The sequence below is a fragment of the Burkholderia sp. 22PA0106 genome (assembly GCF_047497155.1).
In the GTDB taxonomy this organism is placed as follows: Bacteria; Pseudomonadota; Gammaproteobacteria; order Burkholderiales; family Burkholderiaceae; genus Burkholderia.
In genome coordinates this window covers 2,008,005-2,064,294 of sequence record NZ_CP163162.1, presented here as the reverse complement: position 1 = coordinate 2,064,294, position 56,290 = coordinate 2,008,005, and the positions used below count along the sequence as shown (strand labels likewise).

The window sequence follows — 56,290 nt, the reverse complement described above, 5'->3', positions numbered from 1 at the left end:
GTGTAGCTCGGATACGGATACGGCTGGAAATCGATGCGCCCCGCGTGCCAGTCGGCATGCCGGATCGCGCGATCGCCGAGATAGCGGCCGGCGTCGCCGGCGGGCGGCGCGAGCACGCGGCCGAGCAGAGCGGAGGCGTGCGGCGTGTAGTGGTGCTCGTCTTCCTTCGACAGCAGCCGGGCCGCCTCCTGCGGATGCGCGCGGGTCCAGAGCTGCGCCTTCACGATCGCGTCGACCACCTTTTGCGACCAATCCGCGCGCTGCGTCAGGTCCTGTTCGTGCATGAAGATCGTGCAGCAGGCGTGATTGCGCCAGACGTCGCCGGTGAAGCGCAGGATCTTGCCGATGCCGAGCTGCTCGGCCGCCGCGTTGAACGGCTCGGCCACGGTGTAGCCGGCGATCTGCCGCGCGGCCAGCGCGGGCGGCATGTCGGACGGCGCCATCACGATCAGCGCCACTTCCTTCGGCCCGGGCGTCGCGCCTTTCTGCAGCACCGGCGTGAGGCCCTGGCTGCGCAGCATGTCCTGCAGGATCACGTTGTGGATCGAATACCAGAACGGCACCGCCACCGTCTTGCCGCCGAGATCGGCCAGTGAACCGATCTCGGGCGTGACCGTGAGGGCCGAGCCGTTCACGTGGTTCCAGGCCACCACCTTGGCCGGCGCGCGGCTGCCGTAGCGCGCCCACAGCGTCATCGGCGACAGCAAATGCACCACGTTGACCTGCCCGGACAGGAAGGCCTCGACGAGCTGCGCCCAGCTTCGCAGCAGCACCGGCTTCTCGGCCTTCACGCCGGCCGCGTCGAACAGGCCGTTGGCATGCGCGACCAGCAGCGGCGCGGCGTCGAGGATCGGCAGGTAGCCGATCCGCACCGGGGCGTCGGGCTCGGCCGCCGCGCGCGCATTCAGCGTATGGAGCAGCGGCGCGGCGCCGGCCACGGAGAACAGGGTGGCGAGCTTGAGCCACTCGCGGCGGGACATCGGGATATCGCACATCGTCAGGCATTCACCGTGGTGGAGTCGGTCGATCGGAACGATCGGCCGGGGCAATCAATCGGACAAATCGGATGGTTCCGACAGGAACGCGGCGGACGGCATGGCCGCGTGCAGGGCCGCCAGGATCGGCACGCGCAGCGCGCCGAGCGCGGCCAGTTGGGACTCGCGCGGCGGCGCGACGCTCACTGGCCATTCGCCCGCGAGCCGGCCGTTGCCGAGCAGCACGATGCGGTCGGCCACCCGCAGCGCCTCGTCGATGTCGTGCGTGACGAGCACGGCGGTGGCGCCGGTGCGGCGCACGATCGAGACCAGCAGCCGCTGCATGCCGGCGCGCGTGACTTCGTCGAGCGCGCCGAACGGCTCGTCGAGCAGCAGCACGCGCGGCTCGCGGGCCAGGCTGCGGGCCAGCGCGGCGCGCTGCGCCATGCCGCCCGACAACTGCGTCGGCCGCCAGTGGCGCGCGTGTTCGAGGCCGACGGCGTGCAGCGCGTCGCTCACGCGCGACTTGCGCTGCTCGTGCGTAAGCGGGGCTTGCCGGGCGAAATCGAGGCCGAACGCGACGTTGCGTTCCACGTTGAGCCAGGGCAGCAGCGCCGGATGCTGGAACGCCAGCGCGACGTCGGCGCGCGGCCCCGCGATCGGTTCGTCGTCGAGCCGCACCGTGCCCGCGCTCGGCGCTACGAGGCCCGCGATCGCGCGCAGCAGCGAGGATTTGCCGCAGCCGCTGGGGCCGAGCAGCGCCACGATCTCGCCGGGCGCGACGACCAGATCCACCGCGTGCAGCACCTCGCGGCTCGCGTAGCGCAGCGCGAGGCCGCCGATTTCCAGGCGCGCGCCGCTCATGCCGCGTCGGCCTGCCTGTGGCGCGCGAGCTGGGTCTTCAACTGCACGAGGCTCGGCGTGACGATCGGCACGAACGCCGCTTCGCGCACGCGCCGCGCGGTGCCGCCGCTGCCGCGCAGGTAGCCGCGTCCGCCGCTGGCCTGCACTTCGAGGCCGACGGCGGCGTTCACGGTGCCGGCCAGCGCGATTCGCAATTCGAACAGCGCGGCCGGTTGCGCGAGAAAGCGGCCGTCGAGCACGCCCGACAGCAATTGCGTGCGTTGCGTCGCCAATTCGGCGGCGAGTGCGTCGATCTCTTCCGCGATCGCCTCGCGGGACGCGTCGCCGCCAGCCGATGCCGCCGTCAGCGCACGCTGCGCGAGCCCCAGCGACATGCCGCATTGCAGGCCGAGAAACGCCGGACGCAGGCGCGCGAGAAACGCGGGCGCGTCGGCGGTGATGCGCCACGCGGCGTCGAGCACGACGCCTTCCACGCGCAACGCGGCGGTATTGCTGCCGCGCAGCGCCACCAGATCGAGATCGTCGCTGCGCTGCAGGCCCGGCGCGTCGTGCGGCAGCGCGAAGATCGAGGGCGGCGCGCCGTCGTCGTGCTCGAACGCGGCGGCGGCCAGAAAGCCTTCCGGGCGCAGGTTGGTGATCCACGGCAGGCTGCCGTCGAGCGCGTAGCCCTGCGCATGCCGCGTCGCGCGCATCTGCAGCGATTCGATCGCCGACAGGTATTTCATCGCGTTCGACAGGCCGCTGGCGCCCGCGGTCGTGCCGTCGATCAGGGCCGGCAGCCAGCGCTCGCGCAACGGCGCGCAGTCGCCTTGCAGCAGGTATTCGATGAAGGTGCGATGGCCCCACAGCACGAAGGCGGCGGCCAGCGAATGGCCGGCCACCTGCGCGACCGCGTCGATCGCATCGGCGATGTTGCCGCCCGCGCCGCCCGCCGAGGCCGGCACGCCGATCGCGCTCAGGCCCGCGCGCGCGAGCCGCGGCAGCACCTCGGCGGCGTGCGCCGGTTCGGTGTCGAGCGATTCGGCGTGCGCGTCGAGCCAGTCGCCGAGGCCGGTGTTGCGCGTGCTGGTGAGCGAGGTCATGCCGGTTGTGCCTTGGGTTCCCAGCGATAGGCTTCGAGCTGCGGATTGAGCGTGTTGTGCGAGAAGTTGTTCGCGAAGTTGCAGAGCGTGGCGAGGCTGACGCCGAGAATCACTTCGAGCGCATTCGCGTCGCTGAAGCCGGCCTCGCGAAACGCCGCCTGCGCGGCGTCGGACACGTTGCCGCGCGTGTCGATCACGGCGCGCGTGAAGTCGGCCACGGCGGCGAGCCGCGCGTCGGGAATCGGCGACTGGTCGCGGATCGCCGTGACCAGTTCGGCCGGCAGTTGCGCCTTCTTCAGCGCCACGGCGGTATGGCCGGCGACGCAGAAGCCGCAGCCGTGGATCGCGGCGGCGGTGATCTGCACCACCTCGCGTTCGGCCAGCGACAGGCCGCTGCGGCCATTGATCGCCGCCACGGTCAGATAGGTTTCGAGCGCGGCCGGCGCGTTCGCGAGCGAGGCGACCAGGTTCGGCAGGAAGCCGTTTGCCGCGAGCGATTGCTCGAGATAGGGGCGGCTCGCTTCGGGAGCGGTATCGACGGTGTGCAGCGGCAGACGTGCCATGGTGTCCTCGAAAACAGCGGAAATCGTTCGGACGGCCATTGTGGCGGCGCCCGGCGGCAGCGGGCAATGCGGCCCCGTCTGCGTTTCCTGCGGATTCGTCTCGGGCGCGGCGCCGCTCAATGCATGGGTGCGTAGACCGAGGCGTCCTGCATGCGCTCGCGGCGGCACGCGCCGGGCGGCAGGCCCGTCACGCGCTTGAAGGCCTGCGCGAAGGCCGATTCGGAGCGATAGCCGACCTGTTCGGCCGCATCCCAGGTGGACGCGCCGTGCCGCAGCAGTTCGGCGGCCACCTTCATGCGCAGCAGCGCGAGGAATTGCGCGGGCGGCTGGCCGCAGGCATCGGCGAACTGCTTGCAGAATCTTGCGCGCGACATGTGACAGAAGCCGGCCATCGAGGTGGTGGTCCAGTCGTCGGCGGGGCTCGCGATGATCGCATTGACGAGGGGCGCGAATTCGGCGCGCCGCATCACCGACCACAGCCCCGGCGCGAAGCTGTCGGCGCTCGCGATGCTGCGCAGTGCGTAGAAAAACAGCACGTCGGTCAGGCGGTCGACGAGCGGCGAGGGCGCGTCGGGGGTACGGCGCACTTCCTCGCGGATCAAGTCGAACACCACGCGCGCGCCGGCCAGGCGGGCGTCGTCGTGGCGCGCGATGATGTGGTCGGGCAGCAGCCCGTGGATCGCGTCGCCGAGATCGGAGCGGAATTCGAAGAAGCCGCAGGCCAGGCCCACGCTGCCCGCCGAGGCGTCGGCCTCGAGCGCCGTCATGGTGCCGAGCCGTTGGCCGAGTTCGTCGGCCTCGGGGGCGCGTTCCCGAGGCGACAGGCAATGCGCCACGTCGTGCAGCAGGAACACGGCGTCGCCGGCCGTCAGCCGGGTGCTCTGCGCCGCTCGCGCGGGCGTGGCCGGCAGATGCAGCCAGCATTCGCCCTGCAGCACGAGATGGAAGCTCGCGCGCTGATGGCCCGCTGTCGAGGCCTGATAGACGCCGCAATAACGGCCCGCATGGAACAGCGTGCTGCGCAGTTCCAGCCCGGACAGCAGCCAGTCGGCGGCGCGTTCAACGGTGGTCGGCATGATCGGGTGCGACGGCGATGCGCGAAAAAAGGGGAACTTAGCTTAGCGCCCGACGGCGGCACGGCCAAAGAAGCGTTGGGATGAAGCATATGCGTCACGGTGATAAGCAAGCCGGGCCGGGGGTTTCCGCGTTGCGGCAGAGGAACCCGTCTAGTTTTTCTGTACGGCGGCCGCCCGCGCCGATGCTAAGCTGCGCCGGATCTTGTCATTGCTCGATGTCAATATAGGAGACCGGAATGATTGCTTCGCAGACCTGCCTGTTGATCGTGGTGCTGCTGCCGTTCGTGTGGACCGTCTGCGCGAAGGCGCGCCAGGGCTACGACAACACCGCGCCGCGCGCGTATCTGGCGAAACTCGAAGGCTGGCGCGGCCGCGCGGTCTGCGCCCATCAGAATGCGCTCGAAGCGCTCGCGTTGTTTACGGCGGCGCTCGTGGTGGCCTGGCACAACGGCGCGAACGGGGTGCGCGTCGATCAACTGGCCACGGCGTTCGTCGTCGCGCGCGTGCTGCACGGGGTGTGCTACGTCGCGAACTGGGCGTCGCTGCGCTCGCTGGTGTGGTTCGCGTCGATGATCTGCGTGGTCTGGCTGTTCTTCGTCGCGCCGTCGCCGTGACCGTGCGCGCCTCGCACGCGGCATGAGGTTGCGCGTGCAACGACCCGGCGTGCGCGCCGGGTCGTCATGCTTGCCTCAATTGCATCAAACCTTCTCGGGCGCGTCGCCCGACACCCAGTCGCGCACCGCCTGCACGAACAGCCGCAGCGGCGCGGGCGGATGGCGGTTGGCCGGGTAGTACAGCGCCAGCCCCGGCATCGCCACGCTCCATTCGCGCAGCAGCGCCACCAGTTGGCCGTCGGCCAGATACTCGGCCACCTGGTTCTCGGGCACCCAGGCCACGCCGATGCCGGCCAGCGCCGTCTCGATCATCGAATTGATATTGCCGAGCGTCATCGGGCCGCCCACGTCGAGGCTGCTGGTCTTGCCGTTCGACTGGAAATCCCAGCGATACATCGCGCCGCTCTCGAAACGGAAGCGGATGCAGCGGTGCTGCATCAGGTCGGCCGGGCGCTCGGGCGCGGGGTGGCGCGCCAGATAGGCCGGCGAGGCCACCGCGATGAAGCGCATCTCCGGCCCGAAGCGCACGGCGATCATGTCGCGCGGCACGTCGTCGAGCACGCGGATGCCGGCGTCGAAGCCTTCGCCCACGATGTCGATGAGCCGCGTGTCGGTGACGAACTCCACGTGGATGTCCGGATAGCGCAGCAGGAAGCCGGGCAGCACGTGGCGGATCAGGAGGCGTGTGGAGGACTCCGAAGCACTGATGCGCACCGAGCCGGCCGGGCGATTCTGCGCGGTGGCCACTTCGTCCACGGCGTTTTCCAGATCGCTGAGCGCCGGGCCGACGCGGCGCAGCAACTGCTCGCCGGCTTCGGTCAGCGCGACCGAGCGGGTGGTGCGGTTGAACAGGCGCACGCCGAGCCGCGCCTCCAGGCTGCGCATCGAATGGCTGAGTGCCGACGGCGAGACGGCCAGTGCGAGTGCGGCGGCCCGGAAACTGCGCTGTTCGGCGATCGCGACGAACGCCGTCAATTCGGAAAGGCCGGCACGCAACATGGTGGAACCTGAGTCATCGGGGGAGGGCAATGCGGATGCATCGTCGCGCGTAGCGTAGCACTTGCATCGCGCGCCGTGTTGCGGTGCGGCGCGCGATGCAGGCGCATCGTTCAGAAATGGCAATCGTGCGTGGCGATCACGTCGGCGAACGGCCCGGCCAGCGTCAGGTTGTGATGCGCGACGATGGCCGAGGCCGGCAGCACGAGCGTGTCCATGCAGCTGTGCGCGTCGGCCGCGAGCACCGGGCGGATGCCGTGCTCGGGCGCGGCGCGGCAGGTCGTGTCGACGCAATACTGCGTCTTCATGCCGGCGACGACCAGCTCGCGCACGCCGGCGTCGGCCAGGCGCGCGGCGAGCGCGGTGCCGGAAAAGCAGTTCGGGCGCTGCTTGTCGAACACGAAGTCGCGTTGCGGATCGAGGCCGAGCTCGGGCAGCAACTGCACCAGCGCGCTGTCCGGCGCGAGCGGCGTGCCGGGCGCGCCCACGTGGCGTGCGGCGAGAATCATCGCGCCGGCCTCGCGCGCGCGACCGATCAGCGTGCGCAGGTTCGCGAGCAGGCGCTCGCCTTCATGCGGCGCGTCGGCGCCATGAAACAGGCCATGCTGCATGTCGACGATCAGCAGGGCGCGGGCGGGAAACGGTTGGCTGGGTTGGGTGGGTTGGCTGGGTCGCTCGGACATCGTGGCATCTCCATCGAATGCCGGCGAGGCGGGGAGCGCGCGTCCAGAAACGACGAAGCCCCGCATCGCTGGCGGGGCCTTGGGGTGGTACAGGCAGAAATGAACTGCTGCGCGCCGACCTCACGACCCGCCGAAGGCGGTCGTGGTGGGTGTCGTGGCATGGAGGCGCGGTGCGTTCATGAACGCGAGAATGACGCAGGCGTGCGGCGGCGTCAAGCGCGTGTGGCGAGCGATGCCCGCGCAACAAGACAAAGCCCGCCGAACGGGCGGGCTTGGAAAAAGCGCCCTCGCTGCATGGGGGGCATGACGAGCGAGGGCGAAGGGTAGAACCGTTGTGGCGTTCCGGGCCGCGATCAGGCGGCGACGGTTTCCGCCTGCTTGGCGGCGGGCGCCGGTTCGACGTCCTGACGAATCAGGTAGTCGAAGGCCGACAGCGAAGCCTTGGCGCCTTCACCGACCGCGATCACGATCTGCTTGTACGGCACCGTGGTCACGTCGCCGGCGGCGAACACGCCCGGGATCGACGTCGCACCGCGTGCATCGACCACGATTTCGCCGTGACGCGACAGCTCGATCGAACCCTTCAGCCATTCGGTGTTCGGCACCAGGCCGATCTGCACGAACACGCCTTCGAGATCGATGCGCTTGGTCTCGCCGCTTTCGCGTTCGAGGTAGACGATGCCGTTCAGCTTCTGGCCGTCGCCGGTCACTTCCGTGGTTTGCGCGCTGGTGATCACGGTCACGTTCTTGAGGCTGCGCAGCTTGCGTTGCAGCACGTCGTCGGCACGCAGCGTGGCGCCGAATTCGATCAGCGTCACTTCGCGGACGATGCCGGCCAGATCGATCGCGGCCTCGACACCCGAGTTGCCGCCGCCGACCACGGCCACGCGCTTGCCCTTGAACAGCGGACCGTCGCAGTGCGGGCAGTAGGCCACGCCCTTGTTGCGGTATTCGCGTTCGCCCGGCACGTTCAGTTCACGCCAGCGTGCGCCGGTCGACAGGACGATGGTCTTGGCCTTCAGCACCGCGCCGTTCTCGAGATGGATCTCGTTGAGCGCACCCGGCACGAGCTTGGTCGCGCGCTGCACGTCCATCACGTCCACGTCGTATTGCTTGACGTGCTGTTCGAGCGCCACTGCGAACTTCGGCCCTTCCGTTTCCTGCACCGAGACGAAGTTCTCGATCGCCATCGTGTCGAGCACCTGGCCGCCGAAGCGTTCCGCCACCACGCCGGTGCGGATGCCCTTGCGCGCCGAGTAGATCGCTGCCGCAGCGCCGGCCGGGCCGCCGCCGACGATCAGCACGTCGAACGCTTCCTTGGTGGCCAGTTCCTTGGCGGCTCGGGCGCCGGCGCCCTTGTCGATCTTGGCGAGGATTTCCTTCACGCTGCTGCGGCCCTGGCCGAAGCTTTCGCCATTCAGGAACATGGTCGGCACGGCCATCACCTGGCGCTGGTCGACTTCATCCTGGAACAGCGCGCCGTCGATCGCCACGTGGCGAATGCGCGGGTTCAGCAGCGCCATCACGTTCAGCGCCTGCACGACTTCCGGGCAGTTCTGGCACGACAGCGAGAAATACGTCTCGAAGGAGAAGTCGCCTTCGAGGCTGCGGATCTGTTCGATCGTCGACTCGTCGAGCTTCAACGGGTGACCGCCGACTTGCAGCAAGGCGAGCACGAGCGAGGTGAATTCATGGCCCATCGGGATGCCGGCGAAGCGGATGCCGGTGGCCTTGCCCGGTTCACCGATCGTGAACGAGGGCTTGCGCTCGGTGTCGTCGCGGCGTTCGATGACGCTCACGCGCGCCGACAGTTCGCCGATCTCGTTCAGCAGCGCGAGCAGCTCCTGCGACTTCGCGCCATCGTCGAGCGAGGCGACGAGTTCGATCGGACGGGTGAGCTTCTCGAGGTACGACTTGAGCTGGGTCTTGAGATTGGCGTCGAGCATGATAATTCGGATTCCGTAGTGTTTTTGGCACCTCGCCGGAGGCGAGGGGACGTGCGGCCCGGTTCGGGCCGCACTGTCGAGCGCCTTGCGGCGCCTTGATACCGTCTTGCTGCTGGGGGAAGCTTAGATCTTGCCGACGAGGTCGAGCGACGGGGTCAGCGTTTCTGCGCCCGGCGTCCACTTGGCGGGGCACACTTCACCCGGGTGCGATGCGACGTACTGAGCGGCTTGCACCTTGCGGAGCAGTTCGCCGGCGTCACGGCCGATGCCGTTGTCGTGGATTTCGGCGATCTTGATTTCGCCTTCCGGGTTGATCACGAACGTGCCGCGCAGTGCCAGGCCTTCTTCTTCGATCAGCACGTCGAATGCACGTGCCAGCGTCAGCGTCGGGTCGCCGACCAGCGGGTACTCGATCTTGGCGATCGTGTCCGACGTGTCGTGCCATGCCTTGTGCGTGAAGTGCGTGTCGGTCGACACGCCGTAGATTTCAACGCCCAGCTTTTGGAATTCTGCGTAACGATCGGCCAGGTCGCCCAGTTCCGTCGGGCACACAAACGTGAAGTCCGCCGGGTAGAACACGAAGACCGACCACTTGCCCTTCAGATCTTCATCGCTGACCGTGACGAAATCGCCTTTGTGGTATGCGTTTGCCTTGAACGGTTGGAGCTTGCTGTTGATGATCGGCATTTGCTGTTTCCTTTGAGTGAAAAGGTGATCGGGTGGTGATCAGGAAACGCAAGTATGACGACTCGACCGGACAATGGGAAATTGCTTGTTTCAATGAGCGGGATCGGGATTTTCTATCTGTCCCGACTTTGAGACGGACGGTGTCTCGGGCCGGGCCGTCAGGCCGGGCGCCGAAGGCGGGAGAAGCAGGCTGGGCAGGCCGGAAAGTCTTGCCGCGCGGGGTTCGCCGCCTTGCCCGGAGAAGTGGGTACGCAGCGCGACGCAATGTCGCGGCGAATAAGGCGAGTGGCGCGATTTTCTCCGATTCCGCGGATTTCGTCCAGCCTTGCTTCGCATGTCGCCCGCTTTTCTGCCTGAACGATTTGACGGGCGAATGACCAAGGCGACAAATCGGCCGATATACTGCCGCGCATTCCTGAAATCGCCCGGGGCGATTGCGTGACCGATGCACGCCGATGCCGCGATGGCGGCCGAAACGGCGCGATATCGGCAGGCACGACCGACAACAACGAGAGCGCGTGGTGAAAATGAATCGATCGGGGCAACAACGCGGTGCAGTCATCTGCCTGCCATCGAGATGTGCATGGGAGGCCGCCCGATGACGACCAATCCGCCTGCCCTGGCGATGCGCTCGCGCGCCGACGCCACCATCGAAGCGCTGGCGGCGCGCGTGACCGCCGCCACCCGACTGCGCGGCGGCGCAGCGCAGGGCCTGCACACGTTTCTGGTGTTCGGCTTCCGGCAAGCCTGGGTGTGCCTGTTCGGCGGGCTGATGGTGGGCCTGCTGATCGCCACGCACTTCGTCTACCCGCGCGATGCGGCGCTGTCGCGTTACGACTTGCTGACGCTCGCCGCCGTGGCGATCCAGATCACGCTGATTGCGCTGCGGCTCGAAAGCTGGGACGAGGTCAAGGTGATCCTGCTGTTCCACGTGTCCGGCACGGCGATGGAAGTGTTCAAGACGGCGGTGGGCTCGTGGGTCTATCCCGAGTACGCGGTGCTGCGGATCGGCGGCGTGCCGCTGTTCACGGGCTTCATGTATGCGTCGGTGGGCAGCTATCTGGCGCGGGCGATCCGCGAATTCGACCTGCGCTTCACGGGGCACCCGCCGCTGTCGGTCACGGCCGGGCTGTCGCTGGCGATCTACGTGAATTTCTTCACGCATCACTACTGGTTCGACCTGCGTTACGGGCTGATCGCGCTGGTGGCCGTGGCGTTCCGGCGCTGCCATGTGTATTACCGCGTCAGCCGCCGCTATCACCGCATGCCGATGCTGCTCGGGTTCCTGCTGATCGCGCTGTTCATCTGGCTGGCCGAGAACGTCGGCACGTTCAGCCAGGCCTGGCTCTACCCCGCGCAGCGCGACGGCTGGACGCTGGTGTCGCCGAGCAAGCTGGTTGCGTGGTTCATGCTGACCATCATGAGCTACGTGATCGTCACGCTGGTCAACCCGCCGCGCACATGGCCGCCGGCGGCGGGCGAGGCGCCTCGCGGCTGAATCGTCATTGCGCGGTCGGCGCGCGGCGGTAGAATGCCGGTTTTCCATTTCCGCCGTGCGTTCGCGAATCGTTCGCGCTCGCCCGGCGCGGCGCACAGCGATGACCCACACCGACGACAAGACCCTCGACGAACTCGACCAGTTCCTGACGTCCGACATCATGTCGGAGAACACCATGACGATCGAGATGCTCGACGGTTACCTGACCGCGATCGCGATCGGCCCGACCACGATCGCCCCGACCGACTGGCTGGCCGACGTCTGGGGGCCGAGCGAGGACGACGCGCCCGATTTCGCCAACTACGAGCAGGCCGAGTACGTCTTCAACCTGATGATGCGGCACTACAACGCGATCCTGCAGACGTTCGAAGCCGATCCGTCGTCGATCGCGCCGCTGTTCAGCGTCAACGAGGTGGACGACGAGAACGGCACGCACGAGTTCATCGACGCCGAAGCCTGGGCCAACGGCTTTTTCCAGGGCATGGGCCTGCGCTGGGACGACTGGCAACTGCTGATCGACCACGCCGACGCCGAAACCATGCTGCGTCCGCTGCGCCTGCTCGGCAGCGACGATCTGGACGACGACGAACGCGCGTTGCTCGACCAGCCGGCCGAGCGGGAGCGGCTCTCGGAGCAGGTGCCCCCGGCGGTCGTGAAGATCTATGAATTCTGGCTGCCGCATCGCGGCCCGACGCAGGAGCGCCTGCTCGCGCAGACCATCCAGCGCGACGCGCCGAAGGTCGGCCGCAACGATCCGTGCCCGTGCGGCAGCGGCAAGAAGCACAAGAAGTGTTGCGGCGACGACGGCCAGCCGGACTGATCCGCCCAGCTTGCCCCGATCCTGATCCGCCTTGCGCGGGCGGGCCGCGCAAGGCGCGCCCGCCCGCGTTTTGCCTTCCCGCCTTACTTCAGACCGAAGCCCAGCGTGGCCAGCGCCTCGGCGAGCCGATCCCGGCCCGACAGCGCTTCCGGCCCGCGCACGCGGCGCGACGCCTGCCCGGTCCATCCCGATTCCGTCATCTGCTGCATGCGCTGGAACGCTTCCATCGAGGCGTTGTAGTCGGCCAGTTGCACGCTCGATTCGGCCGTGTAGCGTTCCTCGTGCACTACCAGCGGCGCGGGCAGGCGCGGCTTGACGTCGTTGGTGACGGCCGGATCGGGATAGCCGATCGTCAGGCCGAACACGGCGAACGCCTCGGGCGGCAGCCCCAGCTCCTGCGCGACCGCTTCGGGCTGGTTGCGCATTCCGCCGATATAGCAGCAGCCGAGGCCGAGCGACTCGATCGCGACCACGGTGTTCTGCGCGGCGAACGCGGCGTCGGCCACGGCCACCAGGAAGGCTTCGAGATAGCCGAGGCCCGCGCCCGGCATCTGTTCCTGCTCCGACACGCGGCGCAGGCGCGACAGATCGGCGATGAACACCAGCACCAGCGGCGCCTTGGCGACATGCTTCTGATTGCCGGCGCACACGGCCAGGCGCGCCTTGCGTTCGGGGTCGCGCACGGCCACCACGCTCCACGCCTGCAGGTTCGACGAGGTCGGCGCCGATTGGGCGGCGGCGGCGATCGTTTCGAGGATATCGGCGGGCAGCGCGCGCTCGGCGTAGGCGCGCACGGTGCGGTGGCGCAGCAGCGTGGCGATCACGTCGTTGACGGCGCCGTCGGCGGCATCGGCCTGCGGGGCCCAGGTGGCGCCGTAGCGCTCGCGCAGCAGTGCGTGGCGGGTATCGGCGGTGGCCGTAGCGGTGTCGTTCATACCGGAAGCGTCTCCAGACATCGATGAAAAGGCTGCCATGGTATGCGAGACGGGCGCTGTCTGCTGATGAGCGGGGCGATCGACAGCGTTTCGTCAGGCGATTTCGCCAATTTCGCCGTTTCTCCCGCCGTTTCTCCCGCGGTTTCGGCGCTGGCGCGCCGGTGCGTTCAATGCATGTAGGTCACGTTCCGTTCGCGCGCCCGGATCTCCAGCCCGGCGTCGAGCAGTGCGATCGAGAACCAGCGCGTCAGCTTCAGTACGCCGCTGACCGAGAACGCGGGCAGCCAGTCGTTCAGTACGCCGATCGCGGCTTCGCCGTGCGTCGACTGCAGATGCGCGATGGCCTGCAGCAGCGACGCTTCGTCGTAGGCGAGGTCCTGCGCGCAGCGGCAGCGCATGTCGAGCGGGCGCTGCGACGAACAGGCCAGCGTGTTCATCATCATGTCGAAGTGGTCGAGGCCGTCGGCATGCAGGCCGGCTTCCACCAGCACGTCGCGCCAGGTGTGGGCGAGGCGGGCCTGGCGGTTGCCGCCGCATTCGGGGTGCAGCCAGGTTCGCACGGCCGTCAGCACGACGCGTTCGGCGGTATCGGGGTCGCCCGCGAGCGGGTCGTCGTACAGGGATGGGCGGCCCGCGCCAAGTCGCGTGTCACTCATGGCACCTCCAGGGGCGTCGAAAGCTTTGGTTGGGCGGCTGCCGGCAGGGCGGGCCGCGTTCGGGGCGCGCCGCCGCCCGCGAGTGGGCGAGCGGCGCGCGGCAAGCGGATCAGCGGGCGGTGGGTTGCGCCGCAAGGCTCCGGTCGGCATCGGCCTGCGGGCGCCATTCGCGCACGAACGCCTCGCGCGCGGGGCGCGCCGTGGCCGGCGCATCGGCGGCGGGCGTGCCCACGTAGATGAAGCCGAGCAACTGCTCGTTCGGCGCGAAGCCTAACGCGTCGTGCAGCACCGGCTCGCGCGAATCGACGCCCGACGACCAGAAGCCGCCGTAGCCGAGCTGGTGGATGGCGTTGAGCAGGTTCATCGCGGCCGCGCCCACGGCCAGCAGTTGTTCGGTTTCGGGCACCTTGCGATGCGGCACGAGCGCGGCGGCGATCGCGATCAGCACCGGCGCGGCCAGCGGCTTGTTCGCGCGGTGCGCGTTGGCGCCGGCCGGGGCGCCCGGCTCGCGGGCGTCGGCGAGCCGCACCAGCACGTCGCCGAGCGCGCGGCGCGCCTCGCCGCGAATCAGCACGAAGCGCCACGGCTTCAGGTTGCCGTGGTCGGGGGCGCGCAGGGCGGCGTCGAAGATCGCGTCGAGTTCGCGCTCGCTCGGCCCTGGCTCGGCGAGCGGCCAGTGGGACTGGCGGCCGAGCAGGCTGGCCAGGGCGTCGGCGGGGGCGTCATGCGCCGCCGCCGGAGAAAGAAGAGCGGTCATGGTGTTCATCCGTTGAGTCGATGGACGAATCATCGAACAAATCACGATCAAATGCAAATGATTCTCATTTGTGATTGAGCGAGGGAGGAATGTCGGCGGTGATGAAAGGCGGTCGGCCGCCCCCCGATTCCACTTGGTTGCGCACGCAATCGGATCGGGGTCGTCATCGCCGCGTCATGCCCGCCTGCGCCTTGTTGGAGCGACGATCAATCCCCGCGTGCGCCGATAGGCAAGTTGGCGAAAGCGGTGCATGATCATCGACGGCTTCAATGCACAGCGTCGGCGCATGCCGCCCGGCGTCGTGCGCGGTTCGCGACGCGCCCGGTCGGCAAATGCCTCGCCGCGGCGCATCGTGTCGCGTATGGCGTCGGGGCGCGCACCGGCGCGGTGCGCAATGTCATCAAACGGTGCCATATCGGCGTCGGAATCGGCTTGGCGGGAGGCACGGACCTTGCTCATGAAGGTATCGCCGGTCCGGCAGTCGATGCCGAACACAAGAATGAGATGGAGAGAAATCCTGAATGAAGCCATTCGATGAAATGTTGTTATCCGGCGACTCGGTGCGCGCGCCTTACGAGCGCCTCAAGCAATGGCTCGATACGCAAGACCCCGCGAGCCTGGCGCAGAAAGCGCACGACGCCGAGGGCGTGTTCCGCCGCACGGGCATCACGTTCGCCGTTTACGGCGACGCCGAGGCCGCCGAGCGGCTGATCCCGTTCGACATCGTGCCGCGCATCATCTCCGGCCAGGAATGGACGCGGCTCTCGCAGGGCATTGAGCAGCGCGTGATGGCCCTCAACGCCTTTCTCGACGACATCTATCACCGCCAGGAAATCGTCCGCGCCGGCATCGTGCCGAAGCACCTGATCGCGCACAACGAGGCGTTCGTGCCCGAGATGATCGGCTTCCGGCCGCCGGGCAACGTGTATACGCACATCATCGGCGTCGACATCGTGCGCACCGCCGAGAACCAGTTCTACGTGCTGGAAGACAACGCGCGCACGCCGTCGGGCGTGTCGTACATGCTCGAAAACCGCGAAACGATGATGCAGTTGTTTCCGGAGCTGTTCCAGCGCGTCAAGGTGCGGCCGGTGGAAACCTATCCGCAGTTGCTGCGCCAGTCGCTGGCGGCGGTCTGCCCGCCGGGCGGCAACGCCGACAACCCCACGGTGGCCGTGCTGACGCCGGGCATCCACAACTCGGCGTTCTACGAACACGCGTTCCTGGCCGACCAGATGGGCGTGCACCTGGTGGAGGGCAGCGATCTGCAGGTGATCGACGGCCGCGTGGCGATGCGCACCACCGAAGGCTTCCGGCCGATCGACGTGCTGTACCGCCGCCTCGACGACGCGTTCCTCGACCCGCTCACGTTCCGCCCCGATTCCGTGCTCGGCGTGCCCGGCATCATGGATGTCTACCGCGCCGGCAACATCACCATCGCCAACGCGCCCGGCACCGGCATCGCCGACGACAAGGCCATTTATTCGTACATGCCCGAGATCGTCGAGTTCTACACGGGCCGCAAGGCGTTGCTGGAGAACGTGCCGACCTGGCGCTGCGGCGAGGCGGACAGCCTCAAGTACGTGCTCGAGCACCTGGAGGAACTGGTGGTCAAGGAAGTGCACGGCTCGGGCGGCTACGGGATGCTGGTCGGCCCGGCCTCGACGCGCGAGGAGCGCGAAACCTTTTCGGCCAAGCTGCGCGCGCGGCCGAGCAACTACATCGCGCAGCCCACGCTCGCGCTGTCGACCACGCCGATCCTGACCGAAGCGGGCCTCGCGCCGCGCCACGTCGATCTGCGTCCGTTCGTGCTGGTGTCGGACCGGATTCGCATCACGCCGGGCGGCCTGACGCGCGTGGCGCTCAAGGAAGGCTCGCTGGTCGTCAACTCGAGCCAGGGCGGCGGCACCAAGGACACCTGGGTGCTGGCCGACTGAGACGGCCCACACCACACCCGGTGCGCGCGGCGCTCGAACCATCGAACCGCGCGCGAAAGCAATAACGATCGGAGCGACAGGACATGCTTCTTGGACGGACTGCAAGCGGTCTCTACTGGATGTACCGGTATATCGAGCGCGCGGAGAACACCGCGCGGATCGTCGACGCGGGCCTGCGAATGGCCCTCACGCGCACCTCGGACGCGCCGGCCGAATGGTCGTCGGTGCTGGTGAGCTCGGGCGCCGACGACGGATTCCGGGAAAAGTACGACGAATACACGGTCGACAACGTGGCCGATTACCTGCTGCGCGATCGCGACAACCCGTCGAGCGTGCTGTCGTGCATCGAATACGCGCGCTCGAACGCGCGCATGGTGCGCACGGCGATCACGCGCGAGCTGTGGGAAACGGTCAACGACGCCTGGCAATCGGTCAAGCGCCTGCTGGCGCGGCCGTTCAATTCGAGCGGGCTGCCGGCGATCCTCGATCACATCAAGCGCGAAACCGCGCTGATCCTCGGCAGCTTCTACAGCACCATGTTGCGCAACGAGATCTTCGATTTCGCGGAAATCGGCGCGTTCATCGAGCGTGCCGACAACACCGCGCGAATTCTCGACGTGAAGTACCACCTGCTGCTGCCGTCGGTGTCGCACGTGGGCACCATGATCGACACCTATCAATGGGAGTCGATCCTGCGCTCGGTGGCCGCGCACCGCTCGTACCGCTGGGTGTACGACGTGCAGTACAAGCCGATCAACATCGCCGATTACCTGATTCTCAATGGCCGGATGCCGCGTTCGCTGCGTTATTGCTCCGGCCGCGTGATGTCGAGCCTGAACCGGCTTGGAAAAGATTACGGCGTCACGCACGAATGTCACGAAAGCGCCGCCAAAATCCTGGAGATGTTGCCCGACAATTCGGTCGAGCGGATCTTCAAGAGTGGGCTGCATGAGTTCCTGACCGATTTCATCGGCCGGAACAACAAACTCGGCGCGGAAATCGCCCAAGCCTACAACTTCGACTGAGAGCGCCATCATGCGACTTGCGATTCGCCATATCACGCGTTTCCGATTCGACGAAAACGCCACGCACGCCCTGCAACGCCTGCGCCTGCGTCCGCCCAACGGCCTCGGGCAGACGGTGCGCGCCTGGCAGGTGACGATCGACGGGGTGGAGCCGACGGTCGGCTATGTGGATGGCCTCGGCAACCGGATCGACCTGGTGCGCCATGATCGCGGCGACCGGCCCGAGGTGACGGTGGTGGCCGCCGGCGTGATCGAAACCCAGGATCGCGCGGGCATCGTCGGCAGCGCCGACGATTACGCCGTGCCGTGGATCTTCGAGCGCGCCACCGATTACACGCAGGCCGGCGAGCGCGTGCGCGCGATCGCCGAGGCGCTGCCGCTCGAACACCACAGCCTCGACGCGCTGCACTGGCTGATGAGCGAGGTGCATGCGCAGATCCGCTACGCACCGGAGCTGGCCGACAGCGACGGCGACGCCGAAGCCGCGCTCGAAGCGGGCGAGGGCACCAGCCGCGACCACGCGCACGCGTTCATCGCGGCGGCGCGCGCGCTGAAGGTGCCGGCGCGCTACGTGAGCGGCTACCTGCTGACCGACGGCGCGTTGCAACGGATGGCCGAAACCATGCAGGCCAGCGGCGGCGCGCAGCAGTCGCAGCGCATGTCGATGGACGCGGACGGCATCCGCCATCCGGCCAGCGACGCCACCGCGCCGCAGGGCCGCATGCAGCAGGGCACCGTGACCACCTATCCGCCGTCGGGCCATGCCTGGGCCGAGGCGTATGTCGAAGGGCTCGGCTGGGTGGGCTTCGATCCGTTCATGAACCGCTGCCCGGACGAGCGTTACGTGCGCCTGGCCAGCGGCCTCGATTACCGCGACGCGCGCCCGGTCACCGGCATCGGCGCCAGCACGTCGGCCGTGGAGATCAGCGTGATCCAGTCGCCCGAGCTGGTGTGAGGTGGTCGCCCGATTCGCCGGCCCCGCCCGTTGACCGGCGCCCGTCGCGGCCGGCCGCCGGCCCGTCCCCCTTTGCATCGATCCGCCGGGGCGCCCGCGTGCGCCTCGCGCGAATCGTTTCTCCCGAACGCAGCGCCTGTCGTCCCGACCTGAACCGAACCGACCGACCCTGACATGTCCATCCACGTCGCGCTACACCACACCACCCGTTACCGCTACGACCGCCTCGTCGGACTCGGCCCGCAAATCGTGCGGCTGCGTCCCGCGCCCCATTGCCGGACGCCGATCCTGTCGTACTCGATGAAGGTCGAGCCGGCGCAGCATTTCGTGAACTGGCAGCAGGACCCGTTCGCCAACTACATGGGCCGCCTGGTGTTCCCGGAGCGCACGCTCGGCTTCGAGATCACGATCGACCTGGTGGCGGAAATGTCCGTCTACAACCCGTTCGACTTCTTCCTGGAGGAGTCGGCCGACCAGTTCCCATTCACCTACGATGCCGGCCTGCGCGATGAATTGGCGCCGTATCTGGTCTGCGATCCGGCGGCCAGCGCGTCGCCGGTGTTTCGCGACTACCTGGCCACGGTGGACCGCAAGCCGCAGGGCACGATCGATTTCCTGGTCGCGCTGAACCAGCAGTTGCAGAACGACGTGCGCTACCTGGTGCGCCTGGAGCCGGGCGTGCAGACGCCCGAGGAAACGCTGACGCTCGGCTCCGGCTCGTGCCGCGACACGGGCTGGCTGCTGGTGCAGGTGTGCCGTCACCTGGGCCTGGCCGCGCGTTTCGTGTCGGGCTACCTGATCCAGTTGACGCCCGATGTCAAATCGCTCGACGGCCCGAGCGGCACGGAAGTCGATTTCACCGACCTGCACGCGTGGTGCGAGGTGTATCTGCCGGGCGCGGGCTGGATCGGCTTCGATCCGACCTCGGGCCTGCTGGCCGGCGAAGGGCATATCCCGCTCGCCTGCACGCCGCAGCCCACCAGCGCCGCGCCGGTCGAGGGCCTGATCGACGAATGCGAGGTGTCGTTCGAGCACGAGATGGGCGTGACGCGGATCTACGAATCGCCGCGCGTGACCAAGCCGTACACCGAGACGCAATGGGCCGACGTGCTCGAACTGGGCGCGAACGTGGACGCCGTGCTGCAGGCCGGCGACGTGCGCCTCACGCAGGGCGGCGAGCCGACCTTCGTGTCGATCGAGGACCGCGACGGCGCCGAGTGGAACACCGATGCGCTCGGGCCGACCAAGCGCGGCTACGCCACCTCGCTGGTGCAGAAGCTGCGCGCCGAATACGGCGACGGCGGCTTCCTGCATTTCGGGCAGGGCAAGTGGTATCCGGGCGAGCAATTGCCGCGCTGGGCGCTGTCGGTGTTCTGGCGCAAGGACGGCGAGCCGGTCTGGCAGGACCCGTCGCTGTTCGCCGACGAGCGCGAGCCGTCCCGCTACACGACCGAGGATGCCCAGCGCTTCATCCGCGCGCTGGCCGGCCGGCTCGGCCTGAGCACCGACCACATTCGCCCCGGCTTCGAGGACACCTGGTATTACCTGTGGCGCGAGCGCCGCCTGCCGGTCAACGTCGATCCGTTCGACTCGCGTCTCGACGACGAACTCGAACGCGCGCGGCTGCGCAAGGTGTTCGAGCAGAAGCTCGACACCGTGATCGGCTACGTGCTGCCGCTCAAGGCGCTGCCGCAGTCGCCGGAGCTGGCCGGGCCGCGCTGGGAAACCGGCCCGTGGTTCTTCCGCGACGAGCGCATGTACCTGTTCCCCGGCGATTCGCCGATGGGCTATCGCCTGCCGCTCGATTCGCTGCCGTGGGTCAGCGAGACCGATTTCCCGTACCTGGTCGAGCGCGACCCGTTCGCGCCGCACACGCCGCTGCCGACCGCCGACATGCTGCGCGCGCGTTATCTCGGCGCGGCCGATGCGCCGCCGTATCTGGTGGGCGGCCATCGCGTCGCGGCCGCCGCGCCGCGCACCGCGTGGCAATCGCGGCTCGACGCCGAGGCAGCCGGCGCGGGCGATGCCCGCCGTCCCGGCCAGCCGCACGCCGCGCACGACGCTGCTGCTGCCGCCGCCGCTGCTTTGCGCCCGCCGGCGCGCTTCGAATCGGCGAAGGACATCACGCGCACCGCGCTGTGCGCCGAAGTGCGCCAGGGCGTGCTGTATCTGTTCATGCCGCCGCTGGCGGAACTGGAGGATTACCTCGACCTGCTCGGCGCGATCGAGCTGACGGCGCGCGCGCTCGGCATGAAGCTGATTCTCGAAGGCTACCCGCCGCCGCGCGACCCGCGCCTGACGGTGCTGGCCGTGACGCCCGATCCGGGCGTGATCGAGGTGAACATCCACCCGGCGCACGATTTCCGCCAACTGGTGCAGCAGACCGAATTCCTCTACGACGCGGCGTGGCGCACGCGCCTGTCGTCGGAGAAGTTCATGATCGACGGCCGCCACGTGGGCACCGGCGGCGGCAATCACTTCGTGCTCGGCGGCGCCACCCCGGCCGACAGCCCGTTCCTGCGCCGCCCGGACCTGCTGGCCAGCCTGATCGCCTACTGGCACAACCATCCGTCGCTGTCCTATCTGTTCTCCGGGATGTTCATCGGGCCGACCAGCCAGGCGCCGCGCGTCGACGAGGCCCGCAACGATCAGGTCTACGAACTCGATATCGCGTTCAAGGAAATCGAGCGCAACAAGCTGCTGTTCGGCCAGGACATGCCGCCCTGGCTGGTCGATCGCGTGCTGCGCAACCTGCTGATCGACGTGTCGGGCAACACGCACCGCTCCGAGTTCTGCATCGACAAGCTGTATTCGCCCGATTCGGCGACCGGCCGCCTCGGCCTGCTCGAACTGCGCGCGTTCGAAATGCCGCCGCACGCGCGGATGAGCCTCGTGCAGCAATTGCTGCTGCGCGCGCTGATCGCCCGTTTCTGGGATACGCCGTACCGCACGCCGCTGACGCGCTGGGGCACCGCGCTGCACGACCGCTTCATGCTGCCGGCCTTCGTCAAGATGGATTTCGACGACGTGATGACCGAGGTGCGCGAAGCGGGCTTCCCGTTCGACGCGGCCTGGTTCGCGCCGCACTTCGAGTTCCGCTTCCCGCTGTACGGACAGGTGGCCGTGAAGGGGATCGAGCTGAGCCTGCGCAGCGCGCTGGAGCCGTGGCACGTGATGGGCGAGGAAGGCGCGACCGGCGGCACGGTGCGCTACGTGGATTCCTCGCTGGAGCGGCTGGAGGTGCTGGTCAGCGGGCTGAACGACAACCGCCACGTGGTGACGGTCAATGGCCGCGCGCTGCCGTTGCAGCCGACCGGCACGGCCGGCGAATATGTGGCGGGGGTGCGCTACAAGGCGTGGGCGCCGCCGTCGGCGCTGCATCCGACGCTCGGCGTGCATGTGCCGCTGACGTTCGACATCGTCGATACGTGGATGCATCGCTCGCTGGGCGGCTGCCGCTATCACGTCGCGCACCCGGGCGGCCGCAACTACGCGACGTTCCCGGTCAATGCCTACGAGGCGGAAAGCCGGCGGCTCGCGCGCTTCGTGTCGATCGGCCACACGCCGGGCCGGATGGACGTGGAGCCGGCCGCGCCGAGCCGCGAATTCCCGTTCACGCTCGATTTGCGACGCGACTGAGGCCGGGGCGAGCCGGCCGGGGTGGGGCGATTGCACCATCCCGGCCGGTATCGACTTGGCGGGATGTTAGGATTCCGCCTCGAAGGGCGGCGCACGCCGCGGACGCGGGGTCCGCGACCGACGTGGCGAACCGCCCCAGGCTGACGAAACGAACACCGTGCTTTCCCAAATTACCGACGATCTGGCCGCCGACGACGCCATGCATACGCTCTTCGACACAGGATCGATCCAGGACGCCGCCGAACTCGGCGCTGCGCTGGCCGCCCCGGCGGTGACAGGCCGCTACGACGAGTTGCGCGGCGGCACCGCCGCGTTGCAGACGGCCGCGCTCGCGCCGGTCTGGCGCGAATTCTTCACCCAGCTCGGCAGCGTCGGCTTCGCCGACCTCGACCGTCGCGCCGAGGCGCTCGAACGCCGCATGCGCGAGAACGGGCTGGCCTACCAACTGCACGATCCCAACGCCGGCAGCAGCGCGGGGCGGCCCTGGTCGCTCGATCTGCTGCCGATGATCGTCGCGCCCGACGACTGGACCCAGATCGAACAGGGCGCGCTGCAACGGATGCGGCTGCTCAACGCGGTCATGGCCGACGTCTATGGCGAGCAGCGCCTGCTCGAACAGGGGCTGCTGCCGCCGGCGCTGGTCACCGGCCACCCCGGCTACCTGCGGCCGATGCGCGGTGCGTCCGTGCCGGGCGGCATGTGGCTGCACCTGGCCGCGTTCGACCTGATGCGCGGGCCGGACGGCCAGTGGCGGCTGGTGGCCCAGCACACGCAGGGGCCGACCGGGCTCGGCTACCTGCTCGAAAACCGCGTGATCGTCTCGCGGCTGTTTCCGCGCGCGTTCCGCGGCCTGCGCGTGCAGCGGCTGGCGGCCAGCTACCGCGCGCTGCTGCACAGCATGCAGGACATGAGCCCGGCCAAGAAGAATTCGCGGATCGTCCTGCTGACGCCGGGCCGCCATGCGCCGACCTATTTCGAGCACGCCTATCTGGCGCGCTATCTGGGCCTGACGCTGGTCGAGGGCGGCGATCTGACCGCGCGCGACAACCATGTCTACCTGAAGACGCTGAGCGGGCTGGAGCCGGTGCACGGCATCCTGCGCCGGGTCGACGACGAATGGCTCGACCCGCTGGAACTGCGTCCCGATTCGATGCTCGGCGTGCCGGGCCTGCTGCAGGCCGTGCGCGCCGGCAACGTGCTGCTGGCCAACGCGCCCGGCTCGGCCTTCCTCGAATCGCCGGGCGTGCTCGGCTTCCTGCCGAAGCTGGCCGAACAGGTGCTGGGCGAGCCGCTGGCGCTCCCGGCGCTGCCCACCTGGTGGTGCGGCGAGGCCGCGGCCTGCGCCGACGCGCTGCCGCAACTCGCACGTGCCATCATCAAGCCCGCCTATCCGCCGAACGCGCAGGCGGGCGGCCGTTTCGACCCGGTGCTCGGGGCGCGGCTGACCTCGCAGCAACTGGCCGAATGGCGCGCGCGGATTCTCGCCAATCCGGCGCATTACGTCGTGCAGTCCGACCTGCCGCCGTCGCAGGCGCCCACCTGGCCGAGCAGCGCGCATGCCTATGAAGGCGGCGCGCGGATCGTGCCCAAGCCGTTGATGCTGCGCGTGTTCGCGATGGCCGACGGGGCCGGTTCGTGGCGCGTGCTGCCGGGCGGGCTGTCGCGCGTGGGCAGCCGCGACGAACTGTTCAATGCGCCGATGCCGCGTGGCGGCAGCAGCGTCGACACCTGGGTGATCACCGAAGGCGCGATCGATCCGACCACGATGCTGCAGACGCATCTCGGTCCCGACGATCTGGTCGCGCGGCCGCGCACGATTTCGAGCCGCGCCGCCGAGAACCTGTTCTGGCTCGGCCGCTACACCGAGCGTGCCGTCAATTTGATCCGCCTGGCGCGCGCCGCGTTCGAGCGGCTGCGCGGCGAGGACGACGTCGACAGCCCGGCCCACCTCGAACTGCTCGACGCGCTGTGCCGCGAGAACGGCCTGATTCCGGCCGAGACGCAATCGGCCGCCGCCTCGCCGCGCGATTTCCAGCAGGCGCTGGCACGCACGCTGTCGCGCCGCGCCGATCACGGCACCGGCATCGCCGCCTGCGTGTTCGGCATGCGCGGCGCGGCGGCCGCGATCCGCGAGCGGCTCTCGCGCGATCAGTGGCGCCTGGTCGACGACGCCACGCAATTGTTCGACGAGCCGGGCAGCGCAGGCGAGGATGAGCCCGAGGAGCAGCTCGGCAACGCCGCGCTGCACATGCTCGACCGCCTGAACCTGCTGCTGACCGCCATCACCGGCGCGCAGACCGACAACATGACGCGCGACGACGGCTGGCGGCTGCTGTCGATCGGCCGGCAGATCGATCGCGTCGATTTCCTGTCGAGCGTGCTGCGTTTCGCTTTCGAGGACGGCGCCGCCACCAAGCAGGACGGCTTCGAACTCGTGCTCGAACTGTTCGACAGCACCATCACGTTCCGCTCGCAGTTCCAGCGCTGCTTCGACGTCGCGCCGCTGCTGTCGCTGGTGGTGCTCGACGGCGACAACCCGCGCTCGCTGGCTTGGGTCGTGCAAAAGATGCAGGGCCGGCTGACCAAGGTCGAGCATGGCGAGGGGTATGCGCTGTCGGAACTGACCGAGACCATGCCCGACATCGGAAGCTGGTCGTTGCACGCGCTTTGCGAAACCGACGAGGACGGCCGCCATGCGGTGCTGCTGGAGCGGCTTCAGGCCACCGGCCGTGCGGCGTGGGAGCTGTCGAATCGGATCGGCGAGCGATATTTCAGTCACGTGCGGGAATCGGGCAGGTCGCTATGGGGATGAGCGGAAAAGCTGGCGAAGTGGCCAAGCGCGCGGGTCGCGCGGCCGACAGCGCGGCGGCGCACGATGCGGAGCCGCCGAAAAAGGCGGGCGCCGTGCCGGCCGGTGGCGCGGCGACCGTGGCCGCGGCCGCCGTTGTTGCCGCAGCTCCGGCCGTGTCCGTCACCGAGCCGCGCACGCTGCGCGTCACGCACGACACGCGCTATCGTTACGCGGCGCGCGTCGAATCGGCGCAACATCAGGCGCGTTTGCGGCCGCTCGACTTGCCGCGCCAGCAACTGATCGATTTCGCGCTCGCGATCGAGCCGCTGCCCGAGGGCATCGGCGTGGAGATCGACGCGTTCGGCAACCAGCGCACCTCGTTCGCGCTGAACCAGCCGCATGAGGAGCTGTTCGTGCGCAGCCAGAGCGTGGTGCGCGTGAGCCCGCCGAAGCTGTCGGCCGGCAAGCGCGGCGAACCGCCGGCGTCGATCGCCACGCCCGAGGCCGGCACCGCCAGCCGTTGGGAAGCGGTGCGCGAGCGGCTGACGTACCGCGCCGGCGCGCCGTACGACGCGGCCAGCGAATTCGTGTTTCCGTCCCAGCACGTGGCCTGCCATCCCGATCTGGCCGCCTACGCCGCCCACAGCTTCACGGCGGACCGGCTGCTCGTGCAGGCCGCGTGGGACCTGATGCGGCGCATTCATGCCGAGTTCGCCTACACGCCGAACAGCACCGACGTGAACACCACGGCGCTGGCCGCGCTGGCCTTGCGCAAGGGCGTTTGTCAGGATTTCGCGCATGTGATGATCGGCGCGATGCGCTCGATCGGGCTGGCCGCGCGTTATGTCAGCGGCTATCTGCTGACCCAGCCGCCGCCGGGGCAGCCGCGCCTGATCGGCGCGGACGCCTCGCATGCGTGGGTGGAAGTCTACGATCCGGCCTGGCCCGAGGATGGCGGCTGGTTGCAGCTCGATCCGACCAACGATCGCGCGCCGGGCAACGATTACGTGATGCTGTCGGTCGGCCGCGATTACGCCGATGTCACGCCGTTGCGCGGCGTGATTCGCGGCGGCGGCGCGGATCAGGTGCTGACGGTCGGGGTGACGGTGGAGCCGATCGAGCCGGAAGCTGTGGCCAAGGGCGGCGCGGCCTGAAGCACGAACGGCGCGGCGCGCTGGCCCGCCATCGCCTGCTCGGGCCGCTTCAGGCGGTTGTCACGCTGACGGGGCGGCCGAGGTCGGCTGCGTCGTCGGCCGGCGCGTCGTCGCGCACGAAACAATGTTCGAGCCGAATCCGTTGCACGCCATCGATCGCGAGCAGTTGCTCGCGCAGCGCGCGGGCACGGCGTTCACCGATGCCGTCGAGCACCAGCGTTTGCGTCAGCAGTTCGCGGCAGCGCAGGGCGGGCGCGCTGTCGGCGCGAGCGCCTTGCTCGGCCAGATAGGCGCTCACACGCGCGGCGGCGTCGCCATGGGCGAGAGAAACGATATGGAAACGGTGCGTCAGCTTGAAGCCGGGCAGACACAGCGAGGAATCGGCGATCAGTTCTGCCACGGAAGAAAGGCGGGAAGACTGCTGCATGCAAGCTCCGGTAAAGAGGTAGTTCGAACCGGTGCTGGCCATGCCGCTCCCGTTTCGTTGCCGACTATCGGCCGCATCGCCTGAAGGCGTCCACCTTGCCCGGGTAGGCAGGTTGGCGTCGGGAAGCCCGACTCTGGATGCAAGCGCCATGATAAAGAAAAATACCGCCGCCTGCCAAGCCGGATTCCAATCGGCGCGGCCCGGCAGGGTTCGGCGCTCGGGCGCGGGCGGTCAGCCGCCTTTCGGCACCGGTGCGGCGGGTGGCGCATCGCCCATCGGCGCGTCGTCCACCCGCACGCGGCTCAGGAACGCAAACGCCGCCATCGCGCACAGCACGGTGATGGCCGTCAGCGCATCGAGCAACTGGCCGAACGCCGCGTGATGCGCGGCCCGCAGCGCGGCCGGGGCCACCCCCGGCAGGCGCGCGGCGGCGCTGGCCAGATCCCCGGTGGCGAGCCGCGCGGCGGCTTCGGTGATGGCGGCCGGCGCGGCAGCCGGGGCCGCGCGGTGCAGGCCGGGTTGCGTCAGCGCCGCGAGCAGGGCGCCCGCGATCGCCAGCGCAATGCCTTCGCCGGCCACCCGCGTCGTGCTGAAGATGCCGGCCGCCATGCCCGCACGCGATTTCGGCACGACGCTGATCGACAGGCCGTCCATCAAGCCCCACGGCAGCCCCGCCCCCACGCCGATCATCAACATCGGCCCGATCGCTTCCGCATCGTGGCCGCCGCGCAGTGCGGCCGCCAGCAGATGCAGGCCGGCCGCCGCGATCACCAGCCCGATTCCCGAGATTGCCCCGGCCGACAGCCAGCGCGTCAGCATGGCCGCCACGAACGGCACCACCAGCATCGGCGCGGACAGCGCCAGCATCAGCCAGGCGGCGTGGATCTCGTCGTAGCCGTCCACGCCGATCAGGCGCAGCGGCAGCACCACCAGCAGCACGATGTAGCAGTAGCAGGTGGCGATCGGCAGCACCTGCACACCGACGAAGCGCGGGTAGCGGAACAGCGACAGGTCGAGCATCGGCCGTTCGGCGCGCAACTCGACGATCACGAATGCCGCCGCTCCCAGCACGAACGCCGCCAGCAACCCGACCACGACCGGCGACGCCCAGCCGCGCGTGGGTGCCTCGATCAGGCCCCACGTGAAGCAGCCGAGCGCGGCCGTGAAGCTCACCGTGCCGGCGCGATCGAGGCGGCGCGCGTGCGGATCGCGCGATTCGCGCAGGCGCGACGCGCCCAGGCCGAGCGATAGCGCACCGGCCACCGCCCCCGTCACGAAGATCGCGCGCCAGCCGAACTGCGCGATCAGCCAGCCGGCCAGCACCGGCCCGAACGCGAGGCCGATGCCGAACGTCGCGCCGAGCGTGCTGAACGCGCGGGTGCGCGCCGCGCCGTCGAATTCCTGCGCGAGCGCGGCGGTGCCGCCGGCCAGCGCGGCCGCGGCGGCCACGCCCTGCGCGGCGCGCAGCAGGTCGACGGCGAGGATGGTCGGCGCGAAGCCGAGCGCGAGCGAGGCCAGCGTGAAGCCGGCCACGCCGATCACGAACAGGCGCTTGCGGCCGAATCGGTCGGCCAGCGTGCCAGCCGCCATCAGCAGGCTGCCGAACGCGAGCATGAACGCGTTGGTGATCCAGGCCGCGGCGACCGGGCCGCCGCCGAGGTCGCGGCCGATGGCGGGCGTGGCCACCGCGCCACCGGAAAACGCCAGCGGCAGCGCCAGCGCGGCCAGGCAGACGGCGCCGAGCACGATCAGCCGGCGGGCCGGCGGCGAGGCGGAGTGGAAGGAGGCATCGGACATCGGGGTTCCTGTCGAAGCGGCCGCCGCCTCGCGGTTGCGAGACGTTGTAGCCAGAGCGACAGACGATAATTCGGATTCAATCGATGAAAAACACCGTAGGATTCCGTGGATAGCGGAGTTGAATTCCGCAATATTAATGAACTACGGATATCGAACCGGCATGGACAACCTGAACGGCATCGTCGCCTTCGTGCGCACGGCGGAAACCCTGAGTTTTGTCGCGGCCGGGCACAAGCTCGGCATTTCGGCCTCGGCGGTCGGCAAGACCATCGCGCGGCTCGAGCGCTCGCTCGGCGTGCGGCTGTTCCACCGCACTACACGGCGCGTCACGCTGACCGAGGAGGGCCGGCATTTTCACGAGCGCTGCCATCGCATCCTCGAAGATCTGCGCGAGGCCGAGGCGATGCTGTCGGAGGCGGCGCAAACGCCGCGCGGCCGGCTGCGCGTGAGCCTGCCCGTGATCGGCTACCGCTTCCTGTTGCCGGTGCTGCCGGCGTTCAGCGCGCGCTACCCCGACATCGAGCTCGATCTCGACTTCAACGATCGCCTGGTGGACGTGGTGGAGGGTGGTTTCGACGCGGTGATTCGCAGCGGCACGCTCAGCGATTCGAGCCTGATGTCGCGGCGGCTCGGGCCGTTCCGCTTCGTGTTGTGCGCCTCGCCCGGCTATGCGGCGCGAGCCGGCGTGCCGCGCGCGCTGGCCGATCTGGCCGCGCACGATTGTGTGCGCTACCGCTTCCCGACCACCGGCAAGCTGCAACCGTGGGCGCTGCTGCCCGACGGCGGCGAGCCGCCCGGCCTGCGCACCGCGATGACCTGCAACAACATGGAGGCGCTGCGCGGCGCGGTGATCGCCGGGTTCGGAATCGGCTTCATGCCCGATTTCCTGACGCGCGATGCGCTGGCGAGCGGGGCGCTGGTCGAGGTGCTCGATGCGCCTACGCTCGCGCCGGGGCAGTTCTCGGTGCTGTGGCCGTCGAGCCGGCAGCTTTCGCCGAAGCTGCGCGTGTTCGTCGATTTCATGTGCGCGCACCTGTTTCCCGACGACGCGCCCGCCGCTACGCCCCCCAATGCCACGCGTCGAGCGCCATCCGCACCGCCAGCGTGAACAGCATCGCCGCCATCGCCCAACGCTGCGCCAGCAGCCAGCGCGGCCGCGCGGTGAGAAACCCTGCCAGCGACGCCGACGACAGCGCCACCGCGCCGTTCACCGTCGCGAACACCACGATCAGCGCCGAGCCCAGCGTGACCGACTGCTGGAACACGCTGCTGCTGGCGTGGTGGTCGATGAACTGCGGCAGCAGCGACAGAAACGTCATCGCGAGCTTCGGGTTGAGCAGGCTGGTGGCCGCGCCCATCGCCACCAGCCGGCCCGGCTGCTCGGGCGGCTGGGTGCGCATTTCGAGCGGCGAGCGGCCGCCGGGGCGCACCGCCTGCCAGGCCAGATGCGCCAGATACAGCGCGCCGACCGCGGCCAGCGTGCGCGCCGCGCCCGGAATCGTCAGGAAGATCGCCGTGATGCCGAAGGCCGCGCCGAACATGTAGGTCAGATAGCCGAGCATCACGCCGGCCAGCGAGATCAGGCCCGCGCGGCGGCCTTGCGACACCGAGCGCGACATCACGCAAACCATGTTCGGCCCCGGCGTGACCGCCAGCATCCCGCCCACCGTGACGAATTCGACCATCGTACTCATGACTGTTGCATCCTTGCGCGTCTGTCGGCGCGCGGCGCGCCCCGGTGAAACCGAGTATCGGCCGGCGAGGATGCTCAGTAAAACGGATTAAACTGAACGCATTGCTCAGCCTTTCTGACGAATATGAAAAAGCTCGATCTCGACGTGCTGGAAATGGTGGTGGCGATCGCCGATACCGGTTCGTTCGCGCGCGCAGCCGAGGCCGTGCATCGGTCGTCCTCGGCGGTCAGCATGCAGGTCAAGGCGCTGGAGGATGCGCTCGGCAAGCCGCTGTTCGAGCGCAGCACGCGCAGCCTGACGATCACGGCCGACGGCCGCACCATCGTCGAATGCGGGCGGCGCATGCTGGCGATGCGCGAGGAGGCCTGGGCCGCCGTGGTGCGCCCGGAAGTGCGCGGGCGCGTGACGATCGGCGTGCCGGACGACTATGCTTCCACGCTGCTGCCCTCGGTGCTGCGCCAGTTCGCGCAGGCGCATCCGCGCGTGGAGATTCGCGTGATCGGCCTGCCGAGCAGCGCGCTGGTGCCGCTGATCAAGGACAACACGGTCGATCTGGCGTGCATGACGCGCACCCGCGGCATGCCGGCCGAGTTCATCCGCCACGAGCCGATCGTGTGGGCCGCGCTGCCGGGCAATGCGGCAGTGTGGAACGAGCGGCCGTTGCCGATCGCGGTGTTTTCGCAGGGCAGCGCCGCGCGGGCGCGGGCGGTCGGCACGCTCAACCAGGCCGGCATCAAGTACCGGATGTCGTATGAAAGCCCGAGCCTGCTCGGCGTGATCAGCATGGTGGAGGCGGGGCTGGCGATCGCGCCGCTCGCGCGCTGCAGCATGCCGGCGCATCTGCAGGCGGTGGGCGAGGCGGAAGGGCTGCCGTCGCTCGGCGAGGTGGAAGTGGTGCTCGCGCGCAGCGCGAATTCGGCGCGGCCGCCCTGCGATTTCCTGGCCGAGCAGTTGCTGACGGACCTGCGCTGAACGCGGGCACGCATCCTGTTACGGGCGCGTCGCGCACGGGGCCGCTGCACCGCGAAACCATCGCCTGCCGTGATGCCCGACCAGAGGGGCGGCGGCGATGCCGGGCGCTGAATTTGATCCATATTATGCCGAACGCGCAGGCGTGCCATACTGCGCCATTCTTCAGACGAGACGATCTCCGCGATCCGCTCCCGACGCATGTCCGAACCTCTCCACGCCGCTTCATCAACCACGGCGTCGGCCCGCGCCAGCGCCACCGATGCGATCCTCGAACGCCTGCTCGACGCCCTGAGCAGCGGCGAACTACGGGCCGGCGCCAAGCTGCCCGACGAGGCGCAACTCGCGCAATCGTACGGCGTGCCGCGCCACTCGCTGCGCAGTGCGCTGATCGTGGTGCGTGATCTGGGCCTCGTTACCACCGAGCGCGGCCGTTTCGGTGGCACGTTCGTCGCGCCCGACATCCGCGACCGGCTGCACAGCATGGCGCTCGAACGCCGCATCGATGCGGCGCAACTGCGCAGCCTGGCCGACTGGCGGCGCGCCGTGTCGGGCGAAACCTGCCTGCTCGCGGCGCGCCGCGCGTCGGCGTTGCAGCTCGGTGCGATCGAGGCCGCGGCGCAGGGTTTCGTGGCGGGCATGCTCGATGTCGACCTGCGCCGCGCCGCCGATGCGCGTCTGCACCTGCTGATCGCCGAAGCGAGCGGCTCGCGGCATCTGGTCGAGCAGGAACAGGCGATTCAGGAGGCGTTCGGGGCGGTGTACGCGTCGTTGCCGATCGTCCGGCATCCGGCGCGGGTGGCCTGCATGGATCATTCCGCGCTCGTGCAGGCGCTGCTCGCACGCGACGGCGAACGCGCGCGCCTCGCGATGATCGTGCATGTGGAGGCGAGCTATGCGTGGTGCTGCTCGCTGCTGCGCGTCGAAAAACTCACATGATGTAGACGGCCACGCTGATGAACTGGCACAGGCTCCCGCCGAGCACGAACAGGTGCCAGATGCCGTGGCCGTGGCGGATCCGCTCGTCGTTGATGAAGAAGTAGATGCCGGCGCTGTAGAGCACGCCGCCGGCCACCAGCCAGGCCACGCCATCGGGCGACAGCGCGGCCATCAGCGGCCGCATGGCGATCACGCCGAGCCAGCCCATCAGCACGTAGAGCACCATCGAGACGATCCGCGTGCGGCGCCCGAGCGTCAGTTCCTGGACGATGCCGAACAGCGCCAGCCCCCACACCACCCCGAACAGCGTCCAGCCCCACGGCCCGCGCAGCGCGATCAGCGTAAACGGCGTGTAGCTGCCGGCGATCAGCAGGTAGATCGCCGAGTGGTCGCATTTCTGCAGGATCGCCTTCAGGCGCGGCGTGTTGACGAAGTGATAGAGCGTCGACACCCCGTAAAGCACGAGCAGCGCCGCGCCGTAGATGCTCGCGCTGACCACGCGATACGGGTCGCCCTTGAGCGCGCCCATCGTGACGAGCGTGGCCAGCCCGGCCACGGAAAGCAGGGCACCGACGAGATGCGAAATGCTGTTGAAACGTTCACCGACCACCACGGCCTGACCTCGGTTGCTTGACGGATTGTTGGGTGACGCCGCGCTGGCGGGCGGCGTCGGAAAAATGGGTGCGCGCGTGCATCAGGCGCCGGCGAAGCGGTCCGTGGCGGCGAGCAGCGCCTTCAGGATGCCCGGCTCGTCGTACGCATGGCCCGCGTCGGGCACGAGTTCGAAGCTCGCTTGCGGCCAGGCCTTGGCGAGTTCCCACGCGCTGCGCGCCGGCGTGGCGACGTCGTAACGCCCCTGCACGATCGCCCCCGGGATGCCGGCGAGCTTGTGCGCGTCGCGCAGCAGTTGTCCTTCCTCGACAAAGCCGCGATTGACGAAGTAGTGATTCTCGATGCGCGCGAACGCCAGCGCGTAGTGCGCGTCGTCGAACGCGGCGGCTAGAGCCGGGTTCGGCAGCAGCGTGATGGTGCGGCCTTCCCACAGGCTCCAGGCGCGCGCGGCGGCGAGCTTGGCGGCTTCGTCGTCGCCGGTCAGACGGCGGTGATAGGCGGCCATCAGATCGCCGCGCTCGCCTTCGGGAATCGGCGCGAGGAACGCATCCCAGAGATCGGGGAACAGCCACGACGCGCCTTCCTGGTAATACCAGAGCAGCTCGGCGCGGCGCAGCGTGAAGATGCCGCGCACCACCAGTTCGCTGACGCGCTCGGCGTGCGCTTGCGCATAGGCCAGCGCCAGCGCGCTGCCCCACGAGCCGCCGAACACCAGCCAGCGCTCCACGCCGATCATCTCGCGCAGCCGTTCGATATCGGCGACCAGATGCGGCGTGGTGTTGTTCTCGAGGCTCGCGTGCGGCGTCGAGCGGCCGCAGCCGCGCTGGTCGAACAGCAGCACGTCGTAGCGCGCCGGGTCGAACAGCCGGCGATGATTCGGCCCGCTGCCGGCGCCGGGGCCGCCGTGCAGGAACACGGCCGGCTTGGCGCCCGGCGTGCCGCAGCGCTCCCAGTACAGACGATGACCGTCGCCGGTATCGAGATAACCATGGGCGTAGGGTTCGACGGGTGGGTACATGCGGCATGCTCCGGTGGCAAGGACGGGGCCGGATGACGCGGCAGGCAAGGGCGCGGGTTGCGCGCGAGCCGTCCGCGCGACGGGCGTGACGCCATTATGCCGAAGCGCGCGCGCCGCTGCCGCGCTGCATCATTGCGGCGGCAACAGACTTTACAGATCGTTACCCGAATCCGGGCGGGCCGCCACCGGCCGTTCCCTATACTCGTGGCGTTGATCCCCGATCGCGGGCGCATGCGGCCCGCCACGACGATGGCTTTCACTCCTTACGATTTCCCCCCGCGTTGCATCGTTTTTCTTCGCGTTTGCGCTTGAGGCCGTTGCTGGCTCGCGCCGCGTGGCTGCTGCCCGCGGCGCTGGTGCTGCCGGCGAGCGCGAGCTTCGCGGCCGGGCTTTACGACGGCAACGATCAATACGTCGGCGGAGGGCAGGGCGGCTATGCGCCGGCGCAGCAAGGCGATTCGAATCGGGACGACGACGGCGCGCCCGCGTATCCGCCCGTCAGCGCGCCGCCGCCGCCCGATCAACCCGGTTACCCGCAGCGTGGTGCCGATGCGCCCGGTTACGTGCCGCCGCCATACGGTCAGACGAACCCGTTGTATGCGCAACCGAATGCGCAGCCTTATCAGCCGCAACCGCAGCAGGCTCAGCCGTATCAATCGCAGCCGTATCAATCGCAGCCGTATCAGTCGCAGCCGAACTCGCAGCCATACGGTGAGCCCGGCTACGGCGACGCGCAGCCTGCGCCGAATGCACCGAACATGAACGGGCAGAGCGGTTACCCGCCGCCCGACGCGGCACCGCCGCCTGACGATTCGGACGACGACGGCCCGCAACCCGGCCAGCCCGGCTATGGCGGCCAACAGGGATATCAAGGCCAGCCGGGTTATCAAGGTCAACAGGGCTACCAAGGCCAACCCGGCAACGTGGGGCCGTCCGCCTATCCGCCACCGAGCCCGCCGCCCGGCTACGGGCAGCCCGACGATTCGTCCGGTCAGCCGCCGTATCCGCAACCCGGCACGCAACCGTACGGCGCGCAGCCCCCGCAAGCGGGCTACGGGCAGCCGTCGTATGCGCAGCCCGGCTACGGCGTGCAATACGGCACCATCGCGGCGATCCGTCCGATCGGCGGCGGCACCAGCCCGTCGGGCGTGGCGGGCACGGTGGTCGGCGCACTCGTCGGCGGCGTGCTCGGCAATCAGATCGGTCATGGCCACGGCCGCAGCGCGGCCACCGTGATCGGCGCGCTGGGCGGCGCGGCGGTCGGCAATCAGGTGGGGCAGCAGATGAATGCACCGTCCGGCTATCGGATCGACGTGCAACTCTCGGACGGCACGATGCGCGGCTTCGACGTGCCCGGCGCAGGCGATTGGCAACCCGGCGACCACGTGCGGATCGACGCGGGCAACCGGTTGTCGCGGTATTGAGCGCTTGAGGGGAGGCGGAGCGCGCCGGATTACCCGGCCGCTTTGGGACGTTGGGGTTTGGCCGCGGCCTTGGCCTGCCGGTTCGCCCGATTGAGCGCGACGGCCTCCCGGATCAACGCGACGAAGGCGGCCTCGTCCACCTGTTCACCTTCGCGGATGTCGATCGCGCGCCGCACCTTGCCGTCGAGGCTCGCGTTGAACAAGCCGGCCGGATCGGCCAGCGCCGCGCCTTGGGCGAACGTCAGCTTGACCACCGCCTTGTAGGATTCGCCGGTGCACAGGATGCCGTCGTGCGACCACACCGGCGTGCCTCTCCATTTCCATTCCTCGATCGCGTCCGGGTCGGCCTGCCGGATCAGCGCGCGCATGCGGGCCAACGCGGCGCCGCGCCAGTCGTCGAGTTCGGCGATGCGGGCGTCGATCAGGGCCGAGGCGTCGTCGCTGCCGCCGGCGGAATCCTTCGTCACCATGCCTGCCTCCTCACGCGCGCCGTGTCAGATGTACCACTGTGCCGCCACGTCCTGCAGACGCTGACGCATCACGTCGCATTCGCGCGCGATCTTGTCGTTGATCGACACGAAGCCCGACAACTGCGCGGGCACCTCGCCGTCGGCCGGGGCACTGACGGCCGGCAGCGGCTGCAGGCGCGCCAGCGTGCCGAATTTCAGCGCGCGGCTCGGCCCGATCAGCAGGCCGTGGATGCGGCGGTTCAGCGGGCGTTGCGCCGTCTGCACGTAGTGGCGGCCGGCCACGTCGCCATCGGCCGGCTGCACGCTCGCCAGCATTTCGAGCGAGCTGATCACGAGCCGCAGCGAGCGCTGGATCGCGTCGAGCTGCGCCATCGTGATATCGGTTTCCTTCGACACCCACGGCATCAGCGAACGCATCTGCACCAGCAGCGCGTTCATCGCGGCCATTTCCTTCAGATGAGCCGTATAGCTGACCGTTTGCGCGCTGACGATCCGCGCATGCACCACCGCGCAGGCGCGCAGCGAATCGGCCAGCTTGTAGCGCCACGAGTAGGTGGCGTACAGCGGCAGCGCGAACGAGAACGCCAGCGCGATGCCGATTCCGACGATCACGTTCACGGCGCGCCACAGCCCGTCGACGATCTCGTTGTCGCCGTGCCCGGCCACGATCAGGATCGTGATCGCCGACAGCAGCGCGACATAGCCGGCCTTGCCGATCGCGTAATAGGCGCAGAGCCCGCACAGCACGCTCATCACCAGGTACGTGACGATCGAGACATGCAGCGTGGATTGCAGCACGATCAGCGCCAGCCCGGCCACGGCGCCGATGGTGGTGCCGAGCGCGCGCTCGGCCGCCTTCTTGCGGATATTGCCGTGATGCTGGAGCCCGCCGATCACGATCAGCACCGTGATCGACGACCATTCGCCGTGCGGGATGTTGAGCCCGGTGGACAATGCGATCGACACCAGCACACTGAGCGCGACGCGCGCGGCGTGGATCAGCTTGGCGTGCCGGTAGCGGCGATACGGATCGAGCAGCGGGCGGAACAGCGAGCGCAGGGCGGTAGGCAGGCGGAGCGGGGATGCGGTCATGACGGGCAACGGGAAGGCAGGGCGCTCGCGTGGAAGTTCGCGATGAGCGCGCCGTGGCTGCCGGCTGCGCGCATCGCACGTTCGGACGATTCTAATGGATCGGCCCGGCCGCGCCTGCCCGTATTAACGCGACGCACCGCGACAAAAGGAAACGGACGCCGAAGCGTCCGTTTTGCGTCATGCCGGTGAATCGGCGAATCGGTGAATCGGCGCTTGAACGCGTCAGCGCGTCAGCGCACTGAAGCCTTCGAGCAGGCGATCGATGTCGGCCGGCGCGATCGCGCCCATCGTCGATACGCGGAACAGCGAGGCCGACAGCCCGCCCTGGCCCGCGTAGATCACGAAGCCGCGCGCCTTGAGGCCGTCGTGCAGCGTTGCGTAGCCGACGCCGGCCGGCAGCGTGTAGGCGCGCAGCACGACCGACGATTCGCCGTCCGGCAGCACCAGCGACATGCCGCGCGCGGCCAGGCCGTCACGCACCTGGTCGGCAAGCGCCTTGTAGCGGGCGTGGCGCGCCTGCCAGCCGCCTTCGTCCTCGAACTCGCGCAGCGCCTCGACGAGCGCGTAATACGCGTGCACCGACGGCGTAAACGGCGTGTTGCGCTGCGCCTGCAGCTTGGCGAGCCGGCCGAGGTCGAGGTAATAGGTGCGGCTCGCGGCGCGCGCCAGCGCCGTGTTGCGCACGATCACGAACGCCGCGCCGGGCACGCCGTGCAGGCACTTGTTGGCGGTGGCGGCCACCGCATCGGTCACGCCGTCGGCGAAATCGATCGCCTCGGCGCCGAAGCTGCTGACGCCGTCCACCAGCAAGCGCGCGCCATGCTGGCGGCACAGCTCGGCGATCGGGCCGAGCGCGTTCAGGCGGCCGGTGGTGGTTTCGTGATGAATCACGGCCACGTGCGTGATGGCGCGGTCGGCGGCCAGCGCGGCCTCAATGCGGCCGAGGTCCGGCGCTTCCATCCATTCGTGCTTGAGCAGCGTGTGGGCGATCCGGTATTGCTTGGCGATCTGCGCGATGCGATCGCCGTACACGCCGTTCTCGATCACGAGCAGCTTGCCGTCCTCGGGCACCAGCGCGGCGATCATGCTTTCGACGGCGGCGGTGCCGGAGCCCGTCATCAGCACGGCCTGCCATTCGGCCGGGTCGAGATCGTAGGCGGCGACCAGGCGCGTGCGCGCTTCGTCCTGCAGGTCGAAGAACTCGCTTTCGCGATGGCAGAGGTCGGTTTGCAGCAGGCTCTGGCGGACGCGCTCGGTCAGCGTGACCGGGCCGGGGTTCAGCAGCAGCATCATTCGGCTCCCGCGCCGATGTGGCGCATCAGACGTTCCTTCACTTCGATCGGCGTCACGGTCGGGCGCGGCAGCCCATCGGGCACGCCGGTGCGGATCTTGACGCAGGCGAAGCGCGCGCCGTCGGCCGCCTCGGCGAACAGCGCGTCGATCGCGCTCAGGTCGCCCTCGCGCGCCGACGCATAGCCGCAGGCGGCGGCCACGGCGGCGAACGACACGCACGGCGAGACGGTGGACTGGCCGCCCGTCGATTCGTGCGCGCCGTTGTCGAGCAGCAGGTGGATCAGGTTCTTCGGGCCGTAGGCGCCGAGCGTGGCGAACGCGCCCATGCGCATCAGCGCGGCGCCGTCGCCGTCGACCGCCACCACGGTGAGGTCGGGGCGCGCCAGCGCGAGGCCGAGCGCGAGCGTCGTCACGCAGCCCATCGAGCCGACCATGTAGAGCTGGTTGGCGCGATCGTCGAGCGCGTACAGCTCGCGCCCGCAGAAGCCGGTGGAGGCCAGCACCACGGTCGAATCGAGCGGCGTGCGCGCGATCACGGCCGACAGCGCGTCATGGCGCGACGGCCGCTCGGCGGCGCGGCTCGCGGCCGCAACCGGCACGACGTGCGGGCGCGGCGCGGGCATCGGCGCATCCTTGAGCGGATAGGCGGCCACGCTGCCTTTCTGCATCACGAGCGCGTAGGGCCGGCCGGTTTCGTCCATGTGACGGATCGCACGGTCGAGCGCCGGGCCGATCTGCTCGGCCTCGGTCGGGAACAGCTCCCACGGAATCTCCATGGTGTCGAGCATCTGGGGCGTGATCGGCCCCATCAGCGCGTGCTGCGGCTCGTCGTGCTCGCCGGGCTTGCCGCGCCACGTGACGATCAGCAGTTGCGGCAGCTTGAAGGTCCAGGTCAGCGAGGTCAGCGGGCTGACCGCGTTGCCGAGGCCCGAGTTCTGCATCATCGCGATGCTGCGCCGACCGCCCAGCGTCGCGCCGGCCGCGAGCGCGACGGCGTCGCCCTCGTTGGCCGCCGACACGTAGTGCAGCGACGGATCCTGCAGGACGTAGTTGATGAACGGCGTCAGATACGAGCAGGGCACACCCGCGTACGAATCGAAACCGCGCGCGCGCGCGGCCTCGACGAACTGGGCTGCCTCGATCATTGGGTGTCCCCGGCCGGGGCGCCGTTCGCGAGCGGCGTCTGGCCGTGCGCGAAATCGCCGGCGCGACGGAATTCGTCGAGGTCGTTCACGCCGCGCCAGTGGCCGTGCACGTATTGCACCGCGATCTTCTCGCCGGCTTCGACGAGCGCGTTCAGCAGCGCCGGGATGTCGAGCTGGTCGAAATCGGGGCGCGCCTGCAGCGTGGCCAGCGTGGCCTTCAGGCGTTCGACGCCGGCGCCGCGCACGTTCAGCAGGCCCACCCAGCGGCCGTGCGGCGCGCCGTTGCCGGCGTCGCTCGCCACGCGTTGCAGCGTAACTTTCTGGCCGAACAGGCCGCGGTCGTCGGCCGACGAGCACAGCGCGAAGTCGCGCACGCTCTGGTTGGTCGAATCGGTCAGCGAGGAATCCACCACCACGGTGAATTCGGCGTCGCTTTCGGCCAGGTCGCGCACGATGTAGCTGCGGAACAGCAGGTCGCCGTAGGAGACGATCGTGTCGCCCTTGACCTTGCCCAGCGCGCAGGCCAGCGAGCTCAGTTCGCCGGTTTCGGCGTGGCGTTCGTTGACCACCAGCTTGATGCCGGCCGTGTCGATCGCGTCGGCGCGATAGCCGCCCACCACCGTGATGTCGTTGACGCCTTCCTTCTTGAAGCCGTCGACGATCCAGCGCAGCAGCGGCTTGCCGGCGATCGGCAGCATGACCTTCGGCTTGTCCTCGGTCACGGCCTCGAGGCCCTTGCCGCGGCTGGCCGCCAGCACGATCGCCGAGTTCGACGAACGCGACGACGACGACAGGTAGATGCGCTCGGCCGCCGAATATTCGTCGGCGTCCTGCAGGCGGAAGATTTCGTTGACGGTGACCACGCGATCTTCGACGTTGACGAGCGTTTCGTTTTCGAAGATGTCGCGCGCGGTGGCCTGCATCGCGGCGGCGGACGAGCGGACCAGATGGTTCGCCCAGATCACGGTGCTGATGCCGGCCTGGCGGAACACGTCGGTCGGCGTGCTGTAGTACTTGGTCGGCACGATCACGATCGGCGCGCGGTTGTTCCACTGGCGCGCGAATTCGAGGATCTCGTCCGGACGCGACAGCTTGCTGTGCATCAGGATGGCGTCGGCGCCGGCATCGGCGTAGGCGTGCGCGCGGCGCAGCGCTTCATCCATGCCCCAGCCCGCGATCAGCGCTTCGACGCGCGCCACGATCGAGAAATTCGAATCCGTTTGGGAATCCTTGCCGGCCTTGATCTTGCCGGCGAATTCGTCGATCTCGGCGAGCGGCTGGCGTTCGCCGTCGATGAAGCTGTTGGTCTTCGGGAATTGCTTGTCTTCGATGCAGACGCCGGCGATGCCGCGTTGTTCGAGCTTGCGCACGAGGCGGCGCATGTTGTTGAAGTTGCCGTAGCCGGTGTCGCCGTCGAGCAGGATCGGCAGGTCGCTGGCGTCGGCCATGAATTCGAGCACGTCGACCACCTGGGTCCAGCTCGCTTCGTTGTTGTCGCGCACGCCGAGCGCGGCCGAGATCGACAGGCCCGAGCCCCAGATGCCCTTGAAGCCGGCTTCGCGCACGATTCGCGCGGACAGGCCGTTGTGCGCTTCCATCAGGAATTCGAGCTGGTTGCTCGTCAGCATGCGGCGCAGCCGCGCGGCACGGGATTCGGTGAAGTTATTGGGTTCGCGTGCGTTCATCGTGCGGCTCCTACGGTATTGCGCTGAATCAGCGGGAGAACTTCGTCAGCCGCGCGGGCGACGTCGTTGGGGAAATCGATTTCGATCCACGGTGCGCCGGTCACGTCGGCGACATCGAACGGGCGGCCGCCTTCGAGCAGCAGGTCGCGCACGGCTTCCTCGTGGGGCAGGTTGGCCCGGCCCGAATCGATGTAGCCGGCGACGATCTCGGCGAGGCGCTTGGCCGTGCCTTCGCTGAAGCGGAAGAAGCCGACCGATTCGCCGATGGTGTCGTATTGCAGGTCGACGGCGAGTTGCTTGCGCAGTTCGACGGGCACGCCGTCCTTCACGCACAGCTTGACCGGCTCGTCGCCGGCCTCGAAATCGCGGTCGATCAGCAGGCGGTCGACCGATTGCTCGGGGTTCGCGACCAGCGCCTGCATGATGCTGTCGTCGTACAGCACGTCGGCGTCCATCAGCAGCACGTCGCCGCCGCGCGTGAGCGCGTCGGCCGCGGTGTGGACGGTCAGCACGCTGCCGAGATCGAAGCGCGGGTTCAGGACGATTTCGGCCTGGCGACCGAGGCGGGCCAGTTCGGCCTCGACCTTCTCGTGCTGGAAGCCGAGCGCGAGGACGATTTCGGTCACGCCGAGCGATTCGAGCAGACGCAGGTGGCGCTCGAGCAGCGACACGTCGTCGAAGCGCAGCAGGCACTTCGGATACTGCGCTTCGGGAGGCAGTTGCAGGCGCAGGCCGAGGCCTGCGGCCAGGATGATGGCTCGCATTGAATACTCCACGCTATGTAATGGTTACTTGGCCGGATGCGGTCCGGCCGAGGGTTCGCCCGCCAGGCACGGCGCGGGCTGGCCCTAGTCCGCGAGCTGCGGCGCACGGCGCCGCTGCCAGTTTCTTTCGCTGAAATGCAGATACAGAATGCCGGGCAGGCCGAGCGCGAGCTCGCGCGCGCGCTTGGACAGCGACAGCGCGAGCGCCGCATCCGGCGGCAGCCCGACCAGCGGCGCCAGCAGCAGATAGCCGCCTTCCTGCGCGCCGAGCGAACCGGGAATCATGAACGCCGCGCCGCGAATCGCCTGGCCGACGCTTTCGAGCAGCAGCGCATCCACCCAGCTGACCGGATGGCCCAGGAAGTGCAGCGCGAGCCACACCTCGCCGGTGCCGAGCAGCCAGCCGCCGAAGCTGTACCAGAACGTGGCGATCACGCGATCGCGCTTGCCGTACAGCTCGCCGACGGCGGAATCGATCGCGTCGGCGCGGGTGGCCAGCGACGGCCAGTCGCGCGGCCCGAGCGCCTTCGACACCATCCGCAGGCCCCGGCCGAACAGGCCGCGCCGCTGCGCCAGATAGAAACCGAACGCGCAGGCGCCGAGCAGAGCGGTGGCGATCAGGGCCGGCGTGCGCAGGTGGGTGGCCGCGGCGCTGTTCGCACCGAAGCTGAACACGGCGATGCCGCCGAGCGCGAACAGGATCTGCGCGAGCGCCTGCATGGTGGTGCTGACCGTGACGGCCGCCGCCGCGTGCGGCATCGGGATGCCCTTTTGCGACAGGTAGCGCGCCATCAGCACCGGGCCGCCGATCTGGCCGGCCGGCAGCAGGCTGTTGACCGATTCGAGCACCCAGCGCGCCGACAGCATCTCGCGCGTCGACACGCCGGGCGTGCCGCGCGGGAACATCACGGCGATCGCGCGGGCGTCGACCACGAGCGGGATCAGATGGAACGCGGCGACCAGCGCGAGGCCCCAGCCGGCCGTGGCCAGCGTGGAGACGACCGCGCCGAAACCCTGCCAGGACAGCAGGGCGATGAACAATGCCGTCCCGATGGACAGCAGGATGATTCCAGCGCGAGTCATTTCTGTGCGGGGCGGCGCGTGGCGAGCTGCTTGAAGACCTGACGGAAGCCGAAGTACGCGATCGCGTCCTTCATGTTCGAGATGAAGCGCTTCCAGGGGCGCATGCCCGGGTCGGTCACGTATTCGAAGGTCAGCGACACGCGCATTTCGTTCTCGCCCATCGGCGAGATGCGGTGGCGCAGCTTGTCGCCGTCGAACAGCACGATGCCGCCGTCGGGGATTTGCGTGGTGCCCGGTTCGTCGGCCACGGCCGGGTTGCGCGTGTGCAGTTCGTAATCGAGGCGGCAGGTCGATTCGTCGATCACGCCGATCAGCAGCGTGTAGCGGCGGCCGTCGTAGTAGGACGTATCGTAGTGCCAGCCGATGTGGTCGCCCGGCTTCGTGTAGTAGTACAGCGCGTAGGCGTGCGGATCGTCGGCGGGCGACACCTGCAGCGTGTCGCCGGTCAGCTTTTCGAGGAACGCGATCAGGGCCGGCGAGCGGTACAGCTCGGCGATGAACGGCGCCTTCTCGTCGATCGTGTGGCGGCTGACGCTGCCGCCCTGCTTGTGGCCGGGCAGGTAGTTCCGGTTGACCTCGGGCAGCAGCGCGCGCGCGAGGTCGGCCAGGCGCCCGGAGGCGTCGGGCGGCAGGAACGATTCGAGATGGATGAACGCGCCCTGGCGGTCGAATTCGCGATGCAGGTGATCGGTATCGAGCGCGGCGGCGGCGCGGGAGACGGCACCATCGGCGTTGCCCGAGGCGGCGTGGCCGGTAGTCGGGGCGCTGGCGCGCGGTTCGAATCCGGCTTCGGTCTGGGTACTCATGGGATGGTCAGGCCTTCGGGCTGTCGGCCGCCGGCACGGCGCCGCGGCGCACCACGCGCCAGTAATCGATCACGACCCAGGCCGCGAACACGGGCGCGCCGATCGCGGCGGCCAGGACGAAGCGCTCGACACCGTCGAGCAGCGTGACGATGGGCAGCAGATACAGCACGTCTTCGGTTTCGAAGCCGCCGATCGAGGCCTGCTTGGTGCCGGCCTTGCCCGCGAACGATTCGATGCGCATGCGCAGGAAGAAGATCAGCGCCACGGCCGCGCCGGCCAACGTGCCGAGCAGCACCGGCGGCGCGAACATGCGGCCGCCTTGCGCCACCACGCCCGCGCCCATGCAGACGAACAGCGCGACGGTGATCACCGCGTCGCTGGCGAGATCGTAGAAGTGGCCGATCTTGCTGGTCTTGCCGCTGATGCGGGCCAGTTCGCCGTCGGTGTGATCGACGAAGTTCGACAGCACGATCAGGAACGCGCCGGCATTGATCCAGCCGAAGCCGCCCTGCGCGAGACAGACGGCCCCCGCCAGGCCGATCAGCAGGCGCAGCGTGGTCAGATGATTCGGGGTGACGGGCGTGTCGACGAGCGGCGTGACGAGCCGGCGCGCGAGCCGCGCATCCCACGTGCGGGGAGGCGGCGGCGCGATGAATTTTCTTTGGTCCATCGGCGGAATATATACGGATTTGTAACGATTTGCTTTTTCGTAGGTTCAATTTTGACATGCCGATGTCCGACCTGGGTTTAACCAAAATCAACGGGCCGCCCGGGGCGGCAAAATCGGGCGACAGGATTTGCGGCATTTCGTTTCGTTTCGTGGCGAAACAGCGCGACGGGGTGAAGCCCGAATCGGCCGGAAAGGCCTGTCGCAGAAGGATATGCCGGGGGCATGCGGGTGCGCAGCGCAGGGCCGGCAGCGTGTTTAGCAAGCGGATCGACCGTTTTGGCGGCGGGCCGATCTGTTGCGTGATGGGCACTTTCGCGGCAAATGCGCTGTGGCTGAAACGCCGCGGGCCATCGTATAAAATGCCGAGATTGTTGTTATAAAACGAACAAATCACCAAATCTCGCCTGATTGTTTGCCGATCGTCTTGGCGGCTGCACGAAGCCGTACGCCGAAATCCGAGGCCGCGCGGCCCGCGCGCTTGATCGTTCCGTCGAGCCCCGCCACGATGTGCGCGAACCGATTTTTCCCTTCGTCTTTTTTCCGGAACCCGATGATGACGCTCAAGCCCCTGTTGGCCTGTCTCCTGTTCGCCGCGAGCGGCGCAACGTTCGCGAAAGCGCCGGATTGCATGGACAGCGCCACCACGCAACTCGACATGAACACCTGTGCCGCGAGCAAGAGCGTGAAATCCGACGCGCAACTGAACCGGACCTACCGCGATCTGCTCGGCCGGCTCGACGCGACGTCCGCCACCAGGCTCAGGGAAGCGCAGCGCCGCTGGGTGGCCTGGCGCGACGCCCAATGCGCGTTCGAGGTCGGCGGCGTGAGTGGCGGCAGCGTGGCGCCGATGGTGCAGGCGCAATGCGTCGACCAGCTCACGCAGGCGCAGACCCGGCTGCTCGACAAGCATCTGCATTGCGAGGAGGGCGATGTCAGTTGCGCGAAGTGACGCAGGAGCTGGCGTTCTTCGCATTTCGGGACATGACTTCGCATTGAAATGCATGCCCGTATGTCGCTGATTTTCAATGCATTTTTCGTTATAACCGAGCGTTTCGCGAGCGTTTACTGTTCCGGTCACACCCCTTGTGATCTGGAGCTGTTTCGATGTGTCCGCTCGGTTGTCGCGCCCTGTGTTCCGTATTGCCTCGCTCGGTTGGCCGTGTGCTGCCGGAGGCGCGGTCATGACGCATTCGATTCGTCGTGCGGGGGCGTCGCTCGGGACGTCGCCGGCCGAGCCGGCAGGCGAGACTGCCGCCGGCTCGGAGGCAGCGGCCGGTTTGACGCCGCCTCCGGCGCGTGACGGCGCGGCGCGGCCGGTGGTGCACCGGCTCGGGCCGGACGCGCTGGCGTCGTTGCAACGGGCGCGTGGCAAGCCGGCCGAGGCCGAACGGCCGTCGCTGAAGGCGCGGGTGGCCGGGGCGTTGTCGGGACGGCAGTTCGCGGTGACGGCCGGCGTGCCCGGCACCAGCCATACGGTCAATGGGCCGCTGCGCGCGGGCGTGCCGGGGCAGACGCATGCCGGCGTGGCGGGGCCGCCCGGGCCGCTCGGCGCGCCGGTGGCAACGACGCCGGACGCCGATCGCGATCCGGTGCTCGACGACGCCCGCAAGCTGCTGGCGTTGGCCGATGCGATGGCCGGCAGCCTCGACCAGCCGTCGATCACCGTCTACGAGCGGCCGCACGAATCGGCCGCGAACCGCGCGGCGAAACGGCTCGTGCCGTGGCTCGCGCCAACGCCGCTGAAGGATATCGCCAGTTTCTCGGCCGGGCGCGGCATGCGGCTGTCGCCGCCCGGCTCGCGCAAGGACCCGGTGCTCGCGCGTGGCCGGCTCGACAACGAACAGCAGGCGCGGCGCTTGTTGCAAGGGCTCGCGCAGCGGCGCACGGCGCTCGACGCGGCGGTGGCCGAGGTCGGCGCGGCGCGCGCTGCGCTGGCGGCCACCGACGTTGCCGTGCTGGCGGCGGCGAGCCGCGCAGCCGATGCGGGAACGGCCGGCGGCCAGGGGGAGGCCGTGGGCGGTTCATCCGGTGCCGATACCGTGGCGAATCCGAATGGGGTGACTGGCCGTTCACCTGGTGCCGGCGATGCTACGCCTACGGTCCACCCGACGGCCCGCTTGGCGTCCAACCTGGCGATCGACCCGACGGCCGGCCCGACGGCCCGCTTGGCGTCCAACCTGGCGATCGACCCGACGGCCCGCTTGACGTTCAACCTGGCGACCGACCCGACGTCCAGCGCGGCGTCCAAAGCGACGTCCAACCCGACAACCCATCCGACTCCCAACCCCGCCCTCGCCGCGCAAGCCGCCGCCCGCACCCGGTTGCGCATCGCCGAACTCGCCGCGCGCGATGCCGGCCACGCGCTGCACGAAGCGATCCACGGCACCGAGCTGCTCGAGCTGGTCAGCCTCGGCCATCTGTCGGATCGCGCCGATCAGACGCACGCGTTCGCGCTGCGCCGGCTCGACGATCTGAAATCGCGCATCTACACGCTGCGCGACGACGCCGGCTCGCGCCGCAAGGAAATCGACATCGCGCTGCGGCTGCATGCCCGGCAGGCCGAAACGCTGGTCACGCTCGGCGACGAGATGAACGACATCGACCTGATCCTCTGCCAGGCGCAGGCGCGCATCGATTCGCTGGGCAAGCAGCAGGCGGCGCTGGCCGACGGCTCGTCCGATTCAGCCGATTCGGTCGAAGCGGGCATCGTCGTGGCGCGGATCTCGGAGCAGATCGGCGCGGCGCACGGCGTGCTGGCCGAGGCGCAGGCGCAGAAGGCGCGCTGCGAGGCGCGGCTTGGTGAATTCTCCGAGCGGCACGCCGACATCTCCAGGCTGATGCAGGAGCGCTCGCGCGTGGAGGCGCGCTGGCAGGCGGCCGACCGCGCGGTGCCGTCGCTGTTGAAGGCGTCGCTGGCGCTGGCCGAGCAGGGCGAGCAGGCCGATCGCGTCGAGCGCGCCGAAGCGCAGGCGTCGCCCGATGCGGCGCCCGGCTCGACCGGCGCGCAGCGCGAACAGGCCGCGATTGCGGCGGCGCGCGAGGCCCAGGTCGCGCAGTTGATCGATGCGGGCAATGTATACGGCGCCGAGGCGCCGGCCGGGTTGCAGGCGGCGCTGCGCACGCTGGCCGAACGGCTGACGGCGCCTGCGCCGCCGCTGCCGTTGCCGCCGTCGATGACGATCGAGATCGTGACGCGCGCGATGGCCGACACCGGCGTCGAAGCGTCGAACGCCGCGCCGCTGCTCGCGCACCTCGGGCGACAGCCAGCCGCGCACTGGGTGTCGCTGGCGGCCGGTTTGCCGGAACGTACTGCAACGGCCGGCGCGGCGGCGGCGAGTACGGCAACGGCGAGCGCTGCAGTGGCAAGTGCGGCGGCGTCGGCCGACCCGCTCGACCTTGCCGCGCTGGCCGTATGCCGCAAGCTCGCCAGCCTGCCGCGCGGCACGGACCTGCTGCACGCGCTGTCGAGCGAAGGCGCCGCAGCGCCCGACGCGGCGCGTTCGCAGGCGTTGCGCGTGTTCTGGAACGCCGAAGAGGCACAGCGCGCCGACGCCGTTTCGCCCGATATCGCCGCGTGGCTCCAACAGGCCAAGACGGTCGCGCGCGGCCATCTGGCGGGCGATCCGGCCGAGGCGTTCGACGATGTCGATCACGCCGCCTACAACGCGGTGCGCAACGGCTACCTGAGCAACGCGCCCGGCTCGCCGTATGCGCAGCACGTCGATCGCCTGAACAAGGCGATCACCGAATGGGTGGTGCGCGCGGGCGCGTCGGCGCCGGACGGGGCGGCCGGGGCGCGACCGTCGGCATGGCGGCGCGCGATGCCCAATCTGAACAAGACGCCGTTCCGGCGGCGCGTGCTGAAACAGGCTTATCGCGTCGGCGAGAGCATGGGCATGCAGTCCGCGCGGATTCAGGTCGACCAGCATGTGCGGCAGCGCATCGCGCACCTCGAAGGCACGCTGGCCGCATGCCGCACCCACGGCGGCTCGCCCGAGCTGCGTCGAGCAACCGCGGCGGCGCAGGCAACCGTCGAATACCTGAAGCAGTTGCAGCAGCGCGGGCAGCATCCGTCGCAGATCCGGCTCGACGCCGGCGATCGCACCGGCATCGGGCGGGTGCTAGGCGAGCAGTCGCGGCGCGAGCGCGGCGCACGCGCCGCGCGCAACGGCGAACCGAACCGGCTGCGCAAGACGCAGGCGGTCGACTTGCCCGAGCCGTTGCACACGGCCTGCGGCAGTGGCCTGAGCGCCTATGAGGCGATCGACCGGATCGAGACGCATCTGGCCGCGCAATTGCCGGCGTCGCTGCGAGCGGAAACCGGCGAGACGGCCGACGCCGCCGGCCTCGACGCCGCGCTGCGCCTGCTCAAATCCGAGCGCTTCGCCGACAAGACCGACATCCTCGCGTTCTTCCAGCCGTTCATCGCCAACAGCCGCTTGCGCGACCGCGTGCGCATCGGCGGTGGCGGCACGCTCGGCGTGAACCTGCCGACGCTGCCCTACGGCGCGAGCTCGCCGATCGTCTCGCCGATCTTCACGGCCGAGAAATCGGTGGGCGACGAGGCGTTCGTGCAGATGTTCATGCCGATTCTCGGCATGGAGATGTCGTTCGGCACCGCGCACACGTCGGCGCAGGAGGCCACGGCCGGCGTGGCGGTCGGGCCGCAGGTCGCGCCGGGCGTGGCGCTGCAGGCGGCGTTCACGGCGCGCGCCGCGAGCCAGCGCACCGACACGCATTCGACGGTGGTGCGCTTCCTGCGCAGCCGCCACAAGGACGACGAGATGCGCGCCAACATGGTCAACGCGCTCGACAGCCTGGTGCGCTGGGATCTGATCGCACCGGCGCGCGGCCGCGCCTATCGCGATCCGCTCGAAGCGGTGTTCGCGCGCAATCCGGCGGTGGTGGTGGCGCAGCTCGATGCCGTGACCCGCACGCAGACGCTGACCGGCCGCCTGTCGGCCCGCTTGCCGTCGGCGCGCTTCAACGATGCGCACGGCGTGGCGCAGACGCTCGGCGCGGATGCCTCGCTGTTCGTCGAAGCCGAGCGCACGCGCGACAAGCGTTCGGAAACGGGCGGGCAGGTGCGGATCGGCAACGCCAAGGGCGATACGGCGCAGCAGCGCGCCGGCGTCGCGGCCAACCTGAATTTCGCACCGCTGACCAATCAGTCGGTGCCGGTCGGCGAGGGCGGCCGGCACGGCGCGGTGCAGCGCGAATCGGTGCCGATGCAGATCGGCGTGACGCGCGACCTGGCGTGGATCAAGGCGCAGCACGAAATCTCGCCGTTCACGATCGGCGACAAGCAGGACGCCGACCTCGACCGCCATTACGCCACGCCGCGCGAGATGCTGGCCGAGATCGACGGCAATCGCGAGGCCTGGCTGATGCGCTGCATCGAGACGCTCGACGCGGATGCTTCGGGCGAGAAGGACACGCCCGCGAACCGCGAGCGCGCCGCGATCCTGCTCGGCGATTTCGAACGCGAGATACGCGGGCTCGGCGAGACGAGCCATTACTGCCACTACAACGTCAATTATTCGATGCGAGGCGAGGCGGGCGTGTGGATCGACGGTTACCGCGCGCTGGCCGAACTGGCCGAGCAACGCGGCGATGCGGCCGGCGCGGAGGCCGCGCGGCGCGCGATCGACGAGGTGCTGGCGATGCGTGCGACATGGCGGCCGTTGATGCTGATCGTGCGTGAGCGTTCGCGCGAATCGAGCGTGCTGGGCTGGCGCAGCCTGTTGCGCTGGCAGCGCGTGGCCAATGTGGACGGGCAGCGTACCGCCGCGCAGTTTCCGCCGCCGTGAGCGCGGATTGGCGTTGGCGACAAGCGGCGGGCGGTCGCGATCATCGTGCTCTCGCCATCGCCCCTCCTGCCGATCACCCCTCCGCCCCCAGCCCGCCCGACGCCCGCAACGCCTCGATCACGATCGCCGTGGCCGGGGTCGGCAGCCGGTCCGAGCGCGTGATCAGGCCGTAGTCGTCCATCTGGCACTGCATCGGCAGCGGCAGGATCTCGACGATCCGGTGCGCCGCGTAGTACTCGGCCACGTCGGCGGCCAGCACGGCGATCATGTCGCTTTCCTCCAGCAGCCGCGTGATGAACAGCAGTGCAGCCGTCTCGACGATCCGCGCGGGCGGCGCCAGGCTGGCGCGCTGGAACATCCGCTCGAAGCGATGGCGCAGCACGCTGCCGGCGGGCGGCACCACCCAGGTCAGCTCGCGCACATCGGCCAGCGTCAGCGCATCGCGGCCGAGCAGCGGGTGGCCGTGCCGCACCACGGCGTGCACCGGTTCGTCGGCCAGCGACGCGTAATGCAGCGGCAGCTTGTCGTGCTCGGCCGAGAGCCGGCCCACCACGATATCGAGCTTGTCGTGCGCGAGCCGCTCCAGCAGCACGCTGCTGACCTCGATCTCGACCGAGATCCGCATCGCCGGATGCCGCTGCTTGACCGCCGCGATGGCGGCCGGCAGCAGCCGCACGCCGGGCGAGGTGATGGTGCCGATCGCCACGTGGCCGAGATGGCCGGCCTTCAACGCGTCGAGCTCTTCCTGCGCCTGTTCGAGGCTGCCGAGCACGGCGCGCGCATGGCGGATCAGCGCGTCGCCGTACAGCGTCGGCCGCACGCCGCGCGGCATGCGATCGAACAGCACCGTCCCCAGCATGTCCTCCAGCTCGCGCAGCAGCTTCGAGGCGCCCGGCTGCGTCATGTTGAGCACGGCGGCCGCGCGGTGGATGTTGCCTTCCTCCGCGAGCGCCACGACCAGCAGCAATTGCCGTGTTTTCAGGCGGGTGCGGATGTACCAGGGGTTCGCGTCGACCATCGTTTCGGTGTTTACGAGGATATAAAAACAGGTATCGGAGACGTCCGATAATTCATTAGTAGGTTATCAAGCTTCTCTCTAGACTGCTCGCAAATCCCGCTACCCCACGACGAGCATGACGGCAACCAAACCCAAGCTGCGGTCCCACCACTGGTTCGGCACCAACGACAAGAACGGCTTCATGTATCGGAGCTGGATGAAGAACCAGGGCATCCCCGATCACGAGTTCGACGGCCGGCCGATCATCGGCATCTGCAATACGTGGTCCGAACTGACGCCGTGCAACGCGCACTTCCGCAAGATCGCCGAGCACGTCAAGCGCGGCATCTACGAGGCGGGCGGCTTCCCGGTGGAATTCCCGGTGTTCTCGAACGGCGAATCGAACCTGCGGCCGAGCGCGATGCTCACCCGCAACCTGGCCAGCATGGACGTGGAAGAGGCGATTCGCGGCAACCCGATCGATGCCGTGGTGCTGCTGGCCGGCTGCGACAAGACCACCCCGGCGCTGCTGATGGGCGCGGCCAGTTGCGATGTGCCGGCCATCGTGGTCAGCGGCGGGCCGATGCTGAACGGCAAGCTCGAAGGCAAGGACATCGGCTCGGGCACGGCCGTCTGGCGGCTGCACGAGGCGCTGAAGGCCGGCGAGATCGATCTGCATCATTTCCTGTCGGCCGAAGCGGGCATGTCGCGCTCCGCCGGCACCTGCAACACGATGGGCACCGCGTCCACCATGGCCTGCATGGCCGAGGCGCTCGGCGTGGCGCTGCCGCACAACGCGGCGATTCCCGCCGTGGACGCGCGCCGCTACGTGCTCGCGCACCTGTCGGGCAGCCGCATCGTGCAGATGGCGCTCGACGACCTGAAGCTCTCGAAGATCCTCACGCGCGCCGCGTTCGAGAACGCGATCCGCACCAACGCCGCGATCGGCGGCTCGACCAACGCGGTGATCCACCTGAAGGCGATCGCGGGCCGCATCGGCGTGCCGCTCGAACTGGAAGACTGGATGCGGATCGGCCGCGGCACGCCGACGGTGGTGGACCTGCAGCCGTCGGGCCGTTTCCTGATGGAAGAGTTCTATTACGCGGGCGGGTTGCCGGCCGTGCTGCGCCGGCTCGGCGAGGCGAAGCTGCTGCCGCACCCGGACGCGCTGACGGTCAACGGCAAATCGCTGTGGGACAACGTGCGCGAGGCGCCCAACTACGACGAGGAAGTGATCCGCCCGCTCGACCGGCCGCTGATCGCCGACGGCGGGATCTGCATCCTGCGCGGCAATCTCGCGCCGCGCGGCGCGGTGCTCAAGCCGTCGGCGGCGTCGCCCGAACTGCTCCGGCATCGAGGTCGCGCGGTGGTGTTCGAGAACTTCGATCACTACAAGGCGACCATCGGCGACGAAGCGCTCGAGGTCGACAAGGATTCCATCCTCGTCATGAAGAATTGCGGCCCGCGCGGTTATCCGGGCATGGCCGAGGTCGGCAACATGGGCCTGCCGCCCAAGCTGCTGCGCCAGGGCGTCAAGGACATGGTGCGGATCTCGGACGCGCGCATGAGCGGCACCGCCTACGGCACGGTGGTGCTGCACGTCGCGCCCGAGGCGGCGGCGGGCGGCCCGCTGGCGGCCGTGCGCAACGGCGACTGGATCGAACTCGACTGCGAGGCGGGACGGCTGCATCTGGATATCAGCGACGAGGAATTGCAGCGCCGCCTGAGCGACGTCGATCCGGCCGCCGCGCCGGGCGTCGCCGAGCAGCAGGGGCGCGGCGGCTATGCGCGGCTCTATGTCGATCACGTGCTGCAGGCCGACGAAGGCTGCGACCTCGATTTCCTGGTCGGCATGCGCGGGGCCGAGGTGCCGCGCCACTCGCATTGACGTAACGGCAGGGCTGGCAGGGGCGGGTGGGTCGTGATGGCGGGGCCAGCACGACAGCACGACAAAACAGCACCGACGGCCGGCCAACCGACCGCAAGAAGCCAGAGCCGGGAGCGGCAGGCGCCGCCGATCGGCGCCCGACGAGATCCGCGCGCATGACGCGACGCGGGCCAATGACATGGTGGAAGGAGACGCAATGAGCAATTCGCAGGCAGTGCGCCCCGGCGAGGCCGGCCCGCACGCGCAGGATTCGGCGGCCAACGCCGAGGCAACCCGCATCGTCGGCCATATCGCGCGCCGGCTGGTGCCGTTCCTCGCGCTGATCTATGTAGTGGCCTATGTCGATCGCACCGTGGTGGGCTTCGCGAAGCTGCACATGAACGCGGCGATCGGCCTGAGCGATGCCGCCTACGGCCTCGGCGCGGGCCTGTTCTTCATCGGCTATTTCCTGTGCGAGGTGCCGAGCAACCTGGCGCTGACGCGCTTCGGCGCGCGCGTCTGGTTCGCCCGCATCCTGTTCACGTGGGGCGCGATCACGATGGCGATGGCGTTCGTCAGCGGTCCGCGCAGCTTCTACTTGCTGCGCTTCCTGCTCGGCGCGGCCGAGGCGGGGCTGTACCCCGGCATTCTCTATTTCCTCACGCAGTGGTTCCCGATGCGTCATCGCGCCCGCGTGATCGGCCTGCTGGTGCTGGCGCAGCCGATCGCGGGCATCGTCACCGGGCCGGTGGCCGGCGCGTTGCTGGAAACCCACGGCTTTTTCGGCCTCGCCAACTGGCAGGTGCTGTTCGTGTTGAGCGGGCTGCCGGCCGTGCTGTTGTGCCTGCCGACGCTGCGCCTGCTGCCCGATTCGCCGGCGCAGGCGCGCTGGCTCGATGCCGACGAGCGCCGCTGGATCGAACAGGCGCTCGCGGTCGATCGCCGTGAATATGGTCTCGAACCGGGCGCCGACAACAGGGCGGCTGCCGCCGCGTCGCACGACAGCCCGTTCTCGGCGCTCAAGGACCCGCGCGTGCTGCTGCTCGCCGTGCTGTTCCTGCCGTTCCCGTTGTGCATCTACGGCCTGTCGTTGTGGCTGCCCACCATCATCAAGGCGTTCGGCGTGGGCGACGGCACGGCGGGCCTGCTGTCGGCGGTGCCGTATCTGTTCGCGGTGGCCGGGCTGCTGATCGTGCCGCGCCACTCGGATCGCCGCCGCGAGCGGCACTGGCACATCGTCGTGGTGTCGGCGTTCGCCGCGCTGACGCTGGCGGCCAGCGCCTGGTTCCGCGCGCCCGTGCTGCAACTGCTGTTCATCAGCCTGACCGCGTTCTCGATCTATTCGATCCAGGCGGTGGTGTGGGCGTTGCCCGGCGAATTCCTGAGCGGCGCGCGCGCCGCGGTGGGGATCGCCACGATCAACTCGCTGGCCAACCTCGGCGGCTATTTCGGCCCGTGGGGCGTCGGCGTGATCAAGGACGCAACCGGCAGCCTCGCGGCCGGCCTGTATTTCCTCGCGGCGACGCTGCTGGTCGCGGTGCTGGCGGCCTTCGCGGTGCGCGCCGCGCTGCGGCCGCGCGCGGACGGCGGGCACGCGGCCTATGCCCGCGAGTCCTGAGCGTGGCGAGGTCGCCGGCATCGCGCGCAGCAAGCGGTCCGCTGCACGTAGCCCGATGCCCGATGCCAGCCGCAAGTAGCCAGCCGCCAGCCGCACGTTTGAACCTGAACCTGAACCCGAACCCGACTCCGAAGCAGGAACGAAGCTCATGACCTCAAACCCGACGCCCCGCTACCGCGGCGTGTTTCCCGTGGTACCGACCACCTTCACCGAAACCGGCGAACTCGATCTGCCCAGCCAGAAGCGCGCCGTCGATTTCATGATCGACGCCGGCTCGGACGGGCTGTGCATCCTCGCGAACTTCTCCGAGCAGTTCTCGCTGTCCGACGACGAGCGCGAGACGCTCACCCGCACCGTGCTCGACCACGTGGCCGGCCGCGTGCCGGTGATCGTCACCACCACGCACTACGGCACGCGGCTGTGCGCGGCGCGCAGCCGGCGCGCGCAGGAGCAGGGCGCGGCGATGGTCATGATCATGCCGCCGTATCACGGCGCGACGTTTCGCGTGCCGGAGGCGCAGATCGTCGAGTTCTACGCGCGCGTGTCCGATGCGATCGAGATCCCGATCATGATCCAGGACGCGCCCGCCAGCGGCACCGTGCTGTCCGCCCCGCTGCTGGCGCGCATGGCGCGCGAGATCGAGCAGGTGTCGTATTTCAAGATCGAGACGCCGGGCGCGGCCAACAAGCTGCGCGAATTGATCCGGCTCGCCGGCGACGCGGCCGAAGGCCCGTGGGACGGCGAGGAGGGCATCACGCTGCTGGCCGACCTGAACGCCGGCGCGACCGGCGCGATGACGGGCGGCGGCTTCCCCGACGGCATCCGCACCATCGTCGACGCGCATCGCGCGGGCCAGCTCGACGCCGCGTTCGACGCCTATCAGCGCTGGCTGCCGCTGATCAATCACGAGAACCGCCAGGCCGGGCTGCTGGCCTGCAAGGCGCTGATGAAGGAAGGCGGCGTGATCGACTGCGACTTGCCGCGCCATCCGCTGCCGGCCATGCATCCCGAGACGCGCGCCGAACTGATCGCGATCGCGCGCCGGCTCGATCCGCTCGTGCTGCGCTGGGGCAAATGACGCCGATGACTCCGCCCGTCACCACCCTCGGCATCGTCGGCGTCGGCAAGATCGCGCGCGACCAGCACCTGCCGGCCATCGCCGGTCACCCCGGCTTCGCGCTCGCCGCTGCCGCGAGCCGCAACGCGCAGGTCGACGGCGTGCGCAACTACCCCGACATCGACGCCTTGCTGGCCGCCGAGCCGGCGCTCGACGCGGTGTCGCTGTGCGCGCCGCCGCAGGTTCGCTACGCGCAGGCGCGCGCCGCGCTGCTGGCCGGCAAGCACGTGATGCTCGAAAAGCCGCCCGGCGCGAGCCTCAGCGAGGTCGAGGCGCTGCGTGCGCTGGCGCGTCGCCAGGGCCGCACGCTGTTCGCGACTTGGCATTCGCGCTGCGCGAGCGCGGTCGAACCGGCCCGCGAGTGGCTGGCCGGCCGCACCGTGCGCGCCGTGCGGGTGCGCTGGAAGGAAGACGTGCGGCGCTGGCACCCGGGCCAGCAGTGGATCTGGGAGCCGGGCGGCCTCGGCGTGTTCGATCCGGGCATCAACGCGCTGTCGATCGTCACGCGAATCCTGCCGCACGAGGTGGCGCTGCGCGCCGCCACGCTGCGGGTGCCGGCCGATTGCGCCACGCCGATCGCGGCCGAACTCGACGGCGTGGACGCCATGGGCGCGCCTGTCCATGCCGAATTCGACTGGCGGCACGGCCCCGTCGAGCAATGGGAGATCGACGTCGATACCGACGACGGCCCGCTCCGCCTGGCCGAAGGCGGCAAGCGCCTGACGATCGGCGGCGCGCCGGTCGCGCTCGGCCCCGAACGCGAATACGCGGCGCTCTACGAACGCTTCCACTGGCTGATCGCGCACGGCGCCGACGACGTCGATACCAGCCCGCTTCGCCTGGTGGCCGATGCGTTCCTGCTCGGCCGGCAGATCGCCGTCGAGCCGTTCGGCCATTGATCGACCCAGTTCCGATAACGAGATCCATACCGGCAACCGCCGACAACAGAGAGAGGAGACACCGAATGACCCGCTTCACCGACACCCGCCGCATGACCCTCCGCGCCGTACTTGCAGGCCTGTGCCTCGCGTCGTTCGGCGCCGCGCTGCCGGCCTCGGCCGACGCGCCCGCCAAGATCGGCTTCCTCGTGAAGATGCCCGAGCAGGCCTGGTTCATCAACGAACAGAAGGCCGCCACCGCGCTCGGCAAGAAGGAGAATTTCTCGGTCGTCAACATCGGCACGCCGGACGGCGAGAAGGTGCTGGCGGCGATCGACAACCTCGGTGCGCAAGGCGCGCAGGGCTTCGTGATCTGCGCGCCCGACGTGCGCCTCGGCCCGGCGATCCAGGCGCGCGCCAAGCACTACAACATGAAGTTCGTGACGGTCGACGACCAACTGGT

Annotated in this window: 48 protein-coding genes, 3 pseudogenes and 1 riboswitch (2 of these 52 only partly in view); of the genes and pseudogenes, 22 read left to right on the top strand and 29 right to left on the bottom strand. The window is 69.2% G+C overall.

Translation table 11 applies throughout. The features are described from left to right. The 5 genes from AB4850_RS08765 to AB4850_RS08745 form a co-directional block, all read right to left on the bottom strand. Positions 1-995: the 5' portion of an ABC transporter substrate-binding protein gene (locus tag AB4850_RS08765; RefSeq protein ID WP_414439429.1), read on the bottom strand. Its footprint begins 196 nt before the window's first position; 995 of the gene's 1,191 nt are visible here — the first part of the coding sequence; the start codon lies at positions 993-995; its stop codon lies beyond the left edge, outside the window. Between the two features lie 54 nt (positions 996-1,049). Next, positions 1,050-1,838, bottom strand: a complete 789-nt coding sequence (locus tag AB4850_RS08760; RefSeq protein WP_414439428.1) for an ABC transporter ATP-binding protein — start codon at positions 1,836-1,838, stop codon at positions 1,050-1,052. Beyond that, entirely contained in the window at positions 1,835-2,920 is a 1,086-nt protein-coding gene (locus AB4850_RS08755; protein WP_414439427.1) for an acyl-CoA dehydrogenase family protein, read from the bottom strand. The genes AB4850_RS08760 and AB4850_RS08755 overlap by 4 nt, the downstream gene beginning before the upstream one ends. Beyond that, positions 2,917-3,483, bottom strand: coding sequence for a carboxymuconolactone decarboxylase family protein (locus AB4850_RS08750; RefSeq protein WP_414439426.1), 567 nt, complete (start codon positions 3,481-3,483; stop codon positions 2,917-2,919). Before AB4850_RS08750 ends, AB4850_RS08755 begins: the two co-directional genes overlap by 4 nt. A 116-nt stretch (positions 3,484-3,599) precedes the next feature. Next, positions 3,600-4,559 carry an AraC family transcriptional regulator gene (locus AB4850_RS08745; RefSeq protein WP_414439425.1) on the bottom strand — a complete coding sequence of 320 codons (960 nt, stop codon included), beginning with the start codon at positions 4,557-4,559 and terminating at the stop codon, positions 3,600-3,602. 236 nt (positions 4,560-4,795) lie between these two features. On the opposite strand from AB4850_RS08745, the gene AB4850_RS08740 reads away from it, so the two are divergent. After that, positions 4,796-5,173, top strand: coding sequence for an MAPEG family protein (locus tag AB4850_RS08740; RefSeq protein WP_414439424.1), 378 nt, complete (start codon positions 4,796-4,798; stop codon positions 5,171-5,173). Positions 5,174-5,257: 84 nt separating this feature from the next. Here the strand turns inward: AB4850_RS08740 and AB4850_RS08735 are convergent, their stop codons facing one another. From AB4850_RS08735 to ahpC, 4 genes are all read right to left on the bottom strand, one after another. After that, entirely contained in the window at positions 5,258-6,172 is a 915-nt protein-coding gene (locus tag AB4850_RS08735; RefSeq protein ID WP_414439423.1) for a LysR family transcriptional regulator, read from the bottom strand. 110 nt (positions 6,173-6,282) lie between these two features. Further along, positions 6,283-6,852: an isochorismatase family protein gene (locus tag AB4850_RS08730; RefSeq protein ID WP_414439422.1), complete on the bottom strand. Its 570-nt coding sequence runs from the start codon at positions 6,850-6,852 to the stop codon at positions 6,283-6,285. Between the two features lie 353 nt (positions 6,853-7,205). Beyond that, the gene (gene ahpF / locus AB4850_RS08725; RefSeq protein ID WP_414439421.1) at positions 7,206-8,798 is read right to left on the bottom strand and encodes an alkyl hydroperoxide reductase subunit F; all 1,593 of its coding nucleotides are present in this window, start codon (positions 8,796-8,798) and stop codon (positions 7,206-7,208) included. A gap of 123 nt (positions 8,799-8,921) precedes the next feature. Next, the gene (gene ahpC, locus AB4850_RS08720) at positions 8,922-9,485 is read right to left on the bottom strand and encodes an alkyl hydroperoxide reductase subunit C (protein ID WP_414439420.1); all 564 of its coding nucleotides are present in this window, start codon (positions 9,483-9,485) and stop codon (positions 8,922-8,924) included. A gap of 598 nt (positions 9,486-10,083) precedes the next feature. Here ahpC and AB4850_RS08715 point away from each other — a divergent pair. Together AB4850_RS08715 and AB4850_RS08710 are read left to right on the top strand one after the other, a co-directional pair. Beyond that, positions 10,084-10,983 carry a DUF817 domain-containing protein gene (locus AB4850_RS08715; protein WP_414439419.1) on the top strand — a complete coding sequence of 300 codons (900 nt, stop codon included), beginning with the start codon at positions 10,084-10,086 and terminating at the stop codon, positions 10,981-10,983. Between the two features lie 100 nt (positions 10,984-11,083). Then, a complete protein-coding gene (locus AB4850_RS08710) occupies positions 11,084-11,803 on the top strand; it encodes a UPF0149 family protein (protein ID WP_414439418.1) in 720 nt (239 codons plus the stop codon). Between the two features lie 83 nt (positions 11,804-11,886). Here the strand turns inward: AB4850_RS08710 and AB4850_RS08705 are convergent, their stop codons facing one another. The 4 genes from AB4850_RS08705 to AB4850_RS08690 form a co-directional block, all read right to left on the bottom strand. Then, positions 11,887-12,738: an NADPH-dependent oxidoreductase gene (locus tag AB4850_RS08705; RefSeq protein ID WP_414439417.1), complete on the bottom strand. Its 852-nt coding sequence runs from the start codon at positions 12,736-12,738 to the stop codon at positions 11,887-11,889. A gap of 167 nt (positions 12,739-12,905) precedes the next feature. Beyond that, on the bottom strand, positions 12,906-13,394 hold the full coding sequence (locus tag AB4850_RS08700; RefSeq protein WP_414439416.1) for a hypothetical protein: 489 nt from the start codon (positions 13,392-13,394) through the stop codon (positions 12,906-12,908). A 109-nt stretch (positions 13,395-13,503) separates the two neighbouring features. Further along, entirely contained in the window at positions 13,504-14,151 is a 648-nt protein-coding gene (locus AB4850_RS08695) for a nitroreductase (protein WP_414439415.1), read from the bottom strand. A 174-nt stretch (positions 14,152-14,325) separates the two neighbouring features. Continuing rightward, positions 14,326-14,682, bottom strand: coding sequence for a hypothetical protein (locus AB4850_RS08690; protein ID WP_414439414.1), 357 nt, complete (start codon positions 14,680-14,682; stop codon positions 14,326-14,328). Here AB4850_RS08690 and AB4850_RS08685 point away from each other — a divergent pair. The 7 genes and pseudogenes from AB4850_RS08685 to AB4850_RS08655 all read left to right on the top strand — a co-directional run bounded on the left by AB4850_RS08685 (position 14,673) and on the right by AB4850_RS08655 (position 25,652). Next, complete coding sequence (locus AB4850_RS08685; protein WP_414439413.1) at positions 14,673-16,088, top strand: circularly permuted type 2 ATP-grasp protein; 1,416 nt, start codon at positions 14,673-14,675, stop codon at positions 16,086-16,088. The genes AB4850_RS08690 and AB4850_RS08685 overlap by 10 nt on opposite strands. Before the next feature lie 83 nt (positions 16,089-16,171). Continuing rightward, entirely contained in the window at positions 16,172-17,113 is a 942-nt protein-coding gene (locus tag AB4850_RS08680) for an alpha-E domain-containing protein (RefSeq protein ID WP_414439412.1), read from the top strand. A 10-nt stretch (positions 17,114-17,123) separates the two neighbouring features. Beyond that, positions 17,124-17,867, top strand: a pseudogene (locus AB4850_RS08675) (transglutaminase domain-containing protein); the annotation flags it as partial. Next, positions 17,850-18,068 (top strand): annotated as a pseudogene (locus tag AB4850_RS08670) (transglutaminase family protein); the annotation flags it as partial. The pseudogenes AB4850_RS08675 and AB4850_RS08670, both read left to right, overlap by 18 nt. A 174-nt stretch (positions 18,069-18,242) precedes the next feature. Continuing rightward, on the top strand, positions 18,243-21,707 hold the full coding sequence (locus tag AB4850_RS08665; RefSeq protein WP_414439411.1) for a DUF2126 domain-containing protein: 3,465 nt from the start codon (positions 18,243-18,245) through the stop codon (positions 21,705-21,707). A gap of 199 nt (positions 21,708-21,906) precedes the next feature. Further along, positions 21,907-24,519 carry a circularly permuted type 2 ATP-grasp protein gene (locus AB4850_RS08660; protein ID WP_414441989.1) on the top strand — a complete coding sequence of 871 codons (2,613 nt, stop codon included), beginning with the start codon at positions 21,907-21,909 and terminating at the stop codon, positions 24,517-24,519. Beyond that, a complete protein-coding gene (locus AB4850_RS08655) occupies positions 24,510-25,652 on the top strand; it encodes a transglutaminase family protein (protein ID WP_414439410.1) in 1,143 nt (380 codons plus the stop codon). Before AB4850_RS08660 ends, AB4850_RS08655 begins: the two co-directional genes overlap by 10 nt. Positions 25,653-25,701: 49 nt before the next feature. Here AB4850_RS08655 and AB4850_RS08650 read toward each other — a convergent pair whose 3' ends face one another. Both AB4850_RS08650 and AB4850_RS08645 read right to left on the bottom strand, forming a co-directional pair. Beyond that, positions 25,702-26,079, bottom strand: a complete 378-nt coding sequence (locus tag AB4850_RS08650; protein ID WP_414439409.1) for a hypothetical protein — start codon at positions 26,077-26,079, stop codon at positions 25,702-25,704. A 43-nt stretch (positions 26,080-26,122) separates the two neighbouring features. Beyond that, positions 26,123-26,225: riboswitch (SAM-I-IV-variant riboswitch) on the bottom strand. Between the two features lie 85 nt (positions 26,226-26,310). Continuing rightward, on the bottom strand, positions 26,311-27,876 hold the full coding sequence (locus AB4850_RS08645; protein WP_414439408.1) for an MFS transporter: 1,566 nt from the start codon (positions 27,874-27,876) through the stop codon (positions 26,311-26,313). A 160-nt stretch (positions 27,877-28,036) separates the two neighbouring features. Here AB4850_RS08645 and AB4850_RS08640 point away from each other — a divergent pair, with 160 nt between their 5' ends. Further along, positions 28,037-28,984 carry a LysR family transcriptional regulator gene (locus AB4850_RS08640; protein WP_414439407.1) on the top strand — a complete coding sequence of 316 codons (948 nt, stop codon included), beginning with the start codon at positions 28,037-28,039 and terminating at the stop codon, positions 28,982-28,984. Here AB4850_RS08640 and AB4850_RS08635 read toward each other — a convergent pair. Next, complete coding sequence (locus AB4850_RS08635; protein WP_414439406.1) at positions 28,935-29,570, bottom strand: LysE family translocator; 636 nt, start codon at positions 29,568-29,570, stop codon at positions 28,935-28,937. The genes AB4850_RS08640 and AB4850_RS08635 overlap by 50 nt on opposite strands. A 123-nt stretch (positions 29,571-29,693) precedes the next feature. On the opposite strand from AB4850_RS08635, the gene AB4850_RS08630 reads away from it, so the two are divergent. Then, positions 29,694-30,542 (top strand): LysR substrate-binding domain-containing protein, encoded by an 849-nt coding sequence (locus AB4850_RS08630; protein WP_414439405.1) that lies wholly within the window; start codon positions 29,694-29,696, stop codon positions 30,540-30,542. Between the two features lie 198 nt (positions 30,543-30,740). Continuing rightward, positions 30,741-31,478: a FadR/GntR family transcriptional regulator gene (locus AB4850_RS08625; protein ID WP_414439404.1), complete on the top strand. Its 738-nt coding sequence runs from the start codon at positions 30,741-30,743 to the stop codon at positions 31,476-31,478. On the opposite strand, the gene trhA is transcribed toward AB4850_RS08625, so the two are convergent. Together trhA and pip are read right to left on the bottom strand one after the other, a co-directional pair. Continuing rightward, positions 31,471-32,091, bottom strand: coding sequence for a PAQR family membrane homeostasis protein TrhA (trhA, locus tag AB4850_RS08620; protein WP_414439403.1), 621 nt, complete (start codon positions 32,089-32,091; stop codon positions 31,471-31,473). The genes AB4850_RS08625 and trhA overlap by 8 nt on opposite strands. A gap of 81 nt (positions 32,092-32,172) precedes the next feature. Next, positions 32,173-33,108 (bottom strand): prolyl aminopeptidase, encoded by a 936-nt coding sequence (gene pip, locus AB4850_RS08615; protein ID WP_414439402.1) that lies wholly within the window; start codon positions 33,106-33,108, stop codon positions 32,173-32,175. Between the two features lie 881 nt (positions 33,109-33,989). On the opposite strand from pip, the pseudogene AB4850_RS08610 reads away from it, so the two are divergent. Continuing rightward, a pseudogene (locus AB4850_RS08610) lies at positions 33,990-34,532 on the top strand (glycine zipper 2TM domain-containing protein); the annotation flags it as partial. 29 nt (positions 34,533-34,561) lie between these two features. Here AB4850_RS08610 and AB4850_RS08605 read toward each other — a convergent pair. From AB4850_RS08605 to AB4850_RS08565, 9 genes are all read right to left on the bottom strand, one after another. Next, positions 34,562-35,002, bottom strand: coding sequence for a DUF1801 domain-containing protein (locus tag AB4850_RS08605; protein WP_414439401.1), 441 nt, complete (start codon positions 35,000-35,002; stop codon positions 34,562-34,564). 24 nt (positions 35,003-35,026) lie between these two features. Then, positions 35,027-36,094 (bottom strand): FUSC family protein, encoded by a 1,068-nt coding sequence (locus AB4850_RS08600; RefSeq protein ID WP_414439400.1) that lies wholly within the window; start codon positions 36,092-36,094, stop codon positions 35,027-35,029. A gap of 222 nt (positions 36,095-36,316) precedes the next feature. Further along, a complete protein-coding gene (locus AB4850_RS08595; RefSeq protein ID WP_414441988.1) occupies positions 36,317-37,384 on the bottom strand; it encodes a 2-aminoethylphosphonate aminotransferase in 1,068 nt (355 codons plus the stop codon). Continuing rightward, positions 37,384-38,532 (bottom strand): phosphonopyruvate decarboxylase, encoded by a 1,149-nt coding sequence (gene aepY, locus AB4850_RS08590; protein ID WP_414439399.1) that lies wholly within the window; start codon positions 38,530-38,532, stop codon positions 37,384-37,386. The genes AB4850_RS08595 and aepY overlap by 1 nt, the downstream gene beginning before the upstream one ends. Then, a complete protein-coding gene (gene aepX / locus AB4850_RS08585) occupies positions 38,529-40,217 on the bottom strand; it encodes a phosphoenolpyruvate mutase (protein WP_414439398.1) in 1,689 nt (562 codons plus the stop codon). The genes aepY and aepX overlap by 4 nt, the downstream gene beginning before the upstream one ends. Further along, positions 40,214-40,981 (bottom strand): NTP transferase domain-containing protein, encoded by a 768-nt coding sequence (locus AB4850_RS08580; RefSeq protein WP_414439397.1) that lies wholly within the window; start codon positions 40,979-40,981, stop codon positions 40,214-40,216. The genes aepX and AB4850_RS08580 overlap by 4 nt, the downstream gene beginning before the upstream one ends. Positions 40,982-41,065: 84 nt before the next feature. Then, complete coding sequence (locus AB4850_RS08575; RefSeq protein WP_414439396.1) at positions 41,066-42,064, bottom strand: HpnL family protein; 999 nt, start codon at positions 42,062-42,064, stop codon at positions 41,066-41,068. Continuing rightward, the gene (locus AB4850_RS08570) at positions 42,061-42,870 is read right to left on the bottom strand and encodes a 2OG-Fe(II) oxygenase (RefSeq protein ID WP_414439395.1); all 810 of its coding nucleotides are present in this window, start codon (positions 42,868-42,870) and stop codon (positions 42,061-42,063) included. The genes AB4850_RS08575 and AB4850_RS08570 overlap by 4 nt, the downstream gene beginning before the upstream one ends. A gap of 7 nt (positions 42,871-42,877) precedes the next feature. Next, a complete protein-coding gene (locus AB4850_RS08565) occupies positions 42,878-43,540 on the bottom strand; it encodes a CDP-alcohol phosphatidyltransferase family protein (RefSeq protein ID WP_414439394.1) in 663 nt (220 codons plus the stop codon). Between the two features lie 62 nt (positions 43,541-43,602). Here AB4850_RS08565 and AB4850_RS08560 point away from each other — a divergent pair, with 62 nt between their 5' ends. Beyond that, the gene (locus AB4850_RS08560; protein ID WP_414439393.1) at positions 43,603-43,920 is read left to right on the top strand and encodes a hypothetical protein; all 318 of its coding nucleotides are present in this window, start codon (positions 43,603-43,605) and stop codon (positions 43,918-43,920) included. A gap of 10 nt (positions 43,921-43,930) precedes the next feature. Here the strand turns inward: AB4850_RS08560 and AB4850_RS08555 are convergent, their stop codons facing one another. Then, on the bottom strand, positions 43,931-44,104 hold the full coding sequence (locus tag AB4850_RS08555) for a hypothetical protein (protein ID WP_414439392.1): 174 nt from the start codon (positions 44,102-44,104) through the stop codon (positions 43,931-43,933). On the opposite strand from AB4850_RS08555, the gene AB4850_RS08550 reads away from it, so the two are divergent. Then, positions 44,094-44,489 (top strand): lysozyme inhibitor LprI family protein, encoded by a 396-nt coding sequence (locus AB4850_RS08550; RefSeq protein WP_414439391.1) that lies wholly within the window; start codon positions 44,094-44,096, stop codon positions 44,487-44,489. The two genes, AB4850_RS08555 and AB4850_RS08550, sit on opposite strands and share 11 nt — an antisense overlap. Positions 44,490-44,721: 232 nt before the next feature. Then, the gene (locus AB4850_RS08545) at positions 44,722-49,350 is read left to right on the top strand and encodes a hypothetical protein (protein WP_414439390.1); all 4,629 of its coding nucleotides are present in this window, start codon (positions 44,722-44,724) and stop codon (positions 49,348-49,350) included. A gap of 73 nt (positions 49,351-49,423) precedes the next feature. On the opposite strand, the gene AB4850_RS08540 is transcribed toward AB4850_RS08545, so the two are convergent. Then, entirely contained in the window at positions 49,424-50,368 is a 945-nt protein-coding gene (locus tag AB4850_RS08540; RefSeq protein ID WP_414439389.1) for a LysR substrate-binding domain-containing protein, read from the bottom strand. 115 nt (positions 50,369-50,483) lie between these two features. On the opposite strand from AB4850_RS08540, the gene AB4850_RS08535 reads away from it, so the two are divergent. The 5 genes from AB4850_RS08535 to AB4850_RS08515 form a co-directional block, all read left to right on the top strand. Next, a complete protein-coding gene (locus AB4850_RS08535) occupies positions 50,484-52,235 on the top strand; it encodes an IlvD/Edd family dehydratase (RefSeq protein WP_414439388.1) in 1,752 nt (583 codons plus the stop codon). Between the two features lie 196 nt (positions 52,236-52,431). Beyond that, positions 52,432-53,832, top strand: coding sequence for an MFS transporter (locus AB4850_RS08530; RefSeq protein ID WP_414439387.1), 1,401 nt, complete (start codon positions 52,432-52,434; stop codon positions 53,830-53,832). 148 nt (positions 53,833-53,980) lie between these two features. Then, positions 53,981-54,910, top strand: a complete 930-nt coding sequence (locus tag AB4850_RS08525) for a dihydrodipicolinate synthase family protein (RefSeq protein ID WP_414439386.1) — start codon at positions 53,981-53,983, stop codon at positions 54,908-54,910. Positions 54,911-54,915: 5 nt separating this feature from the next. Further along, positions 54,916-55,848 carry a Gfo/Idh/MocA family protein gene (locus AB4850_RS08520; RefSeq protein WP_414439385.1) on the top strand — a complete coding sequence of 311 codons (933 nt, stop codon included), beginning with the start codon at positions 54,916-54,918 and terminating at the stop codon, positions 55,846-55,848. 65 nt (positions 55,849-55,913) lie between these two features. Further along, positions 55,914-56,290, top strand: the start of a protein-coding gene (locus AB4850_RS08515) for an arabinose ABC transporter substrate-binding protein (protein ID WP_414439384.1). 634 nt of this gene lie beyond the right edge of the window; 377 of the gene's 1,011 nt are visible here — the first part of the coding sequence; it begins with the start codon at positions 55,914-55,916; its stop codon lies off the right edge, out of view.

Excerpts from the sequence above, each read along its gene's own strand:
- AB4850_RS08760 (WP_414439428.1), bottom strand. The coding sequence starts at position 1,838 with ATGAGCGGCGCGCGCCTGGAAATCGGCGGCCTCGCGCTGCGCTACGCG.
- AB4850_RS08755 (WP_414439427.1), bottom strand. The coding sequence starts at position 2,920 with ATGACCTCGCTCACCAGCACGCGCAACACCGGCCTCGGCGACTGGCTC.
- AB4850_RS08750 (WP_414439426.1), bottom strand. The coding sequence starts at position 3,483 with ATGGCACGTCTGCCGCTGCACACCGTCGATACCGCTCCCGAAGCGAGC.
- AB4850_RS08745 (WP_414439425.1), bottom strand. The coding sequence starts at position 4,559 with ATGCCGACCACCGTTGAACGCGCCGCCGACTGGCTGCTGTCCGGGCTG.
- AB4850_RS08740 (WP_414439424.1), top strand. The coding sequence starts at position 4,796 with ATGATTGCTTCGCAGACCTGCCTGTTGATCGTGGTGCTGCTGCCGTTC.
- AB4850_RS08735 (WP_414439423.1), bottom strand. The coding sequence starts at position 6,172 with ATGTTGCGTGCCGGCCTTTCCGAATTGACGGCGTTCGTCGCGATCGCC.
- AB4850_RS08730 (WP_414439422.1), bottom strand. The coding sequence starts at position 6,852 with ATGTCCGAGCGACCCAGCCAACCCACCCAACCCAGCCAACCGTTTCCC.
- ahpF (WP_414439421.1), bottom strand. The coding sequence starts at position 8,798 with ATGCTCGACGCCAATCTCAAGACCCAGCTCAAGTCGTACCTCGAGAAG.
- ahpC (WP_414439420.1), bottom strand. The coding sequence starts at position 9,485 with ATGCCGATCATCAACAGCAAGCTCCAACCGTTCAAGGCAAACGCATAC.
- AB4850_RS08715 (WP_414439419.1), top strand. The coding sequence starts at position 10,084 with ATGACGACCAATCCGCCTGCCCTGGCGATGCGCTCGCGCGCCGACGCC.
- AB4850_RS08710 (WP_414439418.1), top strand. The coding sequence starts at position 11,084 with ATGACCCACACCGACGACAAGACCCTCGACGAACTCGACCAGTTCCTG.
- AB4850_RS08705 (WP_414439417.1), bottom strand. The coding sequence starts at position 12,738 with ATGAACGACACCGCTACGGCCACCGCCGATACCCGCCACGCACTGCTG.
- AB4850_RS08700 (WP_414439416.1), bottom strand. The coding sequence starts at position 13,394 with ATGAGTGACACGCGACTTGGCGCGGGCCGCCCATCCCTGTACGACGAC.
- AB4850_RS08695 (WP_414439415.1), bottom strand. The coding sequence starts at position 14,151 with ATGACCGCTCTTCTTTCTCCGGCGGCGGCGCATGACGCCCCCGCCGAC.
- AB4850_RS08685 (WP_414439413.1), top strand. The coding sequence starts at position 14,673 with ATGAAGCCATTCGATGAAATGTTGTTATCCGGCGACTCGGTGCGCGCG.
- AB4850_RS08690 (WP_414439414.1), bottom strand. The coding sequence starts at position 14,682 with ATGGCTTCATTCAGGATTTCTCTCCATCTCATTCTTGTGTTCGGCATC.
- AB4850_RS08680 (WP_414439412.1), top strand. The coding sequence starts at position 16,172 with ATGCTTCTTGGACGGACTGCAAGCGGTCTCTACTGGATGTACCGGTAT.
- AB4850_RS08665 (WP_414439411.1), top strand. The coding sequence starts at position 18,243 with ATGTCCATCCACGTCGCGCTACACCACACCACCCGTTACCGCTACGAC.
- AB4850_RS08660 (WP_414441989.1), top strand. The coding sequence starts at position 21,907 with ATGCATACGCTCTTCGACACAGGATCGATCCAGGACGCCGCCGAACTC.
- AB4850_RS08655 (WP_414439410.1), top strand. The coding sequence starts at position 24,510 with ATGGGGATGAGCGGAAAAGCTGGCGAAGTGGCCAAGCGCGCGGGTCGC.
- AB4850_RS08650 (WP_414439409.1), bottom strand. The coding sequence starts at position 26,079 with ATGCAGCAGTCTTCCCGCCTTTCTTCCGTGGCAGAACTGATCGCCGAT.
- AB4850_RS08645 (WP_414439408.1), bottom strand. The coding sequence starts at position 27,876 with ATGTCCGATGCCTCCTTCCACTCCGCCTCGCCGCCGGCCCGCCGGCTG.
- AB4850_RS08640 (WP_414439407.1), top strand. The coding sequence starts at position 28,037 with ATGGACAACCTGAACGGCATCGTCGCCTTCGTGCGCACGGCGGAAACC.
- AB4850_RS08635 (WP_414439406.1), bottom strand. The coding sequence starts at position 29,570 with ATGAGTACGATGGTCGAATTCGTCACGGTGGGCGGGATGCTGGCGGTC.
- AB4850_RS08630 (WP_414439405.1), top strand. The coding sequence starts at position 29,694 with ATGAAAAAGCTCGATCTCGACGTGCTGGAAATGGTGGTGGCGATCGCC.
- AB4850_RS08625 (WP_414439404.1), top strand. The coding sequence starts at position 30,741 with ATGTCCGAACCTCTCCACGCCGCTTCATCAACCACGGCGTCGGCCCGC.
- pip (WP_414439402.1), bottom strand. The coding sequence starts at position 33,108 with ATGTACCCACCCGTCGAACCCTACGCCCATGGTTATCTCGATACCGGC.
- AB4850_RS08605 (WP_414439401.1), bottom strand. The coding sequence starts at position 35,002 with ATGGTGACGAAGGATTCCGCCGGCGGCAGCGACGACGCCTCGGCCCTG.
- AB4850_RS08600 (WP_414439400.1), bottom strand. The coding sequence starts at position 36,094 with ATGACCGCATCCCCGCTCCGCCTGCCTACCGCCCTGCGCTCGCTGTTC.
- AB4850_RS08595 (WP_414441988.1), bottom strand. The coding sequence starts at position 37,384 with ATGCTGCTGCTGAACCCCGGCCCGGTCACGCTGACCGAGCGCGTCCGC.
- aepY (WP_414439399.1), bottom strand. The coding sequence starts at position 38,532 with ATGATCGAGGCAGCCCAGTTCGTCGAGGCCGCGCGCGCGCGCGGTTTC.
- aepX (WP_414439398.1), bottom strand. The coding sequence starts at position 40,217 with ATGAACGCACGCGAACCCAATAACTTCACCGAATCCCGTGCCGCGCGG.
- AB4850_RS08580 (WP_414439397.1), bottom strand. The coding sequence starts at position 40,981 with ATGCGAGCCATCATCCTGGCCGCAGGCCTCGGCCTGCGCCTGCAACTG.
- AB4850_RS08575 (WP_414439396.1), bottom strand. The coding sequence starts at position 42,064 with ATGACTCGCGCTGGAATCATCCTGCTGTCCATCGGGACGGCATTGTTC.
- AB4850_RS08570 (WP_414439395.1), bottom strand. The coding sequence starts at position 42,870 with ATGAGTACCCAGACCGAAGCCGGATTCGAACCGCGCGCCAGCGCCCCG.
- AB4850_RS08565 (WP_414439394.1), bottom strand. The coding sequence starts at position 43,540 with ATGGACCAAAGAAAATTCATCGCGCCGCCGCCTCCCCGCACGTGGGAT.
- AB4850_RS08560 (WP_414439393.1), top strand. The coding sequence starts at position 43,603 with ATGTCCGACCTGGGTTTAACCAAAATCAACGGGCCGCCCGGGGCGGCA.
- AB4850_RS08550 (WP_414439391.1), top strand. The coding sequence starts at position 44,094 with ATGACGCTCAAGCCCCTGTTGGCCTGTCTCCTGTTCGCCGCGAGCGGC.
- AB4850_RS08545 (WP_414439390.1), top strand. The coding sequence starts at position 44,722 with ATGACGCATTCGATTCGTCGTGCGGGGGCGTCGCTCGGGACGTCGCCG.
- AB4850_RS08540 (WP_414439389.1), bottom strand. The coding sequence starts at position 50,368 with ATGGTCGACGCGAACCCCTGGTACATCCGCACCCGCCTGAAAACACGG.
- AB4850_RS08535 (WP_414439388.1), top strand. The coding sequence starts at position 50,484 with ATGACGGCAACCAAACCCAAGCTGCGGTCCCACCACTGGTTCGGCACC.
- AB4850_RS08530 (WP_414439387.1), top strand. The coding sequence starts at position 52,432 with ATGAGCAATTCGCAGGCAGTGCGCCCCGGCGAGGCCGGCCCGCACGCG.
- AB4850_RS08525 (WP_414439386.1), top strand. The coding sequence starts at position 53,981 with ATGACCTCAAACCCGACGCCCCGCTACCGCGGCGTGTTTCCCGTGGTA.
- AB4850_RS08520 (WP_414439385.1), top strand. The coding sequence starts at position 54,916 with ATGACTCCGCCCGTCACCACCCTCGGCATCGTCGGCGTCGGCAAGATC.